We start from the raw sequence: 57,671 nt of genomic DNA, 5'->3' as shown, positions 1-57,671 counted from the left end.
GTTGACGTTGATGTTAGTGTTTAGTGCATCCAGCTATGCCGAACGAATTAAAGATATCGCCAGTGTTGCCGGTGTGCGCGCTAACCAATTAGTCGGTTATGGCTTGGTGGTTGGTTTGGATGGCACGGGGGATCAAACAACACAATCACCTTTTACTACCCAATCCTTCAATAGCATGCTGAAGCAATTTGGTATTACCGTGCCGGAAGGCGCGCGTATGCAAATGAAAAATGTTGCCGCGGTGATGATCCAGGCCGAATTACCTGCGTTTGCAAAACCAGGTCAAACAATTGACGTTACAGTCTCCTCTATCAGTAACGCAAAAAGTTTGCGTGGCGGCAGTTTATTAATGACTCCATTAAAAGGGCTGGATGGAAAAGTTTACGCCATTGCACAGGGTAATTTGGTGGTTGGTGGTTTGAGTGCATCAGGTAATGACGGCTCAAAAATTACCGTGAACGTTCCCAGTGCCGGGCGTATTCCCAGCGGGGGCATGGTGGAGCGTATGGTGGAAACTAATTTTGCCGGCGGTCAACCAATTGTATTTAATTTGCATCGTGCCGATTTCACCACCGCCAATGCGTTGGCAAAAAGTATTAATGACATGTTGGGGCCAGATGTAGCACGCCCGCTCGATGCGGTGTCAATTATGGTGAATTCACCCGTGAATCCGGCGCAGCGTGTCGATTTTATTGCGATGCTGGAAAATTTAAATGTCACCATGGGCGAAGAAGTGGCGAAGGTGATTATTAATTCGCGCACCGGCACTATTGTGGTTGGCAAAAATGTCCGTGTATCACCTGTTGCTGTTACTCACGGCAGCCTCACTGTGTCTATTGCGGAAAGTTTAACCGTGAGCCAACCCAATGCCTTGGCCGGTGGAACTACTGTAGTTGTCCCTAGCAGCAATGTGCAGGCTGATGAAGAAACTAACCCCATGTTCAAGTTCGCGCCAGGCGCCAATCTGGATGACATAGTGCGGTCAGTCAACAATGTGGGTGCATCTCCCAGCGATTTAATGGCGATTCTGGAAGCCTTAAAACAATCCGGCGCACTCAAAGCGGAATTAGTGGTGATCTAAATGTTACCCATCGATACCGGCATTAAAGTCCCGCAGGTGCAAGATAATTATCTTGACCCCAACTCGTTGAATTCCATCAAAGCTATGGGACGCGACCGGGACCCTCAGGCAATTAAAGAAGTTGCCAAAAAGTTTGAGGGTTTGCTGGTACAACAAATGCTGAAATCCATGCGCGAAGCGAATGATGTTTTTAGTGAAGGTAATTTTTTAGACAGCCAAACCACACGTTTTCATCGCGACATGCTCGACCAACAAATGGTGATCAATTTAACCAGCGGTTCTGGTATTGGTGTGGCGGATCATTTTTATCGCCAAATGATGCAAAACTACGGCAGTGCCATGCGCCCCGAAGCGGATGTGCAAAACAACACGCTAACAAGCTTGGACGCGCTGATTCCGCGTGCAGCGAATAGCGCTGAAACTGATGCTGTGAATTCATCCGATACTGATCTGTCTGCGGGTGCACCAGCAACGTCACTGGACGATTGGATTCAAGATTTTATGCGCATGAGTGACAACGTGCAGATGCAAGCACTGGGCGCTGCAGAAGAGCAGCAACCTGTCTTCCCTGCGATTAACTACGCACTTATTCCACAGCTATTGAATAAACCACAAGCGGCCACCCTGCGCGGCGGCCAAAAAGCCAGTATTAGTGCCACCCAGGAAAATTTTGTGCTGATGCTTAAACCTCACGCCGAAAAAGCGGCAGCAGAATTACAAATTAATCCGGATGTGTTGATTGCACAGGTTGCGCTGGAAACCGGGTGGGGCAAACACGTTATTCATGATCGCGCGGGCGAAAACAGTTTTAATTTATTCAATATTAAAGCGGGCAGTCAGTGGCAGGGCGATAAAGTCAATGTAAATACCCTGGAGTATCGCAATGGTATTGCTGCGCAAGAAAAATCAGATTTCCGTAAATACAATGATTACGCGGAGAGCTTTTCAGATTATGTGCGCCTAATGAAAAATAATCCGCGCTACGAAAAAGTATTGGCAACGGGCACAAATTCATCGGCTTATGCCGAGGCGTTACAGTCCGCCGGTTATGCGACCGACCCTTATTACGCGAAAAAAATTAAAAGTTTATTGAATAGTGATGCTATTAAATCACTGGATATTTCTGCTGCTGCAAAAGACCTACAAGCCGGTGTTTTGCAAACGAGCGCCCAGTCAGTTCTCTCTCTGGCGGCTACTACCGCCCGCCACTTAGCGGAGTAATGCTATGTCCGGTATTCTTTCCAATGCCATTTCCGGGCTGCAGGCCAGTCAAAATGCTTTGCGTACCGCAGGCCATAATATTTCCAATGCCAATACCCAAGGGTACTCGCGGCAGGAAGTAAATTATGTGACGCGCCCTGAGCAAATTGCAGGTGGCGCAGGTTACATCGGCTCTGGCGTTACCACTGCATCCATCGAGCGCGTGGTAAACGAATTTGTCACAACACAATTGCGTTCCGATACTTCTACTTATAATCAGTTAAATAAATACAGTTTAAATATTAGCAAGGTCGATAAACTGTTTGCCGAGGCAAGCACTGGTCTGTCTGGTTCATTACAGAGTTTTTTTGCTGCATTACAGAACGGCGCTAATGACCCGGCATCTACGCCGGCGCGGCAGTTAATTATTACCGAGGCACAAAGCCTGAGTAGCCGTTTTAATAATCTTTATCAGCGAATGGCGGATATTGAAAAGAGTGTGAATGGTGAAGTTCGCACCGTTACCTCGCAGATCAATTCATTGGCAACGTCTATTGCTGAATTAAACCAATCCATTGGTGAAGCGGTGGCGTCTGGTGGTGGCAATCAACCCAATGATTTATTGGACAAGCGCGATGAAACTTTGCGCCAACTTGCAGAATTGGTGTCTATTCAGGTGGTAAAAGAATCCACCGGTGATTTAAATGTGTTTATCGGTAATGGCCAGCCATTGGTTCTGGGGGCTAGCTCAAGCTCATTCAGTGTGACCAATGACGGTCAGATACAATTGCGGGCTAACAGCGCGGTCATTGATATTACCGAGCAGGTTTCGGGTGGCCAAATTGGTGGCCTATTAAGTTTTCGCGATGAAGTATTGTCCCCGTCCATGAATGAACTGGGGCGAATTGCGATTTCAATGTCAGAAGAATTTAATAATTTGCAACAACAAGGTCTTGATCTGGATAACGATTACGGCCAAAAAATGTTTGTCGATATTAATGACCCCGTGAATGCGGTTAACCGGGTAAAACACAGCAGCGGCAATCAGCAGCCCTATGATCGGCAATTAAATGTAACTATTACCGATACTAATCAGTTAACCGCCAGTGATTATCGTTTTGATATTGTGCCTGGTACGACCAATTATGTTGTTACTCGTCTTGCGGATGATCAGGTGGTCAAACAAGGTGGTTTATCTGGCGCTTATCCATTTAGCATTGAGTTTGATGGCGTAAGCCTCAATTTAACCAGTGGCTCATTTCAAGGTGGCGATTCTTTTTTAGTGCAGCCAACCCGTAACGGTTCGCAGGATATAAAAGCATTATTGCAGCGCCCAGAGGATTTAGCCTTTGCGTCGCCTATTCGCACCGGTAGCGCCAGTAGCAACACCGGTAGCGGCATTGTTAGCAGCGGTCAGGTATTAAGTGTTGTCGATACAAACGGCAATATTTTGCCTGCCTTTGCCAACCCCGGCCAATTATCGCCGCCAATTATTATTCGCTTCACGTCGGACACCACTTACGATGTATTGGATAACTCTGACCCTGCAAATCCAAAACATTTGAATCCGGCCATGCAGGATCAAGTGTTTGTACCCGGCACAACCAACAATATATTTTCGAGTGATCCGGGCGAAACCAGAATTGTAGGTGCTGGTGATCGCCTTGGTTTACCGGCAGATCGCAGCCCGCAAACTGTTGCAATAGGTGCTCCCGCACAAGGCAATGGTTATCTAGCGGAGCGGTTGAATTTTACGTTTACTGATCCACAAACCGGTTCCGTGACAGCGCGCAGTATAATTACCCAGTCGGGTGCATCAGCTATGCAGACGGCGGCGCAATTAAGCGCTTTACCCGGCGTCACTGCAAATGCTTACACCACGGCGACAATTACCGGTATTAATGTTGCACCCGGTGATTTTGCAGTACCTATGCAGTTGCGTATTAATGGTGAAGCGATAATTCAAGATGATGGCGCATTACCAACGCCCGCATTTTTAAGTACCGTGCCTGATCCGAATCTCAGTGAGGCGGATTTCAATGATTACCTTGCCGAGCAAATTAACGCGAATCCCAATTTAAATGCGCTGGGAATTCGCGCGCAAAGTTCTACCAATCCGCTAACTGGCGCACCTGAGCTGAGGTTGTTTGCGGCCTCCGGTGTGGATCTGGATATTCGTTTTTCAGCGGCAAGCGCAACCAGTAGCATTCAGGTTAATGACAGTTCGGGCAATCCTAATCAGACATTAACCAGTGCCGGTGTAGGGCAGGAGAGTGCAATTACTGTGGGTGGCAGAATTGATGTCACGCTTGCGTCTGGCATTGAAATGTCACCTTCTATTTCAAGTAGCCCTTTGTTTGGTGACAGTAGCTCTGCCACATTTGTACAGTCATCATTCCTGGGTTATCAAGTGACGCTTACCGGGCAACCTAAAGCTGGCGATGTTTTTACTGTGGGTTTTAACACTGATGGTAAAAATGATAACCGCAACGCGTTGGCGATGGTGGCCATGGAAACAAAATCCACTATGCAAAACGGTAGCCTTAGTTTCGCGGAAGGTTATGGCAAATTAGTGGAGGAGGTCGGCACCAAAAGCAGTCTTGCTAAAATTAACACCGAAGCCAGCATTAGTTTGTTAGAACAAAGCCAAACGATGCGCGATAGTATTTCCGGTGTAAACCTGGATGAAGAAGCTGCGGATTTAATTCGGTTTCAACAACTTTATGGTGCGAATGCGCAGGTAATTTCGGTCGCTCGCGAGTTGTTTGATACCTTGTTGAATGCCCTTTAAAAAAAGGGCCCTGTGAATGCAGGTATTCACAAAAGCAAAAAGTTGGATTGATTTGTGCATTGCCAATGATAAGCGGCAAAAATTGTAAGCACAGGGTATTGGTATGCGTATATCTACTTCGCAAATTTACAACATAGCAACACTCGGCATGGGACAGGCGCAATCGGCTGTCACTAAAACCCAGGAGCAAATGGCTACGGGTAAACGAGTGTTGTCTCCTGCGGATGATCCGGTAGCGGCAACTACTATTCTAAAATTAAATCAGGAATTGGCGCGTACCGAACAATACAAAAAAAATATTGACGTGGCCGATAATAGTTTGAGTTTGGAAGATTCAACCTTGCAAACAGTTGTAGAACTAATGCAACAAATGAATGTGTTGGCGGTTAAAGCCGGTAACACGGCGGTATTAACCGCTGCCGATTACAAATCCATTGCTGCCGAAGTGGACACGCGAATTAGTGAGTTAATGAACTTGCAAAATACGCGCAATGCTTCTGGTCAGTACATTTTTGCGGGCTATCAAGGCGATACTCAACCCTTCATTAATAAAGGCGGCGGCAATTTTGAATACTTGGGCGATGAAGGCCAGTTATTTCTGCAGGCCTCTGCTTCTGTCAGTGTGGCAGTGAGTGACTCGGGCAAAAAAGTATTTGTAGATATTCCCAGTGATCACAACACGGTAAACACTTCTGCCAGTAGCAGCAATCGCGCACTGCCTGCATCAGTAGTCAGTGTGGGTCAAATTGTCGATCAGGAATTGTTTGACAGTTTTTATCCCGAAGACATGGTTATTGCATTTAATGCCAACTCTGCGGTTGTTCCTAATGGTCCTAATTACACCGTTACTGAACGCAGCACTGGCAAAGTGCTGGTGGCGAATGCGCCTTACGTTTCTGGCGAAGAAATTAATGTGATGGGTGTGAGCCTCAGTATTTCCGGTTCACCAGTTGCTCCTACACCCGCCAGCTTGCCATTTAACTTTGATGCGGCTGCAGCGCCAATCGATTTTTCTGCCAACCCTACAACCGTAAAGATTTCTGTCGGTGGCAGGTCAGAAACTCTGGAATTTAACAGCTTGCCCATCGTAAATAACGCGGCAGATTTTGCCGCTATGTTAAATGCAGCGCCCAATGCCGCTAAATTGGCGAACCTTGGTTTAACGGCCAGTGCGACAGGGTTCGTGTCGGCTAATGGTATGAACATTAGTGTGCAAGGTGGTAATCCTGCACTGCAAAGTGCGACAGGCCTGGCAACCATGGCGGGCGTGGTTTCAACCAACGGTAAAGCGGGCGATTCTTTTTTTGTTGAATCTACCGATAAGCAAGGTTTGCTTACAACGCTGTCACGTTTCAGTGAGGCTATGAAAAGTGTAAAAGACACACCCGAAAGCAAAGCATTGCTGAGTGATTTGGTTGCCAAAACCTTGAGTAACCTGACTAACTCTATTACCAATGTTGTTTCAGTACAGGGTGAAGTGGGTGCTCGTCAGAACACTCTGGAAAGTTCGCGTGATTTGAATTTGGATGTAAATTTGTTTGTTCAGCAAGAATTAAAAAGTGTACAGGATCTGGATTACGCAGAAGCCTCTATTCGTTTATCGATGGAAACTCTGGTGCTTAATGCTTCGCAGCAGAGTTTTACCAAAATAAGCCAGCTGAGTTTGTTTAATTACCTGTAGAGCAAGTGTTATGGGTTAAACATTTGTCGGAAGTCGCTGCGCTCTTCCGACACACCAATCATCCGCCTTCCAACACACATCTCAAGCATCCCTCTTTAATGTTTTCCAACCACCCATTTAAATTTTGCTAATCTTTGTAGATGGCGTTAGGCTTCGCTTATTAAACCAACTTATTGTATTCCCTAGGTAAAGAGCTGTTTTATGGATATTGAGACCTTGTTAGATCCTCTTTCTCGCGCACTCAGCCAGTCCCAAGCACTGCTGTCATTGGCAGAGGCGGGCGATTGGGATTCCTTTGAGACATTGGTGCAGCAGCGCCAGCAGGGTTTGTTATCAATTAATGATGCTGAATACCTGCAGTCGCTGGCGCAGGCGGATTTGGAACCTCAAGCCGCACGTATGATTGAAGAAATCCAGACTATTAATAAGCGTTTATCCGAGCTGGCTGAAATTAGTCGTGAGCAAGTGGCGTCAGAATTGCGTCAAACTAATCGCGCCATGAAGGCAATCGATGCTTATGGTCGTTAATTTGACGTTTTTCTGCTTTTATATAACCTTCCGCAATAAATTCTGTTAATTACCGCTGTAAATATTTTGTTTAAGCCATAAAAAAAGATTAAAGCAACTCCAGGATGTGTCGATAACCTTGTTAGAAGTGCTGATTAGTAAGTTTGTCTCAGGCTTCATCAACAGACTTGTTATCGCAGTGATACTGCACACAGACATTAATCCAGGAGATTAATCATGGCTTTAGTAATTAACAGCAATATCGCCTCCATCAATGCGCAACGTCAATTGATGAACTCAGGCAACGCACTTGATCGCGCTACCGAACGTTTGTCCTCTGGTAACCGTATCAACTCCGCAAAAGACGACGCCGCTGGTTTGGCGATCGGTAACCGTATGACCTCTCAGGTTCGCGGTCTGGACCAAGCCATCCGTAACGCTAACGATGGTGTGTCGCTGATCCAAACCGCTGAAGGTGCTCTGCAAGAATCTACCAACATCCTGCAACGTATGCGTGAACTGTCTGTTCAGTCTGCGAACGGTATCTACAACGATGCTGACCGCCAAACCCTGAACGCTGAAGCACAACAGTTGAAGGCAGAATTGGATCGTATCGCTGATACGACTTCGTTCAATGGCCGTGCGTTGTTGGATGGCACCTTGGGTAAAACTGATCTTCAAATCGGTTCTCAAGCAAATCAGACTTTGAGCGTAAACATCGGCAAATTCGATACTGGTTCATTGGGCGGTAGCAGTGGAGATTTGGTGGGTTCAAGCACTACCTTAACTGCACTGCAAGCGTTGACAGCTGGTGATCTTGAAATTAATGACAAGCAAGCAACTCTATTAACTACAACTAATGCTGGCACGATTAATAAAGCACTTGAGACGTTAAATAGTGATTTTAACGCTGTTGGTGTAAATGTAAGTGCTGTGTCTGAGTTGAAAGTGGGGGCAGCTGGCTCTGGTCAATTAGTAGCTTCAACCGATGTTCTCACCATCACTGTGACTGATGGCGATGGTCAGGCCCAAGCAATCAAGGTGACTGGCACAAACAATATGGAAGAGGTTGTTTCCAAGATCAATGATGCTGCAGGTGGTATCGTTCAGGCTTCTTTGAGCGACGAGGGTAAGCTAGTGCTGACTGCGCAAAACTCACAGTCAATAGCTCTAACAGGAATTGGTAATGCAATTGCTAACGTTGGTGCAACAGGCACTGTATCTGCCGACTTCTCTTTGGTTTTGGATAAGACTCCAGGTAATAGCACCGGTATCAAAGTAGAGACTGGTACTCCTGCGGATCTTTTGACAGCTGGCTTTAACGCAACCCAAGCTGACGGTTCCATCCAAGGCGGGGCTGTTGCCACAGCAACAGCTACAACCGCTTTGAATGAAGGCGATCTCATTATCAATGGCGTTGAGATCGGGCCAGTTGCTGCTGGTGGAACTGCCGATGCTGCAGGTGCAACGACAAAAGCTACAAATTTAATCGATGCAATCAACGAAAAGTCAGCAGAAACAGGCGTAGTAGCTTATGGGACCTCTGCCGGTATCAACTTGAAATCTGTTGATGGTTCTGAAGTGTCAATTAAATTTGGTGAGAATGCCGCAACCAATATGAGCACTCAAATTGGCTTGCTAGAGCGTAATGCGACTGAAGGTGTAGGATCTGTTGCAAGCGTTGATATTTCAACCGCTGCGGGTGCTCAAAAAGCCATTAGCATCATCGACAAAGCCATCGACCAAGTAAGTGCTACCCGTGCAGACCTCGGTGCGATTAACAACCGCTTGGACTTCACCGTATCAAACCTGGCGAACATCTCTGAGAAAACATCTGCTGCACGTTCACGTATTAACGACGCGGACTTTGCGCAAGAAACTGCAAACCTCAGCCGTTCACAAGTATTGCAACAAGCGGCGACTGCGATGTTGGCTCAGTCTAATGCACGTCCACAACAAGTACTGTCACTGTTGAGATAAGGTGGTAGCTTCCTTCAAAGTTAGCCCTCTGGCTAACTTTGAAGGTGTGTTCTAGTGAGGACTTTATGATGAATGAAATCACTAAAATCGCAGCGGGACCGGCACCGGTGAAACCAGTGCCGGCTTCGTCGTTGGTGGGCTTTGTGCAAGGTCAAAAAACCGGCAATGATTTGCCGCCTGTTGCCGAGGCGGCAAAACCTGTAGCTACTGAAACCGTCAATTCCCAAGCGGTACAAGAGCAAGTACAGGCTGCGGTTGCGCAGATGAATGAGTATATTCAGTCCACCCAGCGTGACCTGAATTTTACTTATGACCCAGGTTCAGGCGAAACAGTTGTGAAGGTGTTGGACAGGAGTACGCAAGAAGTTATTCGTCAAATTCCCGATGAAATATTTCTGCGTTTGGCACAGCAACTCACACCCGATGAGCCAGTTAGCCTGATTAGCGCGCAGGCTTAAAAATGCTTTTAAATCATTGATTTATGGCTTTTTAAGCGGTTTTGAAAATAGTGTGTTTTAAAAAAAGAGCAGCATTCGCTGCTCTTTTTTTTTGAGGTTTTTTTTGAATATTTTTTCCGCAATTATTATTTTTTAGTCGTTTTTTTATTAAGCACACTACCTAAAAAATGTTGTTTGCCTCGCTTGAATAATTGTTCCTGCCGAGGCTGTTTTTTATGGCCTAAATCGCTTGATTTTTTTCTTGGCACAGTCTGTGCAAAAGCCCACTTAGGCGACCCGTATAGAAATCCTGTTGGTATCCATTTCTTACCAGTCTTGCCACGAAGTTCTCACAAACTGAGCAATTTATTTGCCGCTGTTTCTGGGCTTCATCAGTCGGCTTGTCACAGCACACGCAACTGTGAACAGGAACAATCATTAGGAGATTTATTATGCCTTTAATTATTAACACCAATGTCGCTTCCTTAAATTCACAGCGTCAATTGATGAACTCTGGAAACGCACTCGATAAAGCAACAGAGCGTTTGTCTTCTGGTCAACGTATTAACTCAGCTAAAGATGATGCTGCTGGTTTGGCGATTTCAAACCGCATGACATCTCAAATTCGCGGCTTGGATCAAGCGATCCGTAACGCGAACGACGGCGTCTCTCTGGTTCAAACCGCAGAGGGTGCTTTGCAAGAAGTGACCAATATGCTGCAACGTATTCGTGAACTCTCCATTCAGTCAGCGAACGGAATCTACAACGATGCCGACCGCCAAACGCTGGATGCTGAGGTTCAGCAGCTCAAGAAAGAAATGGATCGTATTGCAGAAACAACTTCATTCAACGGCCAAAAGTTGTTGGATGGCACCCTCGGCGAAACCGTGCTGCAAGTCGGTTCTCAAGCCAATGAAACTATGGATGTGAGTATTGGTTCTTTTAATACTTATTCTATGGGTGGCTCATCAGGGGATATAGTGGGCGCACCTACAACATTGGCCGCACTGGATGCTCTCTTGGCTGGCGATTTAGCCATTAATGGTACGGCGATAAAAGAAATACTTCCTGCTCCCACAATACTTAACGATGCATTAGCAAGTATTAACTCTGACCTTGAAGGTAAAGGGGCAGAGGCGACATCTTTGGTTCAGGTTACTGCAAGCACTGCGGGATCAGGTGTGTTGCGCTCGCCTGACGAAGATCTTCAGTTGACTCTTCTTGACGGTAACGGCATGCAACAGATCTATACCATAACCGGTACTGGTAGCATGAAGGAGCTTGTGGACAAGATTAATTCTGAAACTGCGATTGAGGCGACTTTAAACTCTAGTGGTAAATTGGTTTTAACTGCAGAAGGTGCAACATCAATCACTATTGATGAGACTGCTACTACTGGTAATCCGACAGGCTTAATAGATGCCACCACATCTTTTTCATTGGTCTTTAATGATACTAGCGCTGATCGACTTGGTGTGAAAATAGAGTTGGGGGCTACTGGTGCAGCTGCCGCTCCTAGAGTAATTGCGTTAGGAGTTGATATTAATGATCCTAATGGGAACTTGTTAGGGCGTGCAGTTGATATCACAACTAATACACCTGACACGCTACAAGACGGTGATTTAATTATTAACGGTATCGGGATCGGCAAAATCACCCCTCAAACTGACGCAGATTTGACTGCTGCAGAGGCGATCCGTGTAATAAATCTTTCATCTGATAAAACCGGTGTAGTTGCTTTCGCAAACGGTACTAATGGAATCGCTTTGCGTTCAGCTAATGGCGAAGAAATATCGATTAGATATAGTGATACGGCAGTCGCTCAAGATGTATTGGATATCACCGGCTTTCAAGAACGTAACGACACCGAAGGTGTCGGCAGCGTTGCCAGCATCAAAATTGACACTTACGAAGGCGCCCAACGTGCAATCAGTATTGTCGATAAAGCGTTGGAACAGGTGAACGCCACCCGTGCAGATCTGGGTGCGGTGAATAACCGTCTGGATTTCACCATGTCTAACCTGGCTAACGTATCAGAGAAAACCTCTGCCTCCCGTTCGCGAATCATCGATGCAGACTTCGCTGCAGAGACAGCCGCCCTGAGCCGTGCTCAGGTATTGCAGCAGGCGGCCACGGCGATGTTGGCTCAGTCCAACGCGCGACCAGAACAGGTGTTATCACTGCTCAGATAATAATTTTTCTGGTGGTTTTTCTGCCCGTATAACAAAAACCGCAGCTTGCTGCGGTTTTTGTATTTCTACAGGGCGTAAATAGCCTGAATAAACCGATCAAAGGCAAATAATCAGCTAGCATTAACGCAGGTATCCTTTCGGTTTTTAAACATGGCTTTATCTTCTCCTCATAAGCTTGCCTCTCTGATTTTGCGTATCGTTTTACTGACGCTGGTGTATTTGGCCAGCGGTTGGCTTTCATTGTTGCTGGCTATCCCCCCGGGTTTTGTGAGTGGCATATTTTTGCCCTTGGGGATCTCTTTGGCGGCTTTGCTTATTTGGGGGAATCCGCTGGTTATTGGTGTGCTACTTGGTTCGACCTTGCTGAATATTGGTGTCGCTCTGGCAGATGGACAAACCCTAACCAGTGGGGTTGTTGGGGTTGGTTTTTTTATCGCGTGTGGCAGCAGTATCGCTTGTTTGGTCGGGGCCTGGCTTATTCGTCGTTTTGTTGGTTTTCCTAATTATTTAACAGACGAACGGGATATTTTTTTAGTGTTTATCCTTGGCGGGCCAGTAGCGGCCGCCATTAGCGCGAGTATCGGTACGCTGGTTCTGTTTGCTTATGACATTATTTCGATAAATCAAATTATTTTTAGTTGGGGAACTTGGTGGATTGGTGATGCTATAGGGGTGCTTATTGCGGTGCCCTTGATGTGTGTATTTTTTGCTGAGCCCCGCTATTTTTGGCGAAATCGGCGCGCCACTGTGGGTATCCCGTTGGTTGTTAGTAGCTTGGTTGTGGTGATAATTTTTATCACTGCCAGTAACAACGAACAAAAAAAAATGGAGGTGCAATTTCGGCAGGAGGCGAGTTTGATTGCTGCTGCCGTAGAAACCACACTGGGTTCGGTGGAGCAGATCCTCGCGACCTTGGGGGGGTTATTTATTGCGTCACAAGATGTTACTCGCGAAGAGTTTATCGCTTATGTGGATCAGGTTATTTTAAAAAAGCACGGTGTATCGGGCTTTTCCTGGAATCGTTTGCTTGCACACGATGAACGCAGTGAGTTTGAATCCAATATGCGCGGGCAGGGCTTTGATAATTTTGTCATTCGTGAAGCAACTTCTGATGGCAGTTTTACTACCGCACCGGAGCGTGATAGCTACGTTGTTATCACTTACATAGAACCATGGGAGCAGGGGCGGGTTATTCACGGTGTGAATGTTGCGGCAGACCCTGAGCGCTTTGACGCAATTGAGCGCGCCGCGAAGACCGGCGAGTTGGCTATGACCAAGCCTTTGCAGCTGTTGCAGGACAAAACCTATTCGCCGGCGATAATTGCGTTCTATCCGGTGTTCAGTTTGGCTTATTTGAAACCCGAAGTAGCTGCAAATAAACCGATGCTTATGGGGTATGCGACGGCCATTGTGCGCGCTAACGATTTAATTGCCGCTACTTTATTGCCCTTTGCGTCGGCGAATTACAACCTGATTATTACTGACATCACCCAAGCGACAGACCCTTTACGGTTTTACACCAAGGGGCAGGTGGCCACACCTGCCTATGCTGATAATTTAATCCTTGAGGATGAAGTCACATTAGGTGGGCGGCGCCTGCAGATTCGTATCGCACCTACACAGTTTTTTTTGACGAGCAAGCAGGGTTTGGAGTCGTGGTTTGTATTGGTGGGTGGTTTGCTGTTCTGCAGTTTATTGGGTGGTTTTTTGTTGCTGATATCAGGGCGTACCCAACATATTCATAATCTCGTTGAGCAGCGCACGCAAGAACTCGCCGCTATTTTGGAAAGTGCCGCTGAGGCAATTTTAGTAGTGGACAGCAGTGGTGTAATTGAAAAGGCCAATCCGGCTGCTGCGATACTGTTTAACTATTCGTTAGAAAACCTTGAGCAATTACAGATTGCAGATTTAATCCCCTCTCTGTCTGATTTGTCGGGTGCTGCGCTTTTTTCTTCAGTTGTGGAAGGCGAAAAAGAGCGCGTTGCGCGGCGCAGTGACGGAGTGAGTCTGAATGTTGAACTCAGTATTAGCCCGGTGGATATTAAAGAGCGATTATTTTTTACTTTTATCATTCACGATGTCACCGAGCGTAAAAAGGTTGAACAACTTAAAGCAGAATTTATCTCCACCGTCAGCCATGAATTGCGCACTCCATTAACGTCTATCAAAGGTGCATTGAGCGTGGCGCTGAATGGTGGTGTTGGTGTTTTGGATGAAAAGCTGGCACAGCTCTTGTCTATTGCGGCAACCAATGCGGATCGCCTGTCGCGTTTGGTTAATGACATTCTGGATATCGATAAACTGGAATTTGGTAGTGCCAATTTAACCATTGATGTGCATGAGGTGTATCCACTCTTAAAGCAGGCTGTGGAGCAACATCTTGCTTATGCGGAGCGTTACGCTGTGCATTTACAGCTCGACCTGCCCGATGAATCCTTAATAGGGCTCAAAGCAAAATTAGATGGTGATCGTTTTTTGCAGGTCATGTCCAACCTGATTTCCAATGCGATCAAATTTTCTTATCAGCATAATCCTGTGCAGATCCGCATGACCAAAGAAGCGCATCGCATTCACATTGAGGTAATTGATAAGGGGCAGGGAATACCTGCGTCTTTCCATCAGCGTGTATTTACCCGTTTTGCCCAGGTGGATTCATCGGATACCCGTAAGCGGGATGGCTCAGGCCTGGGGTTGAGTATTACCAAGGCGTTGGTTGATCGTATGGGTGGTACAATTGACTATGTGTCCGAGGTAGGAAAAGGCACTACTTTTTATATCACTTTGCCCATTTATAACGATTGATTTAATGGGCCTATTGTTCGTGCTGGCCTGTTTTATGCTTTGTTATTAAAAATCAGGTTTTTTGAGAAATAGCGGCAAAACCGGCTAAAGTTTACCCATTCGTTGCCGCTAGCCTATGCGAAGCGGTAATTTTTTGGTGTGGAGGTATCTATGGTGACCAGTACATCCAGTACGACAAACAACAACGGATCAATAGGTTCTAGCATTGTCAGTGCGTTAGGGTCTGGCTCTGGTATCGATAGTAATAAGCTCGCTGACCAGCTTACCGAAGCGAACAAGATGGTTCAGGCGCAGCGCTTGACCAGTCAAAAGACACTTCTGCAAACACAAATTTCAGATTATGGCCTGTTGCGCAGCTCGCTTGCGAAGCTGGAAACCGCTGCCGCCGCGCTTGGTAGCGCCGATACATTTAATGCCAAAGCCCTGTCCGTTCCAGATACCAGTTTGATTGGCATTACCAAGCTGGATTCAAAGGCTGTGGCGGGTAGCTATCAGTTAAAAGTCGAGCAAGTTGCTCAGGCTCAATCCCTCAGCTCTGCCAGTTTTGCGGCTATGACGAGTCCGGTTGGCAAAGGCACTTTGACCATTCGTTTGGGGGATTGGAATGCAGGAAACACCGCATTCACCGTGGATTCCACCAAAACCGGTGGAACCATCACCATTGATGATTCCAATAACTCGCTGACTGGTCTGCGTGATGCGATCAACGCTGCCGATATTGGTGTATCGGCAAGTATTGTTAGTGATGGCGGTTCTTACAGGCTGTTGATGACTGCCAGTACTGGTGCTAAAAACGAAATCGAAGTTGTTGCAACAGAAGATCCGGCTGCCGTTGGGCTTGCCGCATTTAACTTTAACGAGACCACTAAAAACCTGACTCAGCAACAAGAGGGGCTGGATGCACAAATTCGTGTAAATGGGTTATTGGTAAGCCGCGAATCCAACCAGGTGAAAGATGTCATCGATGGTTTGGAGTTTGATTTGTTCACCAGCTCAGCCACTGAAACCATTAGTTTGGTCATCTCTGAAGACAAATCGGTCGCCGAACAAACCATCCGTGATTTTGTTCAGGCATACAATACCTTCAAGGCTGAAGTTGATGTACTTGTCGGTTTTGATGCTGAATTGGATGATTTTGGCAGTTTAAAAAGTGATCCTCTCGCTAAAAATTTGATGCAAAGTATCCGCAATGTATTAACGAATGCGGTTCCTGGAATCGGTGAGGGGTTCAGTACACTGTCAAATTTAGGTATTCGTACCGAACTGGATGGCACTCTCAAAATATATGAAGACGACAGCACCGGGTTCCGCGCGGCCATAGACGATAACTTTGAGTTTGTGCGCGACTTATTTGTGCCTAAAGCTTCTTCGTCGGTTTCAAATATCGATGTCACTAAATTCTCGGCAAGAAGCCAGCCGGGTTCTTATGAGGTAGTGATTACCCAACAACCATCAAAGGGTACCTTAACTACAACTGATCCCGTTGATCTGGTTGGCATTGGTAGCGGCACTAAAGACTACAGTTTTACTTTTCAATTAAATGGTATTACGTCCAACGCCATTAGTTTGCCGGCGGGTAAGCAATATGGATCGGGCGCTGAATTGGCGGCTGATTTACAAAGTTTGATTAACCTTGACGCTAACGTTAAAGCGGCCAATGCAAGTGTGGCAGTAACTTTTGAAGGCGGTAAGTTAGTCTTTACGTCGGCCTCTTATGGCGCGTCCAGTACTGTGAACTTTAGTGCAGTTAGCGCTGATATGTTGGCTGACTTTGGTATGACTAATGGTGTTGTAGTTTCAAGTGGTACTGATGTGGCAGGTACCGTCGATGGCGTTGCCGCATTTGGTTCGGGCAATATCTTATTGCCTGCAATCGGCTCTAAAGCTGAAGGCCTGAGTATGATGGTAGAGCCTGGAGCAACTACAGGTACGCTGACATTCACTCGTGGTTTCGCGGGCAGTATGAGCAGCCTGGTTAATGAGTTTTTGAAAACCTCCGGTTTGATAAAAGAACGCGAAACTACTATTGATAAAGACATCAAGCGTGTAGAGCAAAATGAAGAAGCGCTGGAGCGGCGTAGTGAAGCCTATCGTGCGCGCTTAATGGCACAGTTCCAGGCAATGGAATCCATTGTTCGTGCGTTGAATACCACGGGTGGTTTCCTCGGTGGTATTGTCGACCGCCTGCCATTTACAGCAAAAAGCTAATTGTTGGATTAGCTTTTTGCTGAGGCTTATTTGCCTTCAGGCTTTCATATCTCGCAATTTCATCTAAGCTAAATAAGTTCTCATCAGCGATCAGTTGGGTCGCACCCTATAGCAAGCCAGAATTCTGGAGTCGCTATGTCAAACGTATTTGCACTGATACCTGCCCGTGGCGGTTCAACGGGTATTATTCAAAAAAATATTCAGCCGCTACTCGACCAACCGCTATTGGCTTATACGATCATTGCGGCGCAAAAATCGGGGGTTGTCGATGCAGTCTATGTCTCATCGGACGACGATCAGATTCTGGCGATGGCTCACTATTACGGCGCTGAACGCATTAAGCGTGATTACCATTTTGCGCGTGATGATTCCCCTTTGGATCCGGTAGTTGCCGAGTTTATTCATCGCGTAAAACCGGCAGGTAAAGATACGATTATCTTGCTGCAGCCCACCTCGCCACTACGTCAGGCAAAACATATTGTCGAGGCGCTCGCTGAATACCGCGATTTTCCCTGCTGTCGGCGCCTGATCAGTGTTTATGAAATCAGCAATAAATATATGCGTGCCTATGTGGGTGGTGGTGAGTTTTTACATCTACTCGCAGGCGAGCATACAAGCCTAATACTTCGGGAGGATTTGCCTTCGCTGTATTTACCCAACGGCGCCATTTCAATTTTTAAAGTAGATGATTTTTTGCGCGAGGAGATCATCCCGCGTAGCCACCTGATTCCTTATCTAATGCCCGAAAAAGAAAGCCTGGAAATTCGTAACGAGGAAGATATTCGACAAGCTGAAGCCTATTTACGTGCTAGGTCCTAAGCACAAAATACCAAACGATAAAATGAAAAAACCCGCATCGCTGCGGGTTTTTCGTTTAAGACTTACGTCTTATTTTTTACTTACACTGCAACAGTCTGGATCTCTACCGCTGCAATACGCTTGCCTTCGTTGGCAGCGTTTTGGTAGCTCTCAATTTCATTGAAATTGAGGTAGCGATAAATCTCGGAAGACATGCTGTTGATTTTGCTCGCGTAGCTTTGGTATTCCTCTGGTGTTGGCAGCTTGCCGAGTACCGCAGCGATAGCAGCCAATTCAGCAGAAGCCAAGTACACATTCGCACCTTCACCCAAACGGTTCGGGAAGTTACGGGTAGAGGTAGAAACCACAGTCGATTTCGGAGCTACACGCGCCTGGTTACCCATGCAGAGTGAGCAGCCTGGCATTTCGGTACGGGCACCTTTAACGCCGTAGATGCTGTAGTAGCCTTCTTCCATCAATTGGTGCTCGTCCATTTTGGTGGGCGGTGCAATCCACAGGCGGGTAGTTAACTCGTCTTTGGTTGAGGCCAATAATTTACCCGCAGCGCGGAAGTGACCGATGTTGGTCATGCACGAACCGATAAACACTTCATCAATCTTCGCGCCTTGAACTTCAGACAATACTTTCACATCGTCCGGATCGTTAGGGCAGGCGAGGATGGGTTCTTTGATGTCCGCCAGGTCGATGTCGATAACCGCTGCATATTCCGCATCGGCATCAGCTTCCATCAACTCAGGGTTGGCAATCCAGGCTTCCATCTTCTGCGCGCGGCGCTCAAGGGTGCGGATATCGCCGTAACCTTGTTCGATCATCCAGCGCAGCATGGTGATGTTGGATGTCATGTATTCAATGATGGGCGCTTTATCCAACTTGATAGTACAACCAGCCGCGGAACGCTCGGCCGATGCGTCAGAAATTTCAAACGCTTGTTCTACTTTCAGGTCAGGTAAACCTTCTACTTCAAGGATACGGCCAGAGAAAATGTTCTTCTTGCCCTTTTTCTCAACGGTCAACAAACCGGCTTTGATCGCATACAGAGGAATCGCATTTACCAGATCACGCAGGGTGATGCCCGGTTGCAATTCACCTTTGAAGCGAACCAGAACAGACTCAGGCATGTCGAGTGGCATAACACCGGTCGCAGCAGCAAACGCTACAAGGCCTGAACCGGCTGGGAAGGAAATACCAATCGGGAAACGGGTATGTGAGTCGCCACCGGTACCTACGGTGTCAGGCAACAGCATACGGTTCAACCAGCTGTGGATGATACCGTCGCCTGGACGCAGGGAAACGCCGCCGCGAGTCATGATGAAGTCGGGCAATGTGTGTTGGGTTTCGATATCCACTGGCTTTGGATACGCAGCAGTGTGGCAGAAAGACTGCATGGTCAGGTCGGCAGAGAAGCCAAGGCAGGCCAGGTCTTTCAGTTCGTCGCGGGTCATAGGGCCGGTGGTGTCCTGTGAACCTACAGTCGTCATGTACGGCTCGCAGTAGGTGCCTGGGCGAATACCTTTTACGCCGCACGCCTTGCCTACCATTTTTTGTGCGAGGGTATAACCCTTGCCGGTGTCAGCCGGTGATTCTGGCAGGCGGAACAAAGTACTTGCAGGCAAGCCCAGTGAAGCGCGTGCTTTGGTGGTCAGGCCGCGGCCGATGATCAACGGGATACGGCCGCCAGCCTGGACTTCGTCCAACAGCACATCGGACTTGAGGCTGAACTCAGAAATCACCGCGCCGGTAGTGGCGTTGAGGATTTTGCCCTCGTATGGGCGAATCTCAATTACATCACCCATATTCAGGTTGTCAACCGGTGCTTCAAACACCAGTGCGCCAGCATCTTCCATGGTGTTGTAGAAAATCGGCGCGACTTTGCTGCCGATGCACACACCGCCGGTGCGCTTGTTAGGTACACCCGGGATATCTTCGCCGATGAACCACAATACCGAGTTGGTAGCAGATTTACGTGAAGAACCTGTACCGACTACATCGCCCACAAATACCAATGGATAGCCTTTGGTTTTCAGTGCTTCGATTTGTTTGATTGGGCCGATTTTGCCTGGCTCATCAGGGGTGATGCCATCGCGCGCCATTTTGAACATGGCGAGTGAGTGCAGGGGGATATCAGGGCGTGACCAGGCATCAGGTGCCGGTGACAAGTCATCGGTATTGGTTTCGCCGGTGACTTTAAAAACGGTGAGTTTGGTGCTCTCGGGCACTTTAGGCTTGCTGGTAAACCACTCGGCATCAGCCCAGGATTGCATCAGTTCTTTGGCGTGTGGATTACCGGCTTTTACTTTCTCTTCCACATCGTGGAATGCATCAAACATCAGCAAAGTGTGCTTGAGTTCTTTGGCAGCCAAAGGCGCCAGAGTGGCATCGTCGAGCAGGTTAACCAGGGTTTCGATGTTGTAACCGCCGAGCATCATGCCGAGCAGTTTAATCGCGAGAGGCTTATCGATCAGGGGGGAGGAAGCTTGGTCTTTCAAAATCGCGCTTAGGAAAGCGGCTTTAACATAGGCGGCTTCATCGACGCCGGGCGGAACGCGGTTGGTGATCAAATCCAGTAATACTTCAGCTTCACCAGCGGGGGGATTTTTTAACAGTTCGACCAATCCAGCAACTTGTTCGGCGTTCAATGGTTTTGGTGGAATACCTTCTGCGGCGCGTTCTGCGACCTGTTTACGATAGGCTTCAAGCACGGTTTTATCCTCATTAGTGTAGGGGTTACTCCCTCGGCAGGATCTCTGCGTCAGGAGGCTATCCATGGCCTTCATGGATGTCTAAGTACGCTCAACCAATGTGCGCACTTAATTACTCACTGCCTTTTTCTCTAGCGCAGTGCTGATTTACCAAAAGCGTGTTAAATCGGGCGCAGAGTATAACCCAAGCGACGCGTGCTGTTAATGCGCTCCGCGCTAAGTTCGGCGGGTTTTGAGGTCGGTATTTAAAGGCGACTGTGATAAGGTGACGGCCTTGTTTGGCTAGTCCAGACCAGTCCGCGGCAGTAAAAATACAATGACTATAAGTAGCAATTAAAAGTACAAAGGGATCTCTATGAAAACCTTATTCAAACCACTATTTACCATCGGCTTAATGAGTGCAGTCTTGTTGACGCTCCCGGCGTGCGAGCAACAATCCTCACAGGTGTCTGCCGCCAGTTCTGCTGCTGTTTCATCTATCGCAGATACTACTTTTTCATCCATGGCTGCTGGTGCAGCTTGTGAAGGGATTGCACCAGCCGGTGATCTGACCCCGGTGCGCATCGAGGCGGCCAATACTGCCCGGACTGAGCCTGGTTTATATGAAGGCCCGGTGTGGATCAATGATTCCTTATACTTTTCCGATTTTGTATTTAGTGAGGGTTTTCCATCGCGGGTACAAAAACTGGATGCTTCCGGTCAGGTGACAACGGTTATTGAAGATTCCGGCAGCAATGGTTTGGCGGTAGACAACGATGGCTTATTAGTAGCGGGCACGCACAAGTATAAAAGTGTGTCGCGCTACAATCTTGCAACTGGTGAGCGCAGCACAGTGGCCCAAACCTTTCAAGACAACGTATTTAATTCACCCAACGATATAGCCATCACCGAAGACGGTGTTGTTTATTTTACTGATCCCGCGTTCCAAACGGCCGCAGCACCCGGTGGTCAGGAAAAAACGGGTGTTTACCGTGTGGCGACGGATGGTAGCGTGACCTTGGTTGATGACACTATTAGCAATCCCAACGGTATTACTCTATCGCCCGATGAACGTGTGCTTTATGTAAATGGTGGTGGCGAGCAGGGTATATTGCGCGCGTATGAAATTGTTGATGGGATTCCGCAGGCGGGTAAAGATCTGGTCACCGGTATTCATATTCCGGACGGCATGGCAGTGGATTGTTTGGGAAACATTTATCTCACTGAACACTTATCGCGCCAATTGCGTGTATTTACCCCTGCCGGCGAACAAATTGCTCAAGCCACAGTAGACGCCAACTTGACCAACGTTGCATTTGGCGGCCCTGAAGGTACCACTTTGTTTTTAACAGGTGCAGGTTCTTTGTGGAAAATTGAGTTGGGAATTACTGGTTCGGCTTATTAATTTTATCTTTTCCATACCCAGTGAACTGCTGTATTCAGCAGTTCACTCATAACGCGATTCGTATGCTTGTATTAAAACCCGTAAAAACTCCCTGTGTGGGAATTTGCTCTACCGGCATTGGCGACAGTGTCTGTCGCGGCTGTAAACGTTTTGGTCATGAGGTGATTAACTGGAATGCCTATACTCATGATCAACGTTTATTGATTGCGCAACGGTTAGAAGCATTTCTTGCGCAAATTGTGCAGAACATGATTCATATCCATGATGAAAAGTTGCTGCTCGCGCAAATTAAACACCAACAAATCCAATTCAAACCCGAACAAAATCCCTATTGCTGGGTATTTGATTTATTGCGCGCTGGCGCCAGCCAGATTCAGGATTTATCGCAATATGGCTTGGCATTGCACGCAAATTGGAAAGGGACCCCCTTGCCGGTTATTCGCGACAATATCGACAAAGATTTTTACGCGCTGTCTTGCGCGCATTACGAACGTTATATTTCACCTTGTTTTATCACTGCTGAAACACTCGAACAACACAAATAGTTTTTACTTTATGAATGCTCTCACCAAAATCCAGCAATTTCTGCACTGCGAAACCCCCGATGCTTGGGTAAAAAACGCTTTGGACAACCAAGCATTGTTACTGCTTGATCACGCCAACTGCGAAAAAAAAGCGGCATCAACTGCGATTAATTTGATGTTTCGCTACGTAGGCGATTTTGACATGATGAACAAAATGTCGCGCCTTGCCCGCGAGGAGTTGCGTCACTACGAACAGGTGATGGCAATTATGAAGGCGAGGGGCGTTAGCTATGATCAAATCACTCCTGGCCGTTACGCGGGTGAGCTGCGCAAATTAGTGCGTACTTCTGAACCCGGCCGCTATATAGACACCCTTATCTGCGGCGCCATTATCGAAGCTCGTTCCTGCGAACGCTTTGCCAAAGTTGCTCCATTTTTGGATGAAGAGCTGCAAAAATTTTATCTATCGCTGCTGAAATCCGAATCTCGTCATTACGAAGATTATTTAGTTCTCGCCAAGCGAGCAGCAGAGGGCGCGGATATTTCTGCAAGAGTGCAGGAGTTTCTTGCGTTGGAAAAAACCTTGATTGAAGGTAGTGATGAAGAGTTTCGTTTTCATTCGGGAGTTGTGAACTCCTTTACTGCGTAAACCTCCGTTATTAAGTGTAAATCTAGTATACCAGTATGTTATGTGCAAATAGACTATAAGTCTTCTGCTAATAATAAACTGGAGATTCACATGGCATATCAACTCGGTCAATGGCGAGGTTTGCTCGCCGTTTTATTTATTTCTCTCACTTTGCCGGTTCAGGCAAAAGACGACCTTACTCTCAACGACAAAGACTATTTCGAAAAACCCGGCTTGAATGTGCTGGTGTTTAGCAATTGGTATGACGGGCTTTTTAGTGATTCCAAAACCAGCGGTGTTGAACTAATTCATCACGGTGAGCGCACCGTTACTAACGGTGATGTGCGCTTGAATGCGACGCCGGAGCAGTGGGATATGACGCCCATGTTCAAAGAGCGAAAAGTGAATCATGCCGATCAATCCATTGAAGCGTTTCTCCATTATCCCGATCAACAGTTTGATTTTTCTATCAAAGTTACTAAAAACGCTGAAGGTGTGCGCTTAACTGTTAACTTGCCAAAACCGCTACCAAAATCCCTTGAAGGCAAAGCCGGGTTTAATCTGGAGTTTTTGCCAGCGGCTTATTTCCATAAGTCATTTTTGATGGATGAAACGGCGGGCGGTTTCCCGGTTTATCCCACGGGTTTAAAAGAAATTAATAACAAAGCTGATCCTGTTGCGCTCGCGCAAGGGCAGCATTTGGTATTTGCTCCAGAAGATAACGAACGTCGTGTGAGCATTCGTTCTACCAGTGCAGTGCTTGAACTTTATGATGGTCGTGGCAAAGCGCAAAACGGTTGGTTTGTGGTGCGCAGTAAAATTCCGGCGAATAAAACCGGTGCGGTAATCGAATGGCAAATTGATGCGGCGACTGTGAAAAATTGGATTCGCAAACCTATGATTGCTCATTCGCAAGTGGGTTACCATCCCGCACAGAAAAAAGTCGCGGTGATTGAATTAGATGCGCGCGATAAAAAAGTTCACAAAGCGAGTTTGGTAAAAATTAATGCCGATGGCACGCGCAAAACAGTGCTAACTGAAAAACCCAAAAGCTGGGGCAAATATTTGCGTTACGAATATCGCCAATTTGATTTCAGCAAAATTCAAACGCCGGGTTTATATGCCATCACTTATGGCAAGCAGGAAACTCATAGCTTCCGCATTGATAAAGCGGTTTATCAAGCCGCATGGCACCCCACATTGGACATGTATTTGCCGGTGCAAATGGATCACGTAACGGTTAATGAATCCTACCGTATATGGCATGGTGCATCGCATTTGGACGATGCCTTGCAGGCGCCAGTTAACATTGAGCATTTTGATTTGTATGCGCAGGGGCCAACAACCGACACAAAATACAAACCCGGTGAACATATTCCTGGTTTAAATATCGGTGGTTGGTATGACGCGGGCGATTACGATATTCGCACTCAGACGCAATACGACGTGGTGAATACGCTCGTCACTGCGTGGGAAACCTTCAACCTGAAACGTGACACCACCAGTGTGGACTACGCCAGAAAATTTGTTGATCTTCATACAGCGGATGGCAAGCCCGATGTATTGCAACAAATCGAACACGGAACACTGGCGTTGATTGCGCAACACCGTGCAATCGGCCACGCAATTCCCGGTATTGTAGAAGCGCATATTGACCAGTACCACCATTTGGGCGATGGCATCACCAAAACAGATAATTTAATTTACGATCCCAAAATGGGTGAGCTGGAAACTGACGGCTTTAAAAGCGGTAAATTTGATGACCGCTGGGCATTCACCAGTAAATCCTCTTCGTTAAATTATGGTTCTGCTGCTGCGCTTGCAGCTGCGAGCCGTGCGTTAACAGGATTCAATGATGAGCTTGCCAAAGAATCTTTGGCAACGGCAAAAAAGGTCTGGGCAGATGAGGCCGCCAAAGCGCAGCCGGACTTGTTTAAACACGGTAATACTACCGGTGGCAAACTTGAGCATGAAAAACTTAAAGCAGCAACGGAATTATTAATCACCACTGGCGAAGCTAAATACGTTCAAGCAATTGAGAAGCTTTTGGGTGAAGTTGAGTTTGCGTTTAATGCCTCCTGGTTTATTCGTGCTATTCCCCATATGAATGCCAATTTTAAATTGGTTTTGAACAACAAAGCATTGGCTTACCGTGAACAGCTGAAGGAAATAGAATCAAAAAATCCTTTCGCCGTACCTATTACTGAAGGTGGTTGGGCTGGCAGTGGTGCAGTGATTCGTCATGCGTTGAATAATTATTATATTCACAAGGCATTCCCGGATGTGGTTAGTCGTGAGTCGGTATTGCAGGGATTAAACTTCCTGTATGGCACGCATCCTGCGCATAACCTATCGCTTGTATCTAATGTGGGTACTCGCAGTAAGGAGGTAGCTTACGGCATGAATCGCGCTGACTTCTCATTTATTTCGGGTGGGATAGTGCCGGGTATTCTTGTGCTCAAGCCTGATTACCCTGAGAATCATGAGGATTGGCCTTTCTTTTGGGGGCAAAACGAGTATGTCGTTAATCTGGCTGCTAGTTATATCTTCCTTGTTAATGCTGCCGAAGAATTATTAAAGGAATAGTAAATAACCTATGACCCAATAAAAAAGCCGCAATTTCAAATTGCGGCTTTTTTATTGGGTGTTGATTTGGTTTTTACAATTAATTTTTGGCAGATAAGAAAATAGTTAATTCTTGACCAGGGTGAATATAGCTTTCATTTTTCACTTTGTTCCAGCTCAGAATATCTTGTTTAGATACAGAGAATTTGTTGGCGATCTTATTCAGTGTGTCACCACTTTTTATTTGGTAAGTGATTTTATTGCCATCTTTCTGTGCTATCGCCTTGTCGGCAATCAGTAACTTTTGGCCTGGCTTGAGTTTGGCGTTTGCACTCAAATCATTCCATTGCAGCAGGTTTTTAACACTGGTGTTGTGGCTTTTTGCAATAGTCCAAAAACTGTCACCAGACTTAACGGTGTAATGAATGCCGGTGTTTTTTTGATTGCGCTGGGCAATTTCCTGCTCGGCTTGAATCGCATAAGGAGAATTAACCGGTGTTTGGCCGGGAATGCTCAGGCTTTGACCGACTCTTAAATTCGTAGACTTGAGATTGTTGGCCGCTTGGATGGCAGCAACGCTGGTGCCGTAGCGTTTGGCCAGTGCGCCCAAGGTATCGCCGGATTTCACTTTGTAATCACCAGCAATTTGCATGGGCTTAATTTGGGGGAGCTTGTCGAGTGTTAGGGTGAACTGCGCAGCATCTGCCACGGGTACCAAAAGCTGATGTGGACCCGATGGGTTGGTAATCCAACGGTTATAGCCTGCATTGAGGTTACGCAATTCTTTTGGATCTATCTCTGCCATGCGTGCTGCCTGTGCCAAATCTACAGGAGTGCTTACATTGACAGTGGTGAAGTAGGGGTTGTTTGGTATGGCTGCTAATTCAAGATCGTATTTAGCCGGGTTGGCGACAACCTTGGAGAGGGCAATCAACTGCGGCACATAGGACTGTGTTTGCTGTGATAGGGGTAATGACCAAAAGTCAGTGCCTTTTCCTTGCTTGCGATTTCGTTCAATGGCTCTGCGCACAGTGCCTTCACCAGCGTTATAAGCGGCGACAGCTAAAAACCAATCGCCATTAAACATAGTGTTCAAGCGCTTGAGGTAGCGGACGGCTGCATCTGTGGAGGCAACTATGTCTCTTCTGCCGTCATACCAGTGGTTTTGAGTAAGGCCAAAATTGCGGCCAGTTTGAGGCATGAATTGCCATATTCCCAAGGCGCGACTGGGGGAGGATGCAAAAGGGTCGTAAGCGCTTTCTACGATGGGAAGGAGTGCAAGCTCCAAGGGTAAATCGTTGGCTTTTAATTGGCTGGCTACATAGTGCAGGTAGGGGCGGCTCTGTTGAGTTACCCGATCCAGATAACGCTGATTGTTTGCGAGCCAGCGCAAATTTTTGTTAACTTTTTCATCGCTAACGGTTGGCAGTCCATAACCTTTAATAATGTCATCCCACAGATTTGTGGCTTCTATTGTTTCGGTCGGTTTTTTTACGGCATGCTTTTCGGTCGATTTTTTTACCGTTTTGGTTTTAGCTTCTGCAGTTTCCTGATTTTTATCGGGAAGGCTGCTACAGCCAGTTACCAGTAGGGTGGCGGTGAGCAATAAACTGGTGGACAATCGAATAAGAGGGCGCGGTTTACTCATAGGGTCACTTTTTGCTAGGTGCTTTTGTGGTGTTTAGTTTTCTATACGCTTGTTGGTATAGGGTTTTCACACGTGTTAAAGCCTGTTTATTAAAGCAGCAACTGACAAATCTTTAGGTTATTCATCCTATAAATTGGTTGAATTGCTGCTATTTAGTGATTGCCTTTGCCCTCCTTGGGGCTGCGGATTTCGGATTCTAGGGGCTCAATACTTACTGGTCAATGTCTAATCTGGAATAACAGTGGTACGTCACAGCTGTATTGAGAGCTGGTTTTGATGCCAGATTCGAGAGTAATTACCTTTGCGGCCAGTTATCTTTTGCTTTACGAAGTAAGGCAAATATCTCGACTTCATCCTTCACAACCCGGTTTTCTCGGTTACAAATGAAGTTTTTGATGCCAGGTTCTTGACAGCGTAAAAACGGATTCGTTCGTTTTTCAAGCAAAATATTGGTTGGTAAGCTAATACCATTGTTGCTGCGTAAGATCTCAATTGCTTCATAACGCGCCGCAATTTCCGGGTTGTCGGGTTCTACTGCCTTGGCAAAGGCCAGATTTGCTAGCGTATATTCGTGTGCACAGTAGACTTGGGTGTTATCAGGTAGCGCAGCCAGCCGACAAAGTGATGCCCACATAACATCGGCCGGGCCATCGAACATTCGGCCGCAACCTGCCGCAAATAGTGCATCGCCGCAAAAAATGGCCGGAAGTTTGGGGGCGGTATTACCACTTTGGTTAGTGGCTGGAAGGTAATAGGCGATATGTTCAACCGTGTGCCCAGGTACACCTATTACTTGAAACTCCAATGGAGGCAGCTTAAGTCGATCTCCATCTTTCAGTTTGTGGGTGACTTGAGAGATTGCCGGCGAGTCGGGGCCGAATACCGGTACTGGCCAATGTTGGAGTAGTTCATTAATCCCGTCGATGTGATCATGGTGACGGTGGGTTACCAATATGGCCTTTGGCTGCAATTCGTGCTTTTGTAAATAACCAATTACCGGCGCCGCATCCCCCGGATCGACCAGATAAACAAAAGGTTGATGAATATCAGGTCTTATTACCCAGAAATAATTATTTTCTAGCGCTGCAATGGGTGTGATTGTTATCACTTGGTAGGTCTCCGCTTCACTGTGGGTAAATTCTACGCCCATCAAACCATCAGGGCTAATCGGCCAATTGCTCTGCCGTGCGTGCGCTTGTGGTAAATTGATTCAATCTGTTTGGGGCGGCGTTTTTTACAGGAGTAACTAATGCCTGCAAGTGAGGTTAGTGAATGGACAATAAGATCAAAAAAGTACCGCACCGCTTGATGATGCGTTTATCGGTGATGTGGAAAAAACGCTTTGGTGTATTGCCGATGCGTGAATCTATTGTCGATTTGTCGGACTGGTTTGAGTCGCCACTAGGGCGCTCCTTGCTCCAGCAGGAGCGGCTGGTTATTGATGATGCATTGCAGTGTGTATTTGGTTACCACTTGCTACAACTGGGTGTTAGTGGTCGCGTTGAGTTATCAGGTGAAAGTCGCATTTCACACCGGTTTTTATTGCATCCTAAAACCGAGTCCACTACACCTGCCATCGGCGCGCTGGCGGATTTCAATCACTTGCCACTGGCGGCCGAATCAATTGATGCGGTAATTTTGCATCACGCGCTGGATTACAGCCAAAGCCCTCACCATTTATTGCGTGAGGCCGCACGTGTGGTAATCCCGCGCGGACATTTGCTGGTGGTGGGTTTTAACCCTTGGAGCTTGTGGGGATGTTGCGCCAGCCTGCTGCGTTTTTTTACTGCCAAGCCTCGCTGGCGTTTCCAGTATTTGCGCAAGGGGCGCTTGCTCGACTGGCTTGCACTGGTGGATATGGAAGCCGTTGCGGTCTATCAGGGCTTTTATCGCCCGCCAGTACCCAATGAGGGCGCGATGAAATATTTGCAATGGCTGGATCGCTGGGGTAAAAGACTGCGCTTGCCTTGGGGTGGCTTTTATTTGGTGGTTGCACGCAAGGATCACATTCCGTTAACGCCCATTAAACCAGCGTGGCAACAATATCGCCCACTGCGTGGTTTGGCAGTTACGCGTATTCTCGGCCCTGCAGTACATAATCGTTTGCGCACCGGTTTCGCGGTGAAAAATGCCACTCCCCGATAACAGCTCGAGTGAACTCAAGAAAAACAGGTTAAAGCTAAATGCGTCAAATTGTATTGGATACCGAAACTACCGGCCTGGAAACATCCCAGGGGCACAGGATTATCGAAATAGGCTGCGTTGAACTATTCAACCGCCGGTTGACTGGTCGTCACTACCATCAGTATATAAATCCCGAGCGGGAAATTGATGCGGGCGCGCAAGCGGTGCACGGTATTAGTAATGCAATGCTGGCAGATAAGCCTGTGTTTGCGCGTATTGCGGACGATTTTTTGAACTTTGTCGGCGATGCCGAGTTGGTGATACACAATGCCGCGTTTGATATCGGCTTTATCAATTACGAATTAAATATGTTGCGCCCAGGGTTTGGCTCAATTGCTGAGCGCTGCCATGTGGTTGATACCTTATTAATGGCGCGCGCCAAACATCCAGGCCAAAAGAACAATTTGGATGCGCTTTGTAAGCGTTACGGCGTAGACAACTCGCAGCGTGAATTACACGGCGCTTTGCTTGACGCCGAGATTTTGGCTGATGTCTATTTATTGATGACGGGCGGCCAGACGGCGTTATCTCTCGGTGGCAACCAATCAAAAGAAGATGGTGGTGATGATCAAAATCAATTGCGCCGGCTTTCTGCGCAACGGAAAAGTCTGCCTGTAATAATGGCGAGCGTTGATGAGTTGGAGTTGCATCAACAGAAACTGGCAGCCATTGCCAAGGCCAGTGGCGATAACTGTGTGTGGTTGCGGGAATAACGCTTCAGCATTCCCCGTTGTCCAGATAATAAGCAACACCGGATATGCAAATGAGAAATATTCGGCAGTCTCAGGCTTGGCTAGTGCTTATTTAAGCTGCCACGGTGAAATAGCGCCAAACATGGTATAGAGTCAATCTACCCGGATACGAGTAGATAGCGGCGAGCAGCCTGCGTTGCTCGGCCCCACTAAAATAGATCAATGCCAGGAAGTTATCGTGAGCACAACAGAAACCTTAAATCTTGCTTCACTAAAAATGGTTCAGGACGAGTTGGTTGCAACTATTGAGCAATCAGCTGTTCGTTTGGAGCAATTTGCACAGGACCGGAACAACGGTGAATTGCTGCAAAACTGCATTGAGGGCATCAAGCAAATTCGCGGTATCCTGAGTTTGATTCAGTTGCGTGGCTTGGATTTACTGGCTGATGAACTTGTTACCCATATCACCGATATCACCTTGGGTGATGACCCTAAAACTGATGCCAAGCTGGAGCTGTTGACCTCCAGCTTTTTTATTCTGCCGCGCTACCTTGAGTATTGCTCGCAGACAGCACGCAGCATGGCGATGCTACTTATCCCGCATATCAATGAGCTGCGTGTTGCGCGCAAAGCAACACCACTACCGGAAAGCTACTTTTTCCCCTTGGCTAGTGTTAAATGCCATCGCCACCTCACAGTTACAGCACAACAGCTACCAGAAGATTTGAGCGTGTTGGTGCGTCGTTTGCGTCACATGTACCAAACGGCTTTGTTAAATGTACTCAAGTCAGTTCAAGTAAACCCATCATTGGCAATGATGACTCGCGCACTGCAGCGGCTTGAGGCTGCAGCGGCAGGTAGTGCGCTGAGCAATTTTTGGTGGCTGTGTGGTGCAACACTCGCGGCAATCGGCGAAAAAAATATGCGCCTCACTAAAAGTCGCAAAATGGTTTTCAGTGCAATTGAGCGCGAAATAAAACGTTTTCAGTTTGAAGGTAAAGCGGTACTTGAACGCGAAGTCGATCAGTCGCTGCAAAAAGAATTGTTGTACCTCTTGGCGCTTGCTCATTCAGAGCAACCTCACACGATTGCCGTTTTGGCGGCTTATGGTGTTGGGCCTATCGGTTATACCGAGTCTGAATTGGCGCGCGAGATGGAATTCCTAAATGGCCCGAGCGCCAACACCATCAGCTCCATGGTCACTGTATTGACTGATGAGTTACATAGCACCAAAAATATTTTGGAGCGCGCGGCTCAAGGCGGGGCAGAGCTACTGAATGACTCTCCAGAGCTGTTGGAAACCCTGAAAAAAATCGCTGATATTTTATCAATAGTTGGCTTGGTTTCACCCAGCAATAGCCTTAAGCAAGAAATTGAAAAAATCGCCCAATGGCAAGCGAGCCGTAGTGCAGTGACTGCAGATCAATTGCTGCAGGTGGCGGATACCATGTTGTATGTCGAAAGCACAATCGCCGGTTTGCATAATGCCAATTTGTCTGATGATAAATTAGCGCAAATTAATGCCTTATCGCGCGATGCGGCCATGACCAACAATCAAATCGCGGAAGCTGAAAAAATTGTTATCGATGAAGCTGAAGTTGGGTTGGCGACGGTAAAACGCGCGCTGAGTGCATTTGCGGAGTCCAATTACGATAAGGGGCATATTCGCAATATTCCCGGCATTTTGGATTCGGTGCGCGGTGGTATGTTCGTGTTGGGGTTGTCGCGCGCCGCGAAAGTGTTGGCCGGTTGTATGCGTTTTGTGGAGGATGATTTATTGGCCGCGGAGCAGCAGCCTGCTGTACAGCATTTGCTTGAAACCTTTGCCGATGCGGTTATCAGCCTTGAGTATTATCTGGATGCGCTCAAGTTGAATAAAAATGCAGATACCGCGGTACTGCAAATTGCTGAGGAAAGTTTGCAGGCCCTTGGGTACAACATCTAATTATGTCCATTGAGTTTGATCTCACATCATTTGAATTTCATGCCAACCACATAGCGCCGGCTGCAACTCGCAACCGGCGTTTTATTCTTGTAGCCACTTCGAGCAATCTGCGTTGTGATTTATTGTTGTGTTGCGCGGGCAAATTAGTATTAGCTGATGCAAAGACCGCTGCGCTACCCGAGCTTTCCATTCTCAGTGAACACTATTTAGGTTTGCTTGCCGGTGAGGATCTGTGGGTCAGGGTTGTTGACGGTGGCCATTTGCCGAAAGGTTATGAATGGCTGGGGCTGCGCTCACAGCTGGAAATCTTATCGCCCGCCTATTTTCAGTTGGCTGGTCGCGCACTGCAAATTGCTCAGTGGTTTTATGATCATCAATACTGTGGCCGCTGCGGCCGTCCAACACAGCAAGATGAAGCTGACAGGGCCACCTGTTGCGGGAACTGCGGCTTACGGTTTTATCCGCGAATCTCACCTTGCATGATTGTGCTGGTAACTCGCGGCGACGAAATTTTGCTCGCACATCATCAGCGTGCGTCACGGGTTGTTTACAGTACCCTGGCAGGTTTTGTTGAGGCGGGCGAAAGTGTGGAAGACTGTGTGCGCCGTGAAGTCATGGAGGAGGTGGGTATCTCCGTTGGGGAGCTTCATTACTTTCACAGCCAACCCTGGCCATTCCCTGCACAACTGATGTTGGGCTTCTTCGCCGCCTATGAATCCGGGGACATAAACGTTGACCCCAAAGAAATTATAGATGCCAAATGGTTCCGTTATGATGAGTTGCCGACTGTCCCGGCAGAGGCTAGTGTAGCGGGGCAGCTCATTGCACATTATGTGCACCAGCGTCAGCAGAACTCCTCAACCACCAACAATAATTAGCCGCTAAACAGGTAGCTCCCTATGATTTTCACCTTGCTCGCGTTCTTTATTGCCTTGATTGCTATTTTTATTGTTTACAAGGCTGGGAAAATGCTTTGGCAAAACTCCTGGTTTGTAGGTTTTTGTCGCGGTCTGTTTGGGTTTTTCTTGATTGGGGTCGCCGCGGTGGTCGCGGTGATGGCATTTGATTTGTACAGCTACAAGCAAGTCCTACAAGAGCAGCCAGTAGCGACCATTAATTTTGACAAAATTGAAGAGCAGCATTACTTTGCGGTGCTCTCCGACAAAAATGGTCGGGAACAGCGTGTTGAGTTGCGCGGTGATCAGTGGCAGTTGGATGCGCGTATTGTTAAATGGAAAGGTTATTTGGCTGGTTTCGGTTTAAAACCGGCGTATCGCTTGGAACGGCTCAGTGGCCGTTATTATGATATTGAGCAAGAGACTACTGAAAAGCGCACAGCACACAGTGTTCATCCGAGTTTGTACGGTGTTGATGTATGGCAAATAATTAATGATCATCCTGAATGGCTACCGGTGGTGGATGCAGTTTATGGTTCAGCCACTTATTTGCCGATGAAAGATGGTGCGTTATTTGAAATCAGCTTGTCCAATACCGGCTTGGTCGCGCGCCCTGTGAATCAGGTGGCTCGCGATGCGGTCAGTGTTTTTTAGTAGCGAGTGTGTTGACGATGAACCGGCATGGTGTCGGTTCTTTACCTAGTTGTATGGAGTTATCTTTTGGAATTTTTAGCAGAATACGGGTTATTTCTTGCCAAGGTAGTAACCTTTGTGGCCGCCATATTGGTTGTGGTGGTTTTAGCGGTTTCACTGGGTGGTCGTAATAAAAAGTCGGACAAAGGTCATATAGAAGTCACCAAGCTCAATGAGAAATTTGACCACATGCGTGACACATTACGTGATGCCATGATGGATGACGACGCTTACAAAGAATTTGAAAAAGCGGAAAAGAAACGCCTAAAAGAAGAAAAGGCAGAAAAGAAAAAAGCAGCCAAGTCCACCGAAAAGTCTAAAGCTGAAGCAACTCCCGATGCGGCCACCTCTGCTGATAAAAAACGTATTTTTGTCCTCGATTTTTATGGGGACATAAAAGCATCAGAAGTGGATTGCTTGCGCGAAGAAATCAGCACTGTATTAACCTTGGCCAAGCCAACCGACGAGGTGGTAGTTAAAATTGAAAGCGGCGGCGGTATGGTGCACAGCTATGGCTTGGCTTCCAGCCAGCTTATTCGTATTACTAACAAAAATATCCCGCTCACCATTTGTGTAGATAAAGTCGCTGCCAGTGGCGGCTATATGATGGCCTGTGTTGCCAACAAAATTGTCGCTGCACCCTTTGCTATTCTGGGTTCTATTGGTGTGGTGGCACAATTACCAAATTTCCATAAATTGCTTAAGAAAAATGACATAGATTATGAGATGTTTACGGCCGGCGAGTACAAGCGCACCGTGACCATGTTTGGAGAAAATACCGAAAAAGGTCGGGCTAAATTTGTAGAGGAACTGGAAGATACACATGTGTTGTTCAAAGAATTTGTCAGTGAACATCGCCCGCAAGTTGATGTAGTCAAAGTTGCAACGGGTGAAGTTTGGTTCGGGCGCCGCGCCAAAGATGTCAACCTGATTGATGAAATTCAAACCAGCGACGAATACCTGTTTGCCCAGGCGGAAACTGCAGATATTTTTGAAGTGGAATTTACCTACAAGAAATCCTTACCTGAAAAGTTGGGTTTTGCAGCGCAAGCTGCAGTGGATAGATTATTAATGACATGGTGGGAGCGGCTGAATATTAGCCGCTGGTTCTAATCCGATTTTCCAATTAAAAGCGGTGCCTGAGGGCACCGTTTTTATTTGAAGATCTAACATGAGTTAGTAGGGGTTAAATAAATGACTGTTCGGAACATAGTGCTTGGTGGTGGTTGTTTTTGGTGTATTGAATCAGTTTTCAATAACATTATAGGTGTTCATTCGGCTGTGTCTGGTTATGCCGGTGGGCAAGATGATCATCCCACTTATGAGAAAATCTGTACGGGTAACTCAGGGCACGCCGAAGTGGTGAAGGTTAGTTACGATTCATCGGTGATTAGTTTGGAAGAGTTGTTAAAGGTATTTTTTACTATTCATGACCCTACCACCTTGAACAGGCAGGGTAATGATATTGGGAGCCAATACCGATCTGTAATATTTTATAATAGTGAAGAAGAGCGGCAGGTGGCAGAACAAATGATTACGGATCTCAATAGGCAGGCTATATTCCAAAATAAAATTGTTACTCAACTTGAGGAGCTTAAAACATTTTTCCCCGCTGAGGATTACCATCAAGAGTATTTCAAAAAAAATCCGGGAAATCCCTATTGTCAGTATTCGATTCCTCCCAAGAAGAAAAAGATACTTGAAAAATTTCCTGATTATTTGAAATAGTTGATCAAATTCAATTTTTGGAGATGATTGCTCAACGTTTCCTTGAGCGCTGTATAAGAAGATATAAACCGAATACTTCGGTCCACAGCTAACGTACACTCGACATGAGCCGATGGAACTCTTCTTTTACTACTGAATAGCATTCACAGACGCTGCGTTCCAGTTTTTGCCGATCTAAAACGGATATGTGACCACGCCGATAACGTATGCAGCCGGCATTTTGCAGGTTTTTCGCAGCTTCTGTAACACTTTCCCGGCGCACACCGAGCATATTAGCTACTAATTCCTGCGTCATTAGTAACTCCCCCGACGGAATGCGATCTACCGTCAACAATAACCAGCGGCAAAGCTGTTGTTCCACTGTATGGTGGCGGTTACAAACCGCTGTCTGAAACATTTGCGTCATCATTGCCTGGGTGTATCGCAATAAAAGTCGTTGCATTTTTCCAGCAGCGCTAAATTCTTCTTTCAATATATTTTGATCTAGACGGTAGGCGTGGCCCGCTGTTTGAACTATGGCGGTGTTTGGTGTGGTGTTTCCGCCCAATAATATAGGTAGCCCTAACATACCTTCATTGCCAACCTCGGCGGACTCGGCGCTGGCACCGGTATCCATAATATACTGCAATGAAATAATGCTCGTTGTGGGAAAAAAGGCGGATGTGATGTTTTGATTTGGCCCGTAAAGTACGTCACCCAATTTCAAATTCACCGGCTCAAGGTTTTTACTCAGCCGATTAAGCTCATCTTGTTCTAGTGCTGCAAGAATAAAGTTGTGCTCGGGTTTTTGAGGTTCAAGGTTGATATTTTTAGTCATTGGTATTCCTTCTTTAATAAAAATATTTAGTTCGTTAAATATTTTTTAAACTAGAACTAACCTTTTCCAGTTAAGGCATTTCTTTGCACTGTATTCCAATTCCGCGATAGCCAATAAAACGGCTGGTGTGATCAAACATAGGGGTGCCGCTGACCCGGTAAAAATTGCGTTCACCGGTGGGTGTTGTGCGGCTGAATGAAAAATCGATAAACGGTTGGCGTGCGGCGATAATCTCTTGTAATTCTTTGCGTTCGTCTTCATTCCATCCTGTTAGTTCTTTATTGTTGGTGGAGTAGGTGTCCAGCTCATTATCGGAGAATGAATCCACTTGAATTCCCAGCATTTCCAATACAGGGCCTGATACTTTGGTGAATTTTCCATTTTCATCCTGTTCCCAATACCAGTCAGATGCCAGTTCGGTAAGGCTGCGAAAGCGCGCTTCACTTTCGCGTAATTCTGCAGTGCGTTCTTGTACCGTTTCTTCCAGCAGGCGGTTGTAATCGGCCATTTTTTTATACAGCAAACGAACCTCAAGCATGTTGTGAATTCGTGTTTTAACTTCCACCACATCAATTGGTTTGCTGATGAAATCTTTCGCTCCACATTCCAGTGCCCGCAATTTGTGGCCCGGCTGTGCGGTCAATACGATAACGGGTAGGTAGTCATTCTCCATGTTCACTTTCAGACATTCCATTACCTGAAATCCGTCCATTTCCGGCATTTGTAAATCAAGCAAAATTAAATCGTAAGAATTTTTTCGGTAAAGCGATCCCACCTCCGTTGGGTTCATTGTAGAACTCACATTGGTATAGCCTGCATCACTGAGCAATGTTTCCAGCAGAGCCACATTCGCTTCTTGATCATCAACAATTAGAATGCTGGCATTAAGAATATCTTGCTTAGTTATGTTCATGCTCTGTCCTCTTGTTACGCGTGGTTGTTTTTATCTGTGTAAGCTCGCGTGCGTCATCGAGCGTGCACAAAAATTCGTTAATTCGAATGGGTTTAGTGAGATAGCGAAAAAATCCTGCTTCAAGTCCATTTTCAATATCGTGGGGAATGGCGTTGGCACTCAAGGCAATAACTGGAATGTGAGATGTTAGTGGGTCTTGGGCAATTACTTTGAGCGCCTCAATGCCACTCATTCCAGGCAAATTTATATCCATGAGTATGATGTCAGGTTGCGCCAAGCGGGCCATCTCAACACCCGCAAAACCGTCGCGTGCGGTTAGCAGGCAAAAATCAGTTTGTGCTGCCATTATGTCCTCTACCAATGCAAGATTGGCCGGGTTATCCTCTACATAGAGCAGGGTGCTTTTTGATGAGTTATTTTGTTTGTGAGGTTTGGGAATCAGTAGAGATTCATTATTAACCGATACTTTGCGAATATCTTCACCCGGCAATAATTCGATGGTGAATACAGTTCCTTTTCCCATTTCGCTTTTAACAGAAATATTTCCATTCATTAATTTTATTAGGCGTTTGGTCATCACTAAACCTATACCGGTTCCTTCTTCGTTACTATTTTCTTTTCCAAGGCGATTAAAAGGTTGGAATAACTGTGAAAGTTGTTCTGATGATAAACCTTCACCTGTGTCCTCTACATTAATTCGTACAGACTCTGCTCCACGTTTTTCACAGGTTACTATTACTTTTCCGCTAGGGCGGTTGTATTTGATGGCATTGGATAGAAGGTTAATAAGCACTTGTTTTAAACGGGTATTATCCGCTTTCACGGTAAATACTGAATGGAATTCAGGGAAGTTCAAGGTGATATTGCGGCGCAGTGCTTGCGGTTCAACCATGGCTTTGCATTCACGCATAAGTTCAGGAAGTGAAATAATTTCCATCGATAAAGAAAGTCGGCCGGACTCGATGAGAGTAAGGTCCAGAATTTCGTTAATTAAATCCAGCAGGTACCATCCTGCTTGAAGAATTTGTAATACGCTGCGTTTCTGCGCAGCAGTGATTGGCGGGTTACTGGCATCGATTAGTTGCGCAAACCCCAGAATTGCATTTAATGGTGTGCGGAGTTCATGGCTCATATTGGAAAGAAAATCGGATTTTGCACGGTTAGCTTTTTCGGCCAGATTTTTCGCCTTGTTTAGTTCAATATTATTTTCCAGCAATACCTGATCAAGACGTTTTCGTTCTGTAATGTCTATCAGCATATTTATGCCGCCAACAATGTTACCGGCGGTGTCGCGCAAAGGGGTCGGGTGGGCCACAAAGTTTACGCGGGATTTATCCGGTCGCTCGGCAATTGCTTCCACACCAAAGAGGGCGCGGCCTTCTCTCAGAGCGATTGCCATGGGACATTCGTCGTAAGGCATGGGTGATCCATCGGAATGAAATAAGCGCAACTCTTTGCACCACTTGTCACTTCCCAAGTCCGGTATACAACCCGAAAAATCAACTGCAGTCTGATTAAAATGTGTGAGCTTACCCTCGGCATCAGTGGCGTATATGGCGACGGGGAGTGCGTTAATAACTGCGCGCAAATGACGTTCACTTTCCCTAAGCGTTTCTTCCGTTCGTTTAATGTCAGTAATATCAAGATTGGTGCCCACAATTGATTCGACTTTGCCTTTTTCATCCGTGCGCAAGGTTTCAACAGAGCGAATATGGCGAATTGCGTTGGTTCCGCTCTGTTTGATGCGGAATTCTCTGCTACCTCCTCTTTGCATATGGATTGCTTTATCCCAATTTTCCTGTTCGATTTGGTCGTCGGGTAAAAGATGTTTTGGCCATACGTCGCGATTTACAATTCCATCAGGCGTGGGCTCTAAACCGTAAATACGGAACATTTGTGTGTCCCAGCGCATGCGGTTATTGGCGAGGTTTAATTCCCATATGCCTACACCGGTCGCCTCGGTTGCCAAGCGAACCCGTTGGTCACTTTCGCGCAGTGCTTGCTCTGAAACTTTTCGTTGCGTAACGTCGGTAAATAAAATTGCGACTTTATTGTTGCTTTGTTTTCCCAAACGGCAAGTGTAGATATCGAACCAGCGCTGAATGGATGAAACCTGGTATTCGAAGCGAATGGGTTCTCCGGTTTGCAGTACCTGATCGTAAACCGCAAATAGATCGGCGCCCAAGTCGGGAATGAATTCGCTTACGTATTTTCCTTGTGCATTTTTAAAGCCGCTATGTTTTTCAAAGGATGGATTTATTTCGAGGAATAATTGATCGACTGGCTGGCCATCCTTGTAAATAATCTCGGCTACACAAAACCCTTCGTCGATTGTTTCAAATAAATTCCGGTAACGATATTCAGATTCAAGCATTAAGGCTTCTGCGTGTTTGCGCGCTGTTATATTGCGTAATACGCAGGCTAAATAACGTTCTCCGCCCAACCGCATTTCATTAACGGCGATCTCCAGGGGTAGAAATTGCCCGTCTTTTTGCTGCCCGATAACTTCTTGAACAATTCCCCGGCTACGCTCTTCAAGCGAGGTTTGATAATAATCAAGAGCACCTTTAGAACCATCCAATTCTGGAACAAGGATGCTTATTTTTTCACCTACCAATTCTGCCGCTTTGTAACCAAAGATCTTTTCGGTTGCTGTATTTACGCTTTCAATTATTTGGGTGCGCGCATTAAATGTAACAATTCCATCTATTACCGTATCCAATATCGTTTTAATTCGCGCTGTACTATCGAGCAGGGCTTGTTGCGCCGCATTCTCTGCGGTGATGTTGCGGAACACCAATACCGCCCCAATAATCTGGCCGTCGCGGTCGCGAATTGGCGCACAACTATGAGCGATATTGTATTCAGTGCCATCCGGTAACATTAATAAATTATTGTTTCCGCCTTGGGTGGAGCCATGCAATAGTGTTTCTAATACGGGGTTTAAGATGGGATCGCGTGTTTCTTTATCCACAATGTGGAAATACTTGCAAATTGAGTTGCCTGCAGCGACCCCAATAGTGAAGGTTGTTAACTCTTCGGCAACATGATTCATTAAGGTCACAGAGCCTTCACAATCCGTTGCTATAACCGCATCTGCGATGGAATTAAGCGTTACCTCAAATTTTCTTTCGCTATCTTGTACGGTGATATAAGCCAGGTTTAATTGTTGGTTCATGGCTTCTTGTTTGTCTAATGAACGTTTTGTTTCCAAATGGATAAGGTTCATCAAGCGCTGGTGAATATTGCGATAGATTCCATAAGCAAACGCTTGCGCAAACAATAATAAAAATATACTTACTAACACAATAAAGGCAAATAGATAACTCATGTATTTGCGATGTTCGCTTCTGTAGTGCTGAAGCTTATTGTTTTGAAGCTGTTGATACTCATTGAGTGCGGTGCGCAGGTTATTCATCCGCTTGGTGCCTTCACCATTGGTAAACCGCAGGATGATATCGTTTGAATGTTCCTTTCCACTATCTGAAATGGTGGTCTCCAAAAAATCCAATTCTTCTTTTATATGGTGGGCAATTTTATCTACTTGTGACTTTGTCTCTGCTGTGCTGGATATTGCACGTAAACGCCTAATTTCATTTTCTATGGTGTCTTTGGTTTCTAAATAGGGTTTTAGGAATTGTTCATCATAGGTCAAAATGTATCCACGGGTTCCCATTTCAGAATCAACTAAGAGCGATATTATTTTTTGTGCACTGCCAATAGCCAACGTGGTTTTCATGCGCACATTATCGGCTGTTTTCATTTTCTCAAAAAACCAGAAAAGTGTTGCCGCTATAGCTATTACGATAATAGTGGGCACGCTGAGTAAAAACATATTCCTTCGCGTAACTTTTGCTTTCATAAAATTTACTCTACTACATCGTCACAGGCTCACTATCCTGATGTTGGTGGCTCTGTTGGGGGAATAAGATTTGCAATCTGCTATTTCTGTGATTATGACGATAAAGAATAATCAGCTGTCTTGAAGGACGCTTCTGTGTATTGGAAGAGATTAAATTAACCCCTCTGATTACTGGAGGGAGTATGTGGCGCGTTAGATTACAGATGATCCGGCGAATAACAATTTAGGTCTGTTGGGTAGTTAACATATCAATAACCTCGATCCATTCTGCATAACAATATTCGGTACTTTTGAATCTACTTCACATTATTTGAATCGAGAGGTTTAGTGATAATTGAGTTATGAGAGTTCGATTTTTTGTTGATAGTTCAATTTTTTTTATTATTCCATGTATGCACAGAAAAAATTACCGCAATAAGTACGTAAACGTACAGATAAATATTTGTTTGCAATATTAAAATGATGCATTGCACGCCATTCTATACTTACAGAAAAGGAGAAAATGATGGAAACTTATCGCCATTATGTGTCCGGTGTTTTTGCGCATCGCGATCAGGCTGAAAAAGTGGTTTCGGAATTGGTGGTTGCGGGTTTGCCACTGGAACGCGTACATCTTTTTGATAAAGATTCTGCGCCTCCTGCACATACTTCAACAGAAAGCAGTGATGTCGTGTTGAAAGACATTGTTGTGGATGGCGCAATAGGAACCGTAGTTGGTACGGGCGTGGGGGCTTTGCTCACAGTAGCAATGGTTGCGGCTAACGTTACTTTATTTGTTGCAAGCCCACTGATTGCGCCTTTGGTGATGTTGGGGTGGGGCGCCGGTATAGGGGGATTTGTTGGTGCGAGTGTGGGCGCCGCCGAAAAAGCCAAACCTTTATCGGCACTCGTACATGATGCAATAGTGAATGGAAGCCTGGTTGTTGTGACTGAAACTTTATCGGCGGAGGAAACAGAATCCGCGGCACAAATCTTCAAGGCTGCGGTGGGCGATTACACTGATGCTGTATGAATTAGCACTTTGCTATTAAATGGAAAGCACTCTGTTATTAATAAAAAACCCTCGTTAATACGAGGGTTTTTCTGTGAGGCTGGCAATAACCAATATAATTAATCGCGCAAGCGAGTCTCATAAGGTTTGGTGCCGTAATAAGTATGCAGATTGTTAATGAATGTTTTATCAGCCAAATCCGGCCAGTTGTCTTTATCAAACCCAGGCGCATTCTGCAGGCGCTCTTTGTCAATGTCGAGCAAGAAGCGTTTGTTTTCAGTGTCGAGTTTTAATGCGCTCCAGGGCACCGCAAATAGTTTTTCGCCCATACCCAGAAACGAACCAAAAGATAACACGGCGTATTCAATATTACCTGTGCCCACATCCAGCATGATTTCTTTAATGTCACCAATATCTTCTTCGGCCAGATTGCACACATCATTACCTATCAAGGTGTCCGCACCCATTAAACGTGGCCCGGGGCCATTGTCATAGGTATTTTTATACATGCCATAAGTGTCGCGAGTTTCGTAGTTCATGGTGAAGTCTCCTGCTAGTTAACGTGAATAAAGCGAGTAAAACGAGAGGCAGCTAAAAAGTGCTTTCGTGTAGCTGGACTATATAAGTGGGAGTTGATTTCATCTGTACGAAAGTTAACACAGCAACTAAAAGCTTTAAAATTTAATAAAAAGTTTATTTGGTTTTTAAAATAAAAATTGGTTTAGTTTTATTTTAATAAACGAACGGAAAAGATCTGAATAAATATCACTATGAGTTGGTAGATGGTGGGATGGCTGACGTAAAAATAAAAGAGGGGTATTTACCCCTCTCATGTTTATCTGGTGGATTTTTGATCATGGTGCGCGAGCAAAACTCCAAGTACAAAGCTAACTACCGCACTCGTACCTATGACAGTCCAGGGTTTCTCGTGTACATATTCGTTGGTGCTTGTCGCGGCTTTATTGGCTTGTTGGAGCGCGGTTTCGCTGGCGCTAGCAATGAATTTTTTAGCGCGATTAATTCTTTGATTAATCATGACTCTTGCTTGCGCTAGCTCATCGCCCGTTAGCGACGCGGCGTGTTTAACCAGATTTTCCAAATCATCGATACATGTTTTAAATTCATCGACAATATCTTGGTACCTTTCAGGTATTTTTTCTTTGCCGTTGTTGAGTTGAGATTTTGAACTATCAGGTAGTGTAGACATAGTAATCACCCTTTAGATTGAAATTTCAGAAAGTTTTAAATCCCGGCAGGTTTTTGTATTGGTGCTGCATTACCCGCCTGTGATTAATACTAAATATTGAATGGGTTTTTGGTCTGTGTGGCACCCAACTTATCGATAAAAACACGACGTTAACGTCGTATGGATTTATTTTCTTGCTGCTGCATGCGCCCGTAAGGTTGTATCGGCTGATCGGGGTTGCCGGGCTGCACCGGGTCAGTGGGGTGGATGGGTTGAGGCGGCGGGGTTGGTGATATATGCGGTGGCGGTTCGGTCGGTGATATAGGGTCCACGGGGACGTTGGGTTTCGCGGGTTGCTCAGGTTTGGGAGGTGCGGGCTCAATTTCCGGTCTTGGGTTGGGGTCAAACGGTTCGTCCGGGGCAATTACACTTTTTATCTCGCTGGTGGTTTGTTCCCCCGGAAAGGTGTTTCTTTGCGCTTCGGCTAGTTTGCATGCCATTTCCCAGTGTCGGTATTCGTGACCAACAGGGCAGCCTTCGGATTCCCAAATTTGGTGGGCAAATTCACGGATTTGTTGTTCATGATGTGGGTTCATTGTGAAGTTCTCATGGTTGGATTTTTAATGTCGTCGCAGCGCTTGTATAAGTTCTGCTTTGTTCATGGAAGAGCGACCGCTAATATTTTTTTGTTGTGCCTTGGTACGTAGTTGAACAACGGTTTGTGTTTCCAGTGCATTTGGTTCTGCTTTGGCCAGTTTGGTTGCAACTGCATTTTTGGCTGAATCTTTACGCGCAGCTTTCTTTTCTTGTGCGGACATGGTCGTGCCCGAACCTTTTAATTCGCCACCACCTGATTGCTTGTTGACCGTAGCCCAAGCAATCTCTTCTGCTTTTTCAGGGGAAAAGCCTTTTTCCTCATAACTTTCTTCTATATGTTTTGCTTTGCGTTTTTGCTTTGCGGTATATTTTTCTTTGCTACCCGTCGTCATAAACAGCTCCCCCACATGCAGGCGCCAATTCGTTTGAGTTCGTAAATGCGCTGCCCTGCAGGCAGAGTGTTTGGCTGCAAGCAGGGCGCTGGCGGAGTTAGTCGCTGTCGTGTGCTGCTGCTAATTCTTTCGCCATTGTTAAGTGATGCTGCAGTTTAGGCAGTGTTTGTTTCGCAAACTTTGCAATTTCCACATCGTCGGAGATGGCCGCGCGCTGGAATAGCTCTATTGAATCCTCGTGAGCCTCAACTTGATTTTCCGTATAGGCTTCATCAAAGGAGTCGCCATCGCGCTGTTCAAGCATGAATTTTTTAGCTTTGGTGGTGAGTGCTGCTTCATCTGATACATCCAGTTTCTTTTGGCCAGCAATACTGGTGAGCTGAATGTTTACTGCAGAGTGGTCGGTAATCATTTGTTGGGCGAAATTTTGAATGTCGAGTGAGGTTGACTTTTGCAGGGCGAGTTTCGCATTTTCTACTTCTGCAATTGACTTGGCAGATGCCTCCTCAACAAAATCCTCCGCATCAATTTTATCAACAGCAAACGCCAGGCTGGATGCTGCACCAAAAATAAAAATCAAGGTTGTACTGGAAAAAATGTTTTTAATATTCATTGTTGAATACCTCTTTTGAATTAATCCTTAAGGTTAAGGCAAGTAGCAGTGAATGCTGGTACCTGCCACTGACTGATTCTGAATAACAATATTTTGCTTTTCGGTGTGGTATCTAACCTATGGGAATAATTTTTGAAAAAGTATTGTATTTTCCATACAGAAGTTTTTTGAGATAAGCAGGTTTTTACTCAGGAATTAAGGAAATAAGGTGTAGCGAAGATTTAGGTGCCATTGCTGAGTATGGCGCTATGTTGTGTAGCGTACAGAAGCGGATTTGTTCGCTGTTATATCGTGCGCCAATAATGCACAACCATAGCTTATGTGGGGCTCAGCCGCTGTTCTTGGCTGAAAGGCGTTGTGTGTCTATTCAAACCAGGAACTTTTAGAAAGGAAATATTATGAAGTGCTTATTTCTTACCTCTAGCCCCGGATATGGACATACCCGGGCTGCAGAAGCAATCGACGCGGCCCTTCGGTGCCGTTATCCGGATATTGAAACGCAATATTTGGACATTACCAGCCTTATCGACCCACAAGTAAGCGAGGCAATTCAAGGCGGCTACTTGCGGATGACGGCTGAGCAGCCGGATTTGTATCAAAAACTCTATGATTTGGATAAAAATTTCTATCGCCAGCTTGCGGGAAAAATACCGGCGGATAATGCCTTGATTGAATTTTTAGCGCAGCAGCAACAGCAATTTTTTCCGGAAGCCGTCGAGCGCTCCCATTTTACGCTGCCGGTGTCTTACAAAAGTCTCGACAGCGCATTGTTTAATACTTTAATCAACAGTATTTGTAATCGCGAAAAAATTCCTGCCGGGCGTCTGCTTTTGCAGGGTTTGCTTGGTTTGATATATAACATTTTGGCCTCGCGCTTAAAAAAATTCGTGAACGAATATGCGCCTGATTTTTTGATCGCAACCCAAATGTATCCCAATGCATTGTTGGCGCGTTCAATTGAAAAAGGGGCGATTACCCAGCCGGTAATTGGTGTGTTAACTGATTACGGTACACACGGCCTTTGGGTTCGTAATACAACCAGCTTATATTGCGTGAGCCATGACGAAGCGGCTGAATCACTGCGCCGTAAAGGCATAGCGGAAGATCGTATTTGTGTAACGGGTATTCCGTTAATGCCTGCGTTCACCAATATTCCCACGCAAATAAAAGCCCAGCAGGATCTGGGCCTCAATCAACAACCGACCATTTTAATAACCGGTGGCCAGTGTGGTATTGGTGTGCTCGATACCGTTAAACGGTTGCTTGACGATGAATCGCTTAATTATCAAGTGCTGGTTACTACCAGCAACAATACTGCTGAGAAAAAGGTATTAAAGGCGCTTGCGCTGGATTATCCATCCCGTTTTCGCGTGTTTGGATGGTGTGATGACATTAGCCATTTAATCTGTGCTGCCGATGTTGTAATTGGTAAGCCCGGTGGATTAACGGTGAGCGAAACCCTCGCATGCGGGCGACCATTTATTGCTACCTGTTGTTTGGGCGGGCAGGAGATGCACAACGTGCAATTTTTGCGTGAGCGAGGTGCCGGGCTTCTGGTTGAGTTAGACCAATTGCCTCAAACCCTGCGCGAAATATTTAGCAATGCAGAGCGTTTGGGGGATATGAAACGAAATGCCTATCGTTTGGGGCGCCCCAACTCGGCCCGCGAATTGGTAGTGGAAGTGGAAAGAATTCTGCGTAAGAAAGAAATGGCTTATTTAGAGGAAGTAAGTTTGGGTGAGCTATGAAAAAATCATTATTTTACCGATTTATGTGTTGGTACGATGGTTATTGGCGCCGCAAACATGGCGTAGAAAAATTCGACGAGCTATTAAGTTTTTCTTTCGAAAAATTTTCGGGTAAGCGGCGCGTAATGAATGATGGAAGTTGGATTGAGCCCGGCGACTGGCTAATCATTTTGCATTTTAATCATGAATGTTTTATCGGTTCCTCCGCTAACCCTCAGCACTCTATTCGTAATGCCTTGCATTTTCGCAAGCTATTGCTCTCCTCGTTGGGGAAGTTGGCCAAGCACATTGATGAAAATGAAAAGTTTAAGCGAGTTAAAGTGTTGCATGGAATTAGCTGGTTACCCCCTCACGGAGAAAGATTGGGGTTTTTAATTGAACCGAAACCCAATTCAATTTTTAGCTTTTTTCAAGCCTTGTATTTTAAGCTATTATTAAAAGTCTTTTTCCCTCATGTTGCTGTATCCGGAAAAAAACCAATACAACCTTATGCTTATTGGTTAACTCGTCGTAATTTACTTAAATACTTTTCCCCGGACTCGCAAGAAAATGAACTTCTTATTGCCCAAAAGTAAACGCGGTGAACTGCAGCCTCTGCCGCATTTACTTTTGCCGCCGCCCATTCGTACTATAAGCCACCTTAATAAATTGGGCATTCCAAATGTCCATGCACGTTATTCTATTTGTTTAACATTCGATGATGGCCCCGATCCAATATACACACCCAAAATACTTGAGGTATTGGCAAACCATAATGCAAAAGCCACATTTTTTGTATTGGGTGAAGCTGTGGAACAGTTTCCCGGTTTGGTATATGAAATTTTGAAAGCGGGTCATGGGATTGGTAATCATACCTACAGCCACAGTCATCCGTGGATGATGTCACCTTTGCGTGCGCAGCAGGAAGTTAGCAAAACTAACAGCATAATTAAGTCGATTACTGGAATTACACCCCGGTGGTTTCGTCCACCTTTTGGGCGTTTGCGTGCAGCGATGCGCAGGCAGGCACATCTGGAGGGGATGACGACGGTTTTATGGAGCCGTAGTGTTATCGATTGGGGCATGCTAGGCACTAAAGCGGGCATCGCCCGGCGGCTCGAAACCATTGAGCCGGGTGACATTGTACTAATGCATGATGGAAAGCGTGAGGCGAATAACCCGGAGTTTACGATTGAATGCTTGCCAACATTTTTGCAGTCTCTGGGTGAGAAAGCCTTGGGTGCTTGTACGTTGGATGAGGTTTTTTGATTAACATAAAAATTCTGTTTTTTTAAGTTTGTTGTAACTGTGAAAAATATTGGTTTGCGCGCCAATATCGATGAACAATTAGCATATCGATAGACAACTCATAACGAGGCTCCTATGCTCAACACTTGCTACTCAGTGCGAGGTGGCCTGAGTATTTGGCAATTTTTTGACTTAAAAAAGGAGTGAGTTATGGCGGTTTCTAAAATCAAGTTTGTAACCATTGTTGGTGCGCGTGGTGGGAGTTCCTCCAATCAGGATCTCGAATTAACGGTCATGGGAAGTAATTGGGAGTCTGTCAGTGGCCAGCAGCCCGGCGCAGTTAAAGAAACTATTATTGATTTACCTGAGCCAGTTTCAATAAATGACTTCAGTTTTAACTTTTTTGATATTTATGCAAGTTCAATGAGTGCAGGTTCATCCTGGCTGTTACTGGAATCCATTTATATTATGGATGCCAGCCCTGGTAGCCCGAGCCAATTATTATTGGGGATTCCCAATTGGCCCAAAAATCTGTGGCTCTGTAATGAGGTTCAATCGATTAGCGGCGGTTACGTAGTGACAGGTTGTAATTTGGGTGTTATCGCTAAAATGTCTAACTAGATTTTCTTTTGCGCTGAGTTTTTCTTTTGCCCCCCGTTTGTTCGTAAATAAATACCCTAAAGTAAAACGCCCGATTTTTTAAACCGGGCGTTTTTTTAGGTCTTAATTTTAAAATGTTCCATTCACAAGCGGTTACTTCACATTGCCCGCATGTAAACCACATTCTTTTTTAGTGGCTTCTTCCCACCACCAGCGACCTTCGCGTTCATGTTGGCCGGGTGCAACGGGGCGGGTGCAGGGCTCGCAACCGATGGAAATAAACCCACGCTCGTGCAATTCGTTGTAGGGCACTTCGCACATACGGATGTAATCCCACACTTCTTTGGATGACCAATTAGCCAGCGGGTTGAACTTGGTCAGTTTGTCGCCAGGGCGGGCAAACAGTTTGTCGTCTTGAATGACAGGAATTTCCGCGCGGGTAGGGCTTTGGTCTTTGCGCTGACCGGTAATCCAGGCATCCACTGTCAGCAATTTTTTACGCAGCGGTTCAATCTTGCGAATACCACAGCACTCTTTGTGGTCGTCCTCATAGAAACTGAACAGGCCTTTCGCTTGCACCAGTGCGCGCACGGCGTCGCCATCGGGTGACACTACATCGATCTTAATGCCGTAGTGTTTGCGTACCTTTTCGATAAAACGATATGTCTCGGGATGTAAACGGCCGGTATCCAGGCAAAACACCTGTACATCGGGGCGATAGTTGCGCGCCATTTCGATCAGCGCTACATCCTCGGCACCGCTGAAAGAAATCGCGATATTCTCGAATTGGCTCAGGGCGTATTTGATGATTTTCTGGGGGCTTTCCTGCTGCAACTTGGCTTCAAGATCAACAAGATTGATTTGGCTATCGGTCATGGTGGCTACTCACGGTCATTCTTTTTAAGAGGCAGTAAGGATACCAGAGGCGCCGCCTCCAGCCCAAGTAATGCACGGTATTCAGGTTTGCTTTAGCAGGGTAAAAAGGGTAGATTGCCGCCACTCTTTTTACCCCTAATAGCTTGATTATTAACCGTCTTGGAGGTTGTTGTGGAATTAGCATGTCTGGATTTGGAAGGTGTATTGGTCCCCGAAATTTGGATTGAATTTGCGAAAGTGACCGGCATTGAAGAGCTTAAAGCCACTACCCGCGACATCCCTGATTACGATGTATTAATGAAGCAGCGCCTGCGCATTCTGGAGCAACACAACCTCGGCTTAAAAGAAATTCAGGACGTGATCGCCACTCTCAAGCCGCTCGAAGGCGCCGTTGAGTTTGTGGATTGGCTGCGCGAGCGCTTCCAGGTGATCATCCTCTCGGACACGTTCTATGAATTCTCCCAACCGCTGATGCGCCAATTGGGTTTCCCAACACTGTTGTGTCACCGTTTGAACATAGATGAGCGCGGCATGGTGGTTGGCTACACCCTGCGTCAACGCGATCCAAAGCGTCAATCTGTATTAGCGCTGAAAACCTTGTACTACCGTGTAATCGCCGCTGGCGACTCGTACAACGACACCACGATGTTGGGTGAAGCGGATCAAGGCATTCTGTTCCATGCACCGCAAAATGTGATCGACCAATTCCCGCAATTCCCGGCGGTACACACTTACGAAGATTTGAAGAAAGAATTTATCAAAGCGAGTAATCGTGAACTGAGTTTGTAATTAGGGCTTTAATCGCTATAACGCAAAAAGGGGCAATCATTCATATGATTGCCCCTTTTTATTGCTGTTGATTGAGTTCTATCAAAGGCGGTGCCCACTGCTGTTTTGTGGCGCCAACACCCAACAAAAACATCCCTTTGAGGAGGATAATAATCAGTGCTCCGATAACCAGTTCAGTAAGAGGTCCGGCCGGTAAAAGCGTTGGATTTAGCCACTTCAAGTGTAACCCACTGATAATTATCGATTTAATCAACTAACAATTCGAATGTCATGGGCCTGACTTGTTTGGTCAGATCCACCTCAAAACTTCCCAGTCTGCCCAAATGTTCCGTATGGTACGGTGAGAATGCAGCCATATGCTCGCGAGTGATATTGTGCCCTTCTGACTTCAGCTGATTGAACACTTCTGTCATCGCGTTTACGTTATAGAGAATCGCAAAGTTTGCCAGCAAATGGTTGTATTTGACGATCTTGCTCTGTTCGTGCTTCAAGTTGGCGGGAATTTTTCCGCCATTCGCAAAAAACAGCCAGCGGGCAAACTCATTAAATTCCTCACTCTTACAGGTCGCTGCCTGGATCGTTTTTCGCAGGTCAACGTCCGTAATGTATTCCAGCAAAAACATGGTTCTGACCACGCGGCCAAGCTCCCGAAACGCAAAATACAGCTTGTTTTTCCGGTTTTTTGTGCCAAACCGACGCAATATCGTTGATGCGGTAATTTTCCCCGCTTTAACAGACATGGCTGTTCGCATCATATCGGCATAATGTTTTTCAATGAGTTCCCACTTGATCGGTTCCTTAAACAAGGACTGTATATGCTTGAGCACCATGGTGCGATCAGACTTGTAGAAGTTGAGATCTTTAATGTTCCGGATGCGCGGCATGAGCTTAATTCCCAGCAAAAGGGCCAAGCCAAAAACCGGAGTGGATTGTGCCTGTGTATCGCCATGGACAGTATCCGGATTAAAGTCAGACTCGTCGTTAAGCAGACCGTCCAGAATATAAATGGCTTCGTAGACACCACAGGGAATAAACCGGCTGAACAGGGCAATGTACGTATCCGAGACATGGTAATAGGCAATACCACCGTAGCTGCCATAACGAATATGATATTCCGATAGTAAATTATCTTCGTAGAGATCCCAGAGCTTGCCATCGGCGGACACGCTATTACCTGACCCCCAGCATTCTATTAATCGGTATTTTTTGTACGCGTTATTGATTTTTGCAATTGCCTTATCGAGACGCGCTTCAGTGGTGCGCTTTAAATTAAGCCACGCTACCTGTTTGCGAGAAACACCCTGTACAGAACGCACGGTTTCGGTGGGGCCAATATTGGTACCATAACAAAATACAGTCAGAACAAAACGTAACACGGGGTCACTGATGCGTGATTCAAAACCCGACAGTGGGCCAAACTGTTTGTTCAGATTTAGCCATTTTTCGACATTGATAATCACATCGAGCACGTTGATTTTTTCCAGCCTATCTCGCAATAGCGCTCCAATTTCTTCGATTTCTGGAGATGGTTGATCCGGCTTTCGCTTGCCAATAACAAGATTCCCGTTTTCAATGCGAACCAATTCATCTTCCGGAAACTGGCTGTCTGCTTTATGGCAGCTCGCTTCCATGGCATCCTTCAGGGTCCTTGCAAATTCTACGTCGCCATCCACGAGTCCCACCTCCTCGCAATAAGCCGGTAGTTGCGCCTCGTATTCTTCCCAAGTGATCATTTGCTCGCGGTAATCATCGAAGGTCTCACTGTAGGGGATGAACAAGTCGCCGGTACTGAGCTCTTCGGCAATTCGCTCAAACACACACAGCTCGAAACACATTTTATTGACCTCCGTCACGTGTGCTGATTTGGTCGATTTTCCAGTGACCAATTTCCACCAGTTTTCTCTCACCCAACGAATGTTAATGATGGTCCCAGCCGATGAATCGTTGGGATCATTTTGAATAGATAGGAACTCTGTGCGGCGTTGTTTATGTTTCAAAATAAACTGGAAGGCGTTCAGTAAATCCTTGTCCTCCGTAGCCGATGCGAGATTGAGTATTTCAATCGTGCGAAACAAGGTAGATCGCTGCTTTTTGTAAAGTTGCACCATGAACGGCAAGTAGTTGTTGCCCGCAAACGCCATATATTGTTCACACATGTGCAGCAACTGATCGCTGTTCTTGCCGAGCACCGGATCAAAGGCTGTCACCGATTCGGGTTTATCCAGATACACCCTGACCGTTCCCGACAACACCGAAATCAAATGATCGGTTTGCTTTTGATGGTCACTCAGGTATTTCTCCAACAGTTTCTGCGCCGAACGATCCATCTTTAACAACAGCTTCATAAATATGTCGGCTGCGTTATCCAGCGTTCGCGCGTATTGGTGCCGGATCAGGACGATGACGAGCGCAAGCCGCTTATTGAGTTTGAGCTTCACGAGCTCAGCGTAGTCCAGGGCTTTGGCCTCATCAATGAACTGCTGGTGTTTGACTGGGGGCAACCCCAAATCCGTGGGCAGAAGCGTTTGCAGGGACGTCAACCATTCCAGGTATTGGATGTACGCATGGATGTTGCGAGGAGTTAATCGTTTGGGTTCACTCTTCAGAGTGCTCCAGCCAAAACCACTCAGCCCTGTACTGACGCGAAGAATATCGTTGATACGCTGCCGACTTTCGTCCGTTAAAAATCCACATAATTGATCGTAGTATCGGGTATTTACCTCCGCCCTGGCTGCCTGGCATATTCGCTCAAGCACGCTGTATGCCGGGAGTTCATAACGCTCCTTGACCAAATACTCCAAAGTAACATTGATGATGTCCGGCAGCGCTTCTTTGGTCGTCGCCGCATCCTGCGCCCAAACCTGTGCCAGCTCGGATGTTTTGATCGTATCGTAGGCTTTTATGTTGAGATGACGTCGAACCAATTTTACATGGCGATCTTTCGATCCTGAGGTGTAATAGGTTTGTAGATCGTTGAGTGTCACCCGGGAACGACACTGGTTTTTGATGTGTGCGATGATAACCTTTGGTATTTCACCCAGCGGAACAAAACGACCCAATCGCTGCGTCGTTTTTAGTTGAATCAGCAAACCCAGGAATGAGGCGCTGGTGCGCTTACAATGACGAAGAGCAAATTCCAGATCTTCGGCCGTGGGCGTGTAAACATCCCCCAATTCGTTTGGGGTGATGTCTGATTTTATGCGTGGGTAGGCTGTTTGATAAATAGCTGCCATCAGCTCATTTCTCTTCCTAATGGTTATCTAATTATGGAAACGGAACCTACGATTGAATCAACGACCACCGGTGTCTGACGAAATAAAGTGTTCTACAATGATCTTTTGATGGAGCGCCGCCATACCCACACCTAATCAAAACTTCATTCGCTGAATTCGCACCGCGTTAAAAATAGCCAGCAATGCCACGCCGACATCGGCAAAAACCGCCTCCCACATGGTTGCCAAACCGCCTGCACCTAATATCAAGACTATTGCCTTTACACCGAAGGCAAGGGAAATGTTTTGCCAAACGATACGTTTGGTTTGTTTGCCGATGGCAATGGCGGTGGGAATTTTGCTGGGTTTATCATCTTGAATGACAACGTCGGCTGTTTCGATTGTTGCATCGCTGCCGAGGCCACCCATCGCGATACCGACATCACTGAGTGCAACCACCGGTGCGTCATTAACGCCGTCGCCTACGAATGCAACGGTTTCATTTCGCGCTTTGATTTCTTTTACCTTGTTAACTTTATCTTCTGGTAGTAAGTCGCCAAAGGCATTGGTGATACCTAATTTCTGTGCGACAAATTGCACTACAGAACTTTTGTCACCGCTAAGCATGGTGATGTTAATGCCCAGTTTTTTCAGTGTATCTACCGTTAATTGCGCATCCTCTTTTATGCTGTCAGCAATCGTGATGTAACCTGCGAACTTATTATCGTAGGCGATAGCAATGACGGTATACACAATTGAGGCCGGATCAATATCGTAAGCGACGGCGAATTTATCGAGCAACCTGAAATTACCTACCAGTAACGCTTTGCCATTCACGTCTGCTTTCAATCCATGACCCGATATTTCTTCAACATTATTTAATGTAATGCTGCTGTCGATATCACCTACAAATTGATGAATGGCGGTTGCTACCGGATGCGTACTCTGGCTTTCCAGCGCATTGACCATTTTCAGGATTTCATCGCGATTGAAATCAGGTTTGAGGTTGACCTCCTGTACTTTAAAGACACCTTCCGTCATCGTGCCGGTTTTATCCATCACTACGTTTTGAATGGTAGAAATGGTGTCCAAAAAGTTACTGCCTTTGAATAAAATACCGTTTCTACTGGCTGCGCCTATGCCGCCGAAATAGCCAAGTGGAATACTGATGACCAATGCACACGGACAGGAGATTACCAGGAAAATCAACGCACGGTACAACCACTCACTGAATACATAAGTCTCCACAAATACATATGGGACCACACAAATCGCAACGGCCAAAGCAACCACAATAGGTGTGTATATTTTGGCGAATTTTCGGATAAATAATTCGGTAGGTGCTTTCTGTGCAGAAGCGTTTTGTACTAACTCTAAAATTCGGGACAGTTTGCTGTCGGTGTAGGCAGTGGTCACTTTGACTTGTGACACGGCGTTGAGATTAATCATGCCCGCCAACACACTATCACCTTTGGTTTTTGTGTCGGGTTTGCTCTCGCCGGTCAGAGCGGCGGTATTAAATGAGGCGGTTTCGGATAGGAGCTCACCATCCAATCCTAATTTTTCACCTGCTTTGAGTTGGATAATATCGCCAATGCTGACAGTCTCTGCCTTCAGGGTCATCGCTTGATTATTTCGCAATACGGTTACTTCGTCGGGGCGTTGATCAAGCAGTGTTTTGATATTGGTTTTCGCTCTTTTTACTGCCAGGGTCTGGAACACTTCGCCCACCGAGTAAAACAGCATCACAGCAACACCTTCCGGATATTCGCCAATCGCAAAAGCGCCGATCGTTGCAATGCTCATCAATAAAAATTCAGAAAACACTTCACCTTTGGCGATGCTCTCAACGGCCTCTTTCAACACTGGCAGGCCGACCGGTAAATAGGCGGCAACGTACCATCCAATACGTAACCAGCCAGTAAACCAGGTTTGTGGAAAATAATTATCCAGCACTATCGCCATAAGCAGTGCAACGAAACTCAGTGCAGCAGGCAGAAATAGCTTGATATTGCTACCGCCATCGCTGGCATGATCATGACTATCATCATCGGTATGCTGATCTTGATCGTCACCGGAACAACTACAGCTTTTCGAAGGGCTATTTTTTATTAGCACATCTGCTTTGTTATTTATTTTTTCCTCTTCTGTACAACACAGTTGTTTTCCCTGTTCATCATATTGGTGTGTATGTTCCATAGCGTTTCCTTTACTTGAAAAAACGATAAAAGTTGAGGCGTCAATTCACAAAAAATCAGTGAGCCTCATGCGGCTTTTTTTGATAGCTGGCTTTAATAATCAATGTCTGCGGGTGGATATCATTGATCACTATTGAAAAATAACCCGCGCGTCGGGTATTCGGCTTGAAGTGAAGATGGCAGGGAGAATAATCTGTGACGATGGTTTTTAATAACACGCCTTGAGTGTCGAATACCTGAAATTGTATTTGACCGCACTTCACATGCACTTGCTTGTGTTCGGGCCAAACACCGCCGCTCAAGGTAAGGGTTCCCTTATCAAATTTGGCCGCCGCTTTCAGAAGGCTCAAGTGATGCTGCCGAAGTTCCCCATCCTCAAACGCGACTTCAGGCAAAATCACTGATGATGATTGGCAGGCAGTCAGTAACATCCCAATCGATAGCAAAATGATTAATTTTTTAAAAGTAGTCATAGTCAATGCTCCTGTGAAAAAACCGGTTGATGACCGGGCAATGTGTAGCCCGGCCATCGGCTTTCATCTGATCGGCGCAATTAGCGCCAAACTCTGAGCCTCCGAAGAAAACTAATTCTTTGGCTTGGTCGCGCTAAATTTGCTATGAAGCCAGTGATATAAAACGGGTAACACAAACAATGTCAGCAGCGTCGAGGAAATAATCCCGCCGATAACAACGGTCGCCAAGGGGCGCTGGACTTCTGCACCGGTTCCCGTGTTCAGTGCCATGGGTACAAAACCAAGACTTGCTACCAATGCGGTCATTAGAACCGGACGTAAGCGAACAAGTGCGCCTTCGGTCACAGCCAACATCAAATCCCCTTTTTCATGCCAGAGATCACGAATAAAAGCCAGCATGACGAGGCCGTTGAGTACGGCTACCCCGGAAAGCGCAATAAAACCAATACCTGCCGAGATAGACATCGGCATATCTCGAATGGCTAGCGCCAGCACACCACCCGTGAGAGCCAAAGGCACGCCACTAAAAATAATTAACGCGTCTTTTAGCGAGCCAAACGCCATGACGAGAATGCCGATGATAAGTAGCAATGTCAGTGGCACCACAAGAGACAGGCGCTTACTGGCTGATTCGAGTTGTTCAAATGTTCCGCCATAATCCAGCCAATACCCTGCGGGCATATCCACCTTGTCAGCAATTTGCGCTTTAACATCTTGCACAAAGCCGCCCAAATCGCGACCGCGTACGTTTGCGGTCACAACCACTCGGCGCTTGCCATTTTCCCGGCTAATTTGTGCAGGTGCGGGAGAAATGTCGATAGTGGCTACTTCAGCGAGTGGGACATAATCGCCGTTAGGCAGTGGCACCGGTAAAAACTTGAGCTTCTCGACATCGCGCCGCACAAGTTCAGGTAATCGAACAATGAGTTCAAAGCGCCGATCACCCTCATACAATATGCCCGCACTTTCACCGCCAATGGCAGCGGCGACCCAATTTTGAAGTGTTGATACATTCAATCCATAGCGACCCAACGCGCTTCGCTTCGGAATAATTGAAAGTGTCGGCAAGCCCGTCACCTGTTCAACGCGCGCATCGGCCACACCTTCTATCTGGTTCAAGGCTTCGAGTATGTCGTTAGCGGTCAGCACCAGTTGATCGAGGTCATCGCCAAACACCTTGATTCCCAGGTCGGCTCTGACGCCCGAAATGAGTTCGTTGAACCGCATTTGGATGGGTTGGGTGAACTCATAATTATTACCGGGTAATTCCTCAAGCGATTTTTCCATTTCCTCAACCAACTGCTCTTTGGTCTTATCGGGATTGGGCCATTCGGATCGAGGCTTTAAGATGACGAAGTTATCGGCAACATTCGGGGGCATTGGATCGGTCGCAACTTCGGCAGTGCCTATGCGTGCAAAGACTTTATCTACTTCCGGAAACGACTTGATGCGCTGTTCGAGAACTTCCTGCATTTCGACCGCTTGTTCGAGGCCGGTACCGGGGATGCGCATGGCATGTAACGCGATATCGCCTTCGTTAAGTTGCGGAATAAATTCGGATCCCAGCGTTGTGGCAAGCCACGTGCAAATGATGACAAGACCGGTAGCTCCGCCAATCACAAACCAACGGAATTTAAATGCCAGCAACAATAGAGGCTTATACATTTGCTTCGCACTGCGAATGGCAACGCCTTCTTGTTCACTGATTTTCCCGCTTAAAAAAACCGCGACCGCAGCTGGCACAACTGTGAGGGATAGAACCATTGCTGCGACAAGTGCCATCACGACCGTTGCGGCCATGGGGTGAAACATTTTGCCTTCCACGCCGGTGAGGGAAAAAATCGGGATATAAACAACGGTGATGATCGCGACACCAAACAGACTGGGTCGAAT

Annotated in this window: 44 protein-coding genes (1 of these 44 running past the window's edge); 28 read left to right on the top strand and 16 right to left on the bottom strand. The window is 46.3% G+C overall.

The window, feature by feature from the left end; translation table 11 throughout:
- The first annotated feature begins 10 nt into the window (after positions 1–10).
- From NNX04_RS04170 to NNX04_RS04120, 11 genes are all read left to right on the top strand, one after another.
- The gene (locus tag NNX04_RS04170; protein ID WP_050977029.1) at positions 11–1,081 is read left to right on the top strand and encodes a flagellar basal body P-ring protein FlgI; all 1,071 of its coding nucleotides are present in this window, start codon (positions 11–13) and stop codon (positions 1,079–1,081) included.
- Complete coding sequence (flgJ, locus tag NNX04_RS04165) at positions 1,082–2,302, top strand: flagellar assembly peptidoglycan hydrolase FlgJ (protein ID WP_261947617.1); 1,221 nt, start codon at positions 1,082–1,084, stop codon at positions 2,300–2,302.
- Positions 2,303–2,306: 4 nt separating this feature from the next.
- The gene (flgK, locus tag NNX04_RS04160) at positions 2,307–5,072 is read left to right on the top strand and encodes a flagellar hook-associated protein FlgK (RefSeq protein WP_151057642.1); all 2,766 of its coding nucleotides are present in this window, start codon (positions 2,307–2,309) and stop codon (positions 5,070–5,072) included.
- 103 nt (positions 5,073–5,175) lie between these two features.
- Positions 5,176–6,753: a flagellar hook-associated protein FlgL gene (flgL, locus tag NNX04_RS04155; protein WP_261947616.1), complete on the top strand. Its 1,578-nt coding sequence runs from the start codon at positions 5,176–5,178 to the stop codon at positions 6,751–6,753.
- Positions 6,754–6,954: 201 nt separating this feature from the next.
- Positions 6,955–7,281, top strand: coding sequence for a flagellar protein FliT (locus NNX04_RS04150; protein ID WP_007641111.1), 327 nt, complete (start codon positions 6,955–6,957; stop codon positions 7,279–7,281).
- A 216-nt stretch (positions 7,282–7,497) separates the two neighbouring features.
- Entirely contained in the window at positions 7,498–9,240 is a 1,743-nt protein-coding gene (locus NNX04_RS04145) for a flagellin N-terminal helical domain-containing protein (RefSeq protein WP_261947615.1), read from the top strand.
- A gap of 65 nt (positions 9,241–9,305) precedes the next feature.
- On the top strand, positions 9,306–9,698 hold the full coding sequence (locus tag NNX04_RS04140) for a flagellar protein FlaG (RefSeq protein WP_261947614.1): 393 nt from the start codon (positions 9,306–9,308) through the stop codon (positions 9,696–9,698).
- Positions 9,699–10,129: 431 nt separating this feature from the next.
- Positions 10,130–11,869 carry a flagellin N-terminal helical domain-containing protein gene (locus NNX04_RS04135; protein WP_261947613.1) on the top strand — a complete coding sequence of 580 codons (1,740 nt, stop codon included), beginning with the start codon at positions 10,130–10,132 and terminating at the stop codon, positions 11,867–11,869.
- 150 nt (positions 11,870–12,019) lie between these two features.
- Positions 12,020–14,671, top strand: coding sequence for a CHASE domain-containing protein (locus NNX04_RS04130; protein WP_261947612.1), 2,652 nt, complete (start codon positions 12,020–12,022; stop codon positions 14,669–14,671).
- A gap of 150 nt (positions 14,672–14,821) precedes the next feature.
- On the top strand, positions 14,822–16,879 hold the full coding sequence (fliD, locus tag NNX04_RS04125; protein WP_261947611.1) for a flagellar filament capping protein FliD: 2,058 nt from the start codon (positions 14,822–14,824) through the stop codon (positions 16,877–16,879).
- Between the two features lie 135 nt (positions 16,880–17,014).
- Positions 17,015–17,698 (top strand): acylneuraminate cytidylyltransferase family protein, encoded by a 684-nt coding sequence (locus NNX04_RS04120; protein ID WP_151057651.1) that lies wholly within the window; start codon positions 17,015–17,017, stop codon positions 17,696–17,698.
- 80 nt (positions 17,699–17,778) lie between these two features.
- Here the strand turns inward: NNX04_RS04120 and acnB are convergent, their stop codons facing one another.
- Positions 17,779–20,397 carry a bifunctional aconitate hydratase 2/2-methylisocitrate dehydratase gene (gene acnB / locus NNX04_RS04115; protein WP_007641133.1) on the bottom strand — a complete coding sequence of 873 codons (2,619 nt, stop codon included), beginning with the start codon at positions 20,395–20,397 and terminating at the stop codon, positions 17,779–17,781.
- Between the two features lie 355 nt (positions 20,398–20,752).
- On the opposite strand from acnB, the gene NNX04_RS04110 reads away from it, so the two are divergent.
- The 4 genes from NNX04_RS04110 to NNX04_RS04095 all read left to right on the top strand — a co-directional run bounded on the left by NNX04_RS04110 (position 20,753) and on the right by NNX04_RS04095 (position 25,519).
- Entirely contained in the window at positions 20,753–21,781 is a 1,029-nt protein-coding gene (locus NNX04_RS04110; protein WP_261947610.1) for an SMP-30/gluconolactonase/LRE family protein, read from the top strand.
- 62 nt (positions 21,782–21,843) lie between these two features.
- A complete protein-coding gene (locus NNX04_RS04105) occupies positions 21,844–22,326 on the top strand; it encodes a DUF1289 domain-containing protein (protein WP_007641138.1) in 483 nt (160 codons plus the stop codon).
- Positions 22,327–22,336: 10 nt separating this feature from the next.
- Complete coding sequence (locus NNX04_RS04100; RefSeq protein WP_151057657.1) at positions 22,337–22,954, top strand: tRNA-(ms[2]io[6]A)-hydroxylase; 618 nt, start codon at positions 22,337–22,339, stop codon at positions 22,952–22,954.
- A 90-nt stretch (positions 22,955–23,044) separates the two neighbouring features.
- The gene (locus NNX04_RS04095; RefSeq protein ID WP_261947609.1) at positions 23,045–25,519 is read left to right on the top strand and encodes a glycoside hydrolase family 9 protein; all 2,475 of its coding nucleotides are present in this window, start codon (positions 23,045–23,047) and stop codon (positions 25,517–25,519) included.
- A gap of 79 nt (positions 25,520–25,598) precedes the next feature.
- Here NNX04_RS04095 and NNX04_RS04090 read toward each other — a convergent pair whose 3' ends face one another.
- Both NNX04_RS04090 and gloB read right to left on the bottom strand, forming a co-directional pair.
- Complete coding sequence (locus NNX04_RS04090; RefSeq protein ID WP_007641144.1) at positions 25,599–27,146, bottom strand: lytic transglycosylase; 1,548 nt, start codon at positions 27,144–27,146, stop codon at positions 25,599–25,601.
- Between the two features lie 295 nt (positions 27,147–27,441).
- Positions 27,442–28,296, bottom strand: a complete 855-nt coding sequence (gloB, locus tag NNX04_RS04085) for a hydroxyacylglutathione hydrolase (RefSeq protein ID WP_261947608.1) — start codon at positions 28,294–28,296, stop codon at positions 27,442–27,444.
- Positions 28,297–28,418: 122 nt separating this feature from the next.
- Between gloB and NNX04_RS04080 the strand changes: the two genes are divergently transcribed.
- From NNX04_RS04080 to msrA, 7 genes are all read left to right on the top strand, one after another.
- Entirely contained in the window at positions 28,419–29,291 is an 873-nt protein-coding gene (locus NNX04_RS04080) for a class I SAM-dependent methyltransferase (RefSeq protein WP_261947607.1), read from the top strand.
- A 38-nt stretch (positions 29,292–29,329) separates the two neighbouring features.
- A complete protein-coding gene (gene dnaQ / locus NNX04_RS04075) occupies positions 29,330–30,043 on the top strand; it encodes a DNA polymerase III subunit epsilon (protein ID WP_151057664.1) in 714 nt (237 codons plus the stop codon).
- Positions 30,044–30,260: 217 nt separating this feature from the next.
- Entirely contained in the window at positions 30,261–31,967 is a 1,707-nt protein-coding gene (locus NNX04_RS04070; protein ID WP_191966431.1) for a pilus assembly protein, read from the top strand.
- Between the two features lie 2 nt (positions 31,968–31,969).
- Positions 31,970–32,845 (top strand): NAD(+) diphosphatase, encoded by an 876-nt coding sequence (nudC, locus tag NNX04_RS04065; RefSeq protein WP_261947606.1) that lies wholly within the window; start codon positions 31,970–31,972, stop codon positions 32,843–32,845.
- A 21-nt stretch (positions 32,846–32,866) separates the two neighbouring features.
- Positions 32,867–33,517, top strand: coding sequence for a hypothetical protein (locus NNX04_RS04060; RefSeq protein WP_007641151.1), 651 nt, complete (start codon positions 32,867–32,869; stop codon positions 33,515–33,517).
- Positions 33,518–33,583: 66 nt separating this feature from the next.
- Positions 33,584–34,669: a protease SohB gene (sohB, locus tag NNX04_RS04055; RefSeq protein ID WP_261947605.1), complete on the top strand. Its 1,086-nt coding sequence runs from the start codon at positions 33,584–33,586 to the stop codon at positions 34,667–34,669.
- An 81-nt stretch (positions 34,670–34,750) separates the two neighbouring features.
- Positions 34,751–35,284 carry a peptide-methionine (S)-S-oxide reductase MsrA gene (gene msrA / locus NNX04_RS04050; protein ID WP_261947604.1) on the top strand — a complete coding sequence of 178 codons (534 nt, stop codon included), beginning with the start codon at positions 34,751–34,753 and terminating at the stop codon, positions 35,282–35,284.
- A gap of 88 nt (positions 35,285–35,372) precedes the next feature.
- Here the strand turns inward: msrA and NNX04_RS04045 are convergent, their stop codons facing one another.
- The 3 genes from NNX04_RS04045 to NNX04_RS04035 all read right to left on the bottom strand — a co-directional run bounded on the left by NNX04_RS04045 (position 35,373) and on the right by NNX04_RS04035 (position 40,777).
- Entirely contained in the window at positions 35,373–36,101 is a 729-nt protein-coding gene (locus tag NNX04_RS04045) for a Crp/Fnr family transcriptional regulator (RefSeq protein ID WP_007641157.1), read from the bottom strand.
- A 70-nt stretch (positions 36,102–36,171) separates the two neighbouring features.
- Positions 36,172–37,014 (bottom strand): response regulator, encoded by an 843-nt coding sequence (locus tag NNX04_RS04040; protein WP_007641160.1) that lies wholly within the window; start codon positions 37,012–37,014, stop codon positions 36,172–36,174.
- Positions 37,001–40,777, bottom strand: a complete 3,777-nt coding sequence (locus NNX04_RS04035; RefSeq protein ID WP_261947603.1) for a PAS domain S-box protein — start codon at positions 40,775–40,777, stop codon at positions 37,001–37,003. The genes NNX04_RS04040 and NNX04_RS04035 overlap by 14 nt, the downstream gene beginning before the upstream one ends.
- Before the next feature lie 601 nt (positions 40,778–41,378).
- On the opposite strand from NNX04_RS04035, the gene NNX04_RS04030 reads away from it, so the two are divergent.
- On the top strand, positions 41,379–41,888 hold the full coding sequence (locus tag NNX04_RS04030; RefSeq protein ID WP_007641163.1) for a hypothetical protein: 510 nt from the start codon (positions 41,379–41,381) through the stop codon (positions 41,886–41,888).
- 98 nt (positions 41,889–41,986) lie between these two features.
- On the opposite strand, the gene NNX04_RS04025 is transcribed toward NNX04_RS04030, so the two are convergent.
- From NNX04_RS04025 to NNX04_RS04005, 5 genes are all read right to left on the bottom strand, one after another.
- The gene (locus tag NNX04_RS04025) at positions 41,987–42,406 is read right to left on the bottom strand and encodes a PRC-barrel domain-containing protein (protein ID WP_261947602.1); all 420 of its coding nucleotides are present in this window, start codon (positions 42,404–42,406) and stop codon (positions 41,987–41,989) included.
- A 296-nt stretch (positions 42,407–42,702) separates the two neighbouring features.
- Entirely contained in the window at positions 42,703–43,074 is a 372-nt protein-coding gene (locus tag NNX04_RS04020; protein WP_151057680.1) for a DUF883 family protein, read from the bottom strand.
- Between the two features lie 149 nt (positions 43,075–43,223).
- The gene (locus NNX04_RS04015; protein ID WP_261947601.1) at positions 43,224–43,649 is read right to left on the bottom strand and encodes a DUF2934 domain-containing protein; all 426 of its coding nucleotides are present in this window, start codon (positions 43,647–43,649) and stop codon (positions 43,224–43,226) included.
- Positions 43,650–43,673: 24 nt separating this feature from the next.
- Positions 43,674–44,042 (bottom strand): Rho termination factor N-terminal domain-containing protein, encoded by a 369-nt coding sequence (locus tag NNX04_RS04010; RefSeq protein WP_261947600.1) that lies wholly within the window; start codon positions 44,040–44,042, stop codon positions 43,674–43,676.
- Between the two features lie 97 nt (positions 44,043–44,139).
- Positions 44,140–44,655 (bottom strand): DUF4142 domain-containing protein, encoded by a 516-nt coding sequence (locus tag NNX04_RS04005; RefSeq protein ID WP_261947599.1) that lies wholly within the window; start codon positions 44,653–44,655, stop codon positions 44,140–44,142.
- A 398-nt stretch (positions 44,656–45,053) separates the two neighbouring features.
- Between NNX04_RS04005 and NNX04_RS04000 the strand changes: the two genes are divergently transcribed.
- The 4 genes from NNX04_RS04000 (at position 45,054) to NNX04_RS03985 (ending at position 48,251) form a co-directional block, all read left to right on the top strand.
- On the top strand, positions 45,054–46,403 hold the full coding sequence (locus NNX04_RS04000; RefSeq protein WP_261947598.1) for an MGDG synthase family glycosyltransferase: 1,350 nt from the start codon (positions 45,054–45,056) through the stop codon (positions 46,401–46,403).
- The gene (locus NNX04_RS03995) at positions 46,400–46,978 is read left to right on the top strand and encodes a YkoP family protein (protein ID WP_261947597.1); all 579 of its coding nucleotides are present in this window, start codon (positions 46,400–46,402) and stop codon (positions 46,976–46,978) included. The genes NNX04_RS04000 and NNX04_RS03995 overlap by 4 nt, the downstream gene beginning before the upstream one ends.
- Entirely contained in the window at positions 46,953–47,651 is a 699-nt protein-coding gene (locus NNX04_RS03990) for a polysaccharide deacetylase family protein (protein ID WP_261947596.1), read from the top strand. The genes NNX04_RS03995 and NNX04_RS03990 overlap by 26 nt, the downstream gene beginning before the upstream one ends.
- A 189-nt stretch (positions 47,652–47,840) precedes the next feature.
- Entirely contained in the window at positions 47,841–48,251 is a 411-nt protein-coding gene (locus NNX04_RS03985) for a hypothetical protein (RefSeq protein ID WP_040391702.1), read from the top strand.
- 132 nt (positions 48,252–48,383) lie between these two features.
- On the opposite strand, the gene NNX04_RS03980 is transcribed toward NNX04_RS03985, so the two are convergent.
- Positions 48,384–49,106, bottom strand: coding sequence for a phosphoadenylyl-sulfate reductase (locus tag NNX04_RS03980; protein ID WP_261947595.1), 723 nt, complete (start codon positions 49,104–49,106; stop codon positions 48,384–48,386).
- A 171-nt stretch (positions 49,107–49,277) separates the two neighbouring features.
- On the opposite strand from NNX04_RS03980, the gene thrH reads away from it, so the two are divergent.
- The gene (gene thrH / locus NNX04_RS03975; RefSeq protein ID WP_151057696.1) at positions 49,278–49,895 is read left to right on the top strand and encodes a bifunctional phosphoserine phosphatase/homoserine phosphotransferase ThrH; all 618 of its coding nucleotides are present in this window, start codon (positions 49,278–49,280) and stop codon (positions 49,893–49,895) included.
- Between the two features lie 245 nt (positions 49,896–50,140).
- Here the strand turns inward: thrH and NNX04_RS03970 are convergent, their stop codons facing one another.
- The 4 genes from NNX04_RS03970 to NNX04_RS03955 all read right to left on the bottom strand — a co-directional run.
- Positions 50,141–53,128, bottom strand: a complete 2,988-nt coding sequence (locus NNX04_RS03970; protein ID WP_261947594.1) for a Tn3 family transposase — start codon at positions 53,126–53,128, stop codon at positions 50,141–50,143.
- Between the two features lie 135 nt (positions 53,129–53,263).
- Positions 53,264–55,306, bottom strand: a complete 2,043-nt coding sequence (locus NNX04_RS03965) for a heavy metal translocating P-type ATPase (protein ID WP_261947593.1) — start codon at positions 55,304–55,306, stop codon at positions 53,264–53,266.
- Positions 55,307–55,361: 55 nt separating this feature from the next.
- On the bottom strand, positions 55,362–55,778 hold the full coding sequence (locus NNX04_RS03960) for a hypothetical protein (protein ID WP_261947592.1): 417 nt from the start codon (positions 55,776–55,778) through the stop codon (positions 55,362–55,364).
- 111 nt (positions 55,779–55,889) lie between these two features.
- On the bottom strand, positions 55,890–57,671 hold the 3' portion of the coding sequence (locus NNX04_RS03955) for an efflux RND transporter permease subunit (RefSeq protein ID WP_261947591.1). 1,338 nt of this gene lie beyond the right edge of the window; 1,782 of the gene's 3,120 nt are visible here — the last part of the coding sequence; its start codon lies beyond the right edge, outside the window; its stop codon occupies positions 55,890–55,892.

Origin of the sequence: Cellvibrio sp. QJXJ (genome assembly GCF_024452345.1) — a bacterium.
Lineage (GTDB): Bacteria > Pseudomonadota > Gammaproteobacteria > Pseudomonadales > Cellvibrionaceae > Cellvibrio.
Note: the sequence above shows the minus strand (reverse complement) of the source record. Positions and strands in the feature narration are given on the sequence as shown.

Coding starts and splice junctions, on each gene's coding strand:
- NNX04_RS04135 (WP_261947613.1), top strand. CDS start 10,130: ATGCCTTTAATTATTAACACCAATGTCGCTTCCTTAAATTCACAGCGT.
- NNX04_RS04015 (WP_261947601.1), bottom strand. CDS start 43,649: ATGAACCCACATCATGAACAACAAATCCGTGAATTTGCCCACCAAATT.
- NNX04_RS04120 (WP_151057651.1), top strand. CDS start 17,015: ATGTCAAACGTATTTGCACTGATACCTGCCCGTGGCGGTTCAACGGGT.
- NNX04_RS04170 (WP_050977029.1), top strand. CDS start 11: ATGTTAGTGTTTAGTGCATCCAGCTATGCCGAACGAATTAAAGATATC.
- flgL (WP_261947616.1), top strand. CDS start 5,176: ATGCGTATATCTACTTCGCAAATTTACAACATAGCAACACTCGGCATG.
- NNX04_RS03985 (WP_040391702.1), top strand. CDS start 47,841: ATGGCGGTTTCTAAAATCAAGTTTGTAACCATTGTTGGTGCGCGTGGT.
- NNX04_RS03965 (WP_261947593.1), bottom strand. CDS start 55,306: ATGGAACATACACACCAATATGATGAACAGGGAAAACAACTGTGTTGT.
- NNX04_RS04150 (WP_007641111.1), top strand. CDS start 6,955: ATGGATATTGAGACCTTGTTAGATCCTCTTTCTCGCGCACTCAGCCAG.
- NNX04_RS04045 (WP_007641157.1), bottom strand. CDS start 36,101: ATGACTAAAAATATCAACCTTGAACCTCAAAAACCCGAGCACAACTTT.
- NNX04_RS04035 (WP_261947603.1), bottom strand. CDS start 40,777: ATGAAAACAGCCGATAATGTGCGCATGAAAACCACGTTGGCTATTGGC.
- NNX04_RS04100 (WP_151057657.1), top strand. CDS start 22,337: ATGAATGCTCTCACCAAAATCCAGCAATTTCTGCACTGCGAAACCCCC.
- msrA (WP_261947604.1), top strand. CDS start 34,751: ATGACTGTTCGGAACATAGTGCTTGGTGGTGGTTGTTTTTGGTGTATT.
- dnaQ (WP_151057664.1), top strand. CDS start 29,330: ATGCGTCAAATTGTATTGGATACCGAAACTACCGGCCTGGAAACATCC.
- NNX04_RS04105 (WP_007641138.1), top strand. CDS start 21,844: ATGCTTGTATTAAAACCCGTAAAAACTCCCTGTGTGGGAATTTGCTCT.
- NNX04_RS04130 (WP_261947612.1), top strand. CDS start 12,020: ATGGCTTTATCTTCTCCTCATAAGCTTGCCTCTCTGATTTTGCGTATC.
- flgK (WP_151057642.1), top strand. CDS start 2,307: ATGTCCGGTATTCTTTCCAATGCCATTTCCGGGCTGCAGGCCAGTCAA.
- NNX04_RS04080 (WP_261947607.1), top strand. CDS start 28,419: ATGGACAATAAGATCAAAAAAGTACCGCACCGCTTGATGATGCGTTTA.
- NNX04_RS04025 (WP_261947602.1), bottom strand. CDS start 42,406: ATGAACTACGAAACTCGCGACACTTATGGCATGTATAAAAATACCTAT.
- NNX04_RS04010 (WP_261947600.1), bottom strand. CDS start 44,042: ATGACGACGGGTAGCAAAGAAAAATATACCGCAAAGCAAAAACGCAAA.
- NNX04_RS04040 (WP_007641160.1), bottom strand. CDS start 37,014: ATGAACATAACTAAGCAAGATATTCTTAATGCCAGCATTCTAATTGTT.
- NNX04_RS04145 (WP_261947615.1), top strand. CDS start 7,498: ATGGCTTTAGTAATTAACAGCAATATCGCCTCCATCAATGCGCAACGT.
- fliD (WP_261947611.1), top strand. CDS start 14,822: ATGGTGACCAGTACATCCAGTACGACAAACAACAACGGATCAATAGGT.
- nudC (WP_261947606.1), top strand. CDS start 31,970: ATGTCCATTGAGTTTGATCTCACATCATTTGAATTTCATGCCAACCAC.
- NNX04_RS04090 (WP_007641144.1), bottom strand. CDS start 27,146: ATGAGTAAACCGCGCCCTCTTATTCGATTGTCCACCAGTTTATTGCTC.
- flgJ (WP_261947617.1), top strand. CDS start 1,082: ATGTTACCCATCGATACCGGCATTAAAGTCCCGCAGGTGCAAGATAAT.
- gloB (WP_261947608.1), bottom strand. CDS start 28,296: ATGGGCGTAGAATTTACCCACAGTGAAGCGGAGACCTACCAAGTGATA.
- NNX04_RS04110 (WP_261947610.1), top strand. CDS start 20,753: ATGAAAACCTTATTCAAACCACTATTTACCATCGGCTTAATGAGTGCA.
- NNX04_RS04060 (WP_007641151.1), top strand. CDS start 32,867: ATGATTTTCACCTTGCTCGCGTTCTTTATTGCCTTGATTGCTATTTTT.
- NNX04_RS03995 (WP_261947597.1), top strand. CDS start 46,400: ATGAAAAAATCATTATTTTACCGATTTATGTGTTGGTACGATGGTTAT.
- NNX04_RS03970 (WP_261947594.1), bottom strand. CDS start 53,128: ATGGCAGCTATTTATCAAACAGCCTACCCACGCATAAAATCAGACATC.
- NNX04_RS04000 (WP_261947598.1), top strand. CDS start 45,054: ATGAAGTGCTTATTTCTTACCTCTAGCCCCGGATATGGACATACCCGG.
- NNX04_RS04020 (WP_151057680.1), bottom strand. CDS start 43,074: ATGTCTACACTACCTGATAGTTCAAAATCTCAACTCAACAACGGCAAA.
- NNX04_RS03980 (WP_261947595.1), bottom strand. CDS start 49,106: ATGACCGATAGCCAAATCAATCTTGTTGATCTTGAAGCCAAGTTGCAG.
- NNX04_RS04140 (WP_261947614.1), top strand. CDS start 9,306: ATGATGAATGAAATCACTAAAATCGCAGCGGGACCGGCACCGGTGAAA.
- NNX04_RS04005 (WP_261947599.1), bottom strand. CDS start 44,655: ATGAATATTAAAAACATTTTTTCCAGTACAACCTTGATTTTTATTTTT.
- NNX04_RS04030 (WP_007641163.1), top strand. CDS start 41,379: ATGATGGAAACTTATCGCCATTATGTGTCCGGTGTTTTTGCGCATCGC.
- NNX04_RS03990 (WP_261947596.1), top strand. CDS start 46,953: ATGAACTTCTTATTGCCCAAAAGTAAACGCGGTGAACTGCAGCCTCTG.
- NNX04_RS03960 (WP_261947592.1), bottom strand. CDS start 55,778: ATGACTACTTTTAAAAAATTAATCATTTTGCTATCGATTGGGATGTTA.
- NNX04_RS04095 (WP_261947609.1), top strand. CDS start 23,045: ATGGCATATCAACTCGGTCAATGGCGAGGTTTGCTCGCCGTTTTATTT.